This window comes from Amycolatopsis sp. NPDC049253 (assembly GCF_040678995.1).
Taxonomy (GTDB): domain Bacteria; phylum Actinomycetota; class Actinomycetes; order Mycobacteriales; family Pseudonocardiaceae; genus Amycolatopsis.
Map to the genome: position 1 here is coordinate 1 of NZ_JBFAQX010000020.1, position 57,671 is coordinate 57,671.

Genomic DNA, 57,671 nt, shown 5'->3' on the forward strand with positions numbered 1-57,671 from the left:
AACGCCCGGTCCCATTCCGAACCCGGAAGCTAAGCCTGGTAGCGCCGATGGTACTGCAACCGAAGGGTTGTGGGAGAGTAGGACGCCGCCGAACTAAATGTCAGGGTTAGGCCCCGGTTGAGAACGCGAAAGCGGTTCTCCCGGGGTCTATCTCTATGTGGCGTGCTGTGCGGTGCCCGTGACGGAGCGCCATGCGCGCGTGGGGTGCTCCGAACGGCCCCGTAGGATGGTCAGTCGGCCCCCGTAGCGGGTGGCTTGTGAGAACACAAGATTTTTCTATGGCAGGAGGCCAGGTGTCCGAGTTCGGTCGACGTGACTCAGAGGATGATGGGTCCGGCCGGTCGGCTCGCCGCGACCAGGGCTCCCGCGGCAACCGGTCGGACGCGCCCCGGGGAGACCGGCATGGCGCGCGGCAGGACCGCGGCGGGCGTGACGGCGGCTACCAGGGACGCCCCCGGCGGGACGACCGCGGCGCACGCGGTGGTGGGTACCAGGGCCGGCCCTCAGGTGGCGACAACCCCCGTGACCAGCGCGGCGGGTACGCCGGCAACCGCAACGGCGGCCCGCGCGCGGGTTCCGACGACCGCGGCTCGCGCGGCGGCTACGACAACCGCGCCGGCCGGCCGCAGGGCAAGTCGGCGTCCGGGCGTCGCTTTGAGGACCGCGGTTCGAGCGGCTCGGCCGGCGGCTTCCGCAACGACAACCGCTCCGGCGGCGGCTTCCGCGATTCCCGTGGCTCCGGCGCTTCCCGCGACAACCGCGGCGGCTTCCGCGACGACCGGGGCTCCGGCGGTTTCCGCCCCCACCGCGATTCGGGCGACGACCGCGGTTTCCGCGGCGATCGCGACCAGCGCGGCGGCGGTTTCCGCAACGACCGCGACGACCGCAATTCCGGTGGTTTCCGGAGCGACCGTGGCGGTTCCGGCGTCCGTGACGACCGCGGCGGCTCCGGTTACCGGGGCGGCAGCTCGGGTGGTTCCCGCGACGACCGCGGTGGCTACAAGGGCGGCAGCGGCTCGGGCTCGCGTGACGACCGTGGCGGTTCGGGCTTCCGGGGCGGCAACGCCGGTGGATCCCGCGACGACCGGGGTGGCTCCGGCTTCCGCAGTGGCGGTGGCTCGGGCGGTTTCCGCGGCGGCAGCAGTGGCGGCAGCTCGGGCGGGTACCGCAACGACCGCGGCAGCGGTGGCTCCGGCTTCCGCAATGACCGCGGCGGCAGCACTTCCGGCGGCTACCGCGGCGACCGCGATGACCGCGGCGGCTCGGGTGGTTACCGCGGTGACCGGGACAACCGGGGCACCACGGGTGGCTACCGGGGGGACCGCGACGACCGTGGTCCGCGCACCGGTGGGTCGCGTGACGACCGCCGGCCGGGTGGCTTCCAGAGGGATCGTGACGACCGCGGCTTCCGCGGCGGTGGCTCGCGCGACGACCGTGGCGGCTCCGGCTTCCGCAGGGACCGCGACGACCGCGGCGGGTTCCGCAACGACCGCGGCTCGGGCAGCGGCTTCCGCAAGGACGACCGCGGCGGCTACCGGGGCGGTGCCGACCGCCGTGACGATCGGGGCGGCCCGCGCGGTTCCGACCGCCGCGACAACGGCCCGCGCGACACCCGCGGCTCCTTCAACCGCGACGACCGCGGCGGCTTCCGCGACCGCCGTGACTCGGGCGATTCCCGCGGCTTCGACCGTGCCGACACCCGCGCCGCCGACGACGACTTCGACATCACCGACGACGGCTTCGTCGCCGGCGACACGGCCGACCGCGAGGACTTCTCGAAGCCCGGCGACAGCGGCCGCGGCGAGCACTCTGACGTGACCGCCGACGGCGGCGCGGGCGACACCGCACCGCGCGCCGAGCGTTCGGCTGACGGCGACTCCGATCGCGCGGAGCCGGCTTCGCGCGACGCCGCACGGTCGCAGGCCGACGAGTCGGCCGGCGTCGACGGCGAACGGTCCGCTCGGGACGACCGAGACGACGCCGCGCCCCAGGGCCAAGACAACGGTGACCGCGGCAGTCGCGACGACGCTTTGCGTGAAGACCGCGGCCAGGGCAGCAACGGTGGCGCGCAGTCCGCTCACGACGACCGCGAGGGTGACGACTCGGGCGACAGCCGAGACGGTGGCGACGGCACGGCGATCTCGGCGCGCGGCGAGCGGTCTTCTCGCGACGACGCCTCGGGCGACAGCCGGACCGGCGGCGACCGTGGCACCGGCGACGGGCCGTCCTCTCGCGACCACAACGGTGGCGAGCGGTCCGCTCGCGACGACCGTGGTGACCGTGGCAGCGACGAGCGCCCCCGGCGTGACCGTGACGACCGTGGCAGCGACCGTCCCCGTCGTGACTTCCGCGAAGGCCGGGACAGCCGCGACAGGGACAGCCGGGACAACCGCCCCCGCCGGGACGACCGCGACGCGCGCGGGGGTCGCGACTCGCGGCCGCGGCGGGACGAGCGGCCGGTGCGCGGCGGGCGGGCCGGTGCGGAGGCGCTGGACGACGCGGCGCTGGCGAGGGAGCTGCTCGAAGCGCCGGAGCTGCCGGAGGGCATCGAGTACTCCGATCTGGACGAAGAGGTGCGGCGTGAGCTGCGGACGTTGCCGAAGGGGCTGGCCGAGACCGTCGGCAAGCACCTGGTCGCGGCGGGCGGGCTGATCGACGTCGACCCGGAGGCGGCGCTGGAGCACGCGAAGTACGCGAAGCTGAAGGCGTCGCGCGTGCCGATCGTGCGGGAGGCGCTGGGGCTGGCGGCCTACCACGCGGGCAACTGGCAGGAGGCGCTGTCGGAGCTGCGCGCCGTGCGGCGCATGACGCGCAGCGACGAGCACATCGCCATCATCGCCGACTCCGAGCGGGCACTGGGCCGGCCGGAGCGGGCGCTGGACCTGGCGAAGGAGACCGACACGGCGAAGCTGTCGAAGGCGACGCAGGTCGAGCTCGCGATCGTCGCCGCCGGTGCGCGGCGGGACCTCGGGCAGGTGGACGCTTCGGTCGTCTCGCTGCAGGGGCCGGACCTGGTGCCCAGCAAGCGCGACCCGTGGAGCGCGCGCCTGTTCTACGCGTACGCGGACAACCTCGTGGCCGCCGGGCGCAAGGACGAGGCCGTGCGCTGGTTCCTCAACGCGGCGGAAGCCGACAACGAAGACGAGACCGACGCCGCCGAGCGGGCCGCGGAGCTGTCGAATGAGTGACGCGCTCCTCGCGGGCTATGACGCGGTGCTGTTCGACCTGGACGGCACCGTGTACCACGGCTCGCAGGTGATCGAGGGCGCGCCGGAGGCGGTCGGGGCCGTGCGGGAGCACGGCGCGGCCGTTCGGTACGTCACGAACAACGCGTCGAAGGCCCCGGTCGACGTGGTGGCGCATCTCCGGGCACTGGGCCTGGACGCCGTGGTCGACGAGGTGCACACGAGCGCCCAGGCCGCCGCCGCGGTGCTCGGGGAGCGCCTGCCCGCGGGTGCGCGCGTGCTGGTCGTGGGCACGGACTCGCTGGCTGCCGAAGTCGAGGCGGCCGGCCTCGGCAGCGTGCGGAAGGTCGACGACGACGTCGCGGCCGTCGTGCAGGGGCACTCGCCGGAGACCGGGTGGGCCGACCTCGCCGAGGCGGCGCTGGCGATCCGCGCGGGCGCGCTGTGGGTCGCGTGCAACGTCGACGCGACCCTGCCCACCGAGCGGGGCCTGTTGCCGGGCAACGGGTCCATGGTCGCCGCGCTGCGCACGGCCACCGACACCCAACCGGTCGTCGCGGGCAAACCGCAGCCGCTGCTGTTCGAGACGGCCGCGCGGTCGGCCGGCTCGAGCCGGCCGCTGGTCGTGGGCGACCGGCTGGACACCGACATCGCCGGCGCGGTCGCCGCGGGCATGGACGTGCTCGCGGTGCTCTCCGGAGTCGCGACGCCCGCCGGTCTCCTCACCGCGATCCCCGCCGAACGGCCGACGCACCTGGCCGCCGACCTGACCGCGCTCACGCAGCGCGCCGAGGACCTGAAGATCGGTCCCCGGCCGGGTTGGGAGATCGTGAAGGGCGACGTGCTGACCGTCCGCGGCGGCGGTGAAGCCCTCGACCTGCTGCGCGCGCTGTGCCACGCGGCGTGGGCGAGCTGCGTGACCGAGGTCCGCGCCGAAGGCGACGCGGCCGAGGCGGCGCTGACCGGGCTGCGGCTGGCCTGACTGGTAGTTTGAGCTCGTGCACCCGAACGTCCCGCGGCCCGTCCCGGGCCCTCCGCCGGTCCCCGGACCCGGCCCGCAGCAGATCGATCCCCGCGCGGGGATCGAGGAAGCCGTGGCGGGCCTCGACGACCTGAACTCGGTGCCGCTCGCCGAGCACGTCGACCGGTTCGAAGCCGTGCACACCGAGCTCACCGTGGCCCTGTCCAGCATCGACAGGGTCTGACCGGCGTGCCCAAACGGGCCCGCCTCGACGCGGAGCTGGTTCGCCGTGGCCTGGCCCGCTCGCGGGAACAGGCGTCGGCCCTGATCACCGGCGGCAAGGTCTCCGTGCGGGGCATGGTCGCGACCAAACCCGCCACCGGCGTCGAGTCCGACGCGCCCATCGTGGTGAAGGACGAGGACGACCCCGGCTGGGCCTCGCGCGGCGCGCACAAACTCCTGGGCGCGCTGGAGAAGTTCGGTCCCGAAGGCCTCACGGTCGAGGGCCGCCGTTGCCTCGACGCCGGCGCCTCCACCGGCGGGTTCACCGACGTGCTGCTGCGCAACGGCGCCGCGACCGTGATCGCCGCCGACGTGGGCCGCGGCCTGCTCGACTGGCGGCTGCGGACCGACGAACGCGTGGTCGTGCTCGACCGCACGAATGTGCGCAACCTGACGCCGGAGACGCTCGGCGGCCAGGTCGACCTCGTCGTCGGCGACCTGTCCTTCATCTCGCTCAAGCTCGTGCTGCCCGCGCTCGCCGACTGCGCGCGCGAAGGCGCCGACCTCGTGCCCATGGTCAAACCGCAGTTCGAGGTCGGCAAGGACCGCCTCGGCAGCGGCGGCGTGGTCCGCGATCCCGAGCTGCGCGTGCGGTCCGTGGTCGACGTCATCACCGAAGCCGCGAAGCTGGGGCTCGCGCTGCGCGGGGTCGTCGCGAGCCCGCTGCCCGGCCCCTCCGGCAACGTCGAGTACTTCGTGTGGCTGCGGCGACAGGATCTTCGGCGTCAAGATCCCGGCGAACCCGAGGCCGCCGATGGCACTGTGGACGATGTCGAGCGGCTCGTGCGGGCCGCCGTCCAGGAAGGACCCCAGTGACCAGCGAACGTGAAGTGCTTCTCGTGGCGCACCCGGACCGGGACCACACGCGGGAGGCCGCACGCGAGGTGTCCGCGCGGTTCACCAAGGCCGGGATCCGGCTGCGCGTGACCGACGAAGAGGTGCGTCAGCTCATCGACCCCGACGGCTGCATGGAGATGCCGTGCACCGTCGTCGCGCCGCAGGACGACCCCGCGCGCGGAGCGGAGCTCGTGTTCGTGCTCGGAGGTGACGGCACGCTGCTGCGCGCGGCGGAGCTCGCGCGGCCCGCGGGCGTGCCGGTGCTCGGGGTGAACCTGGGCCGCGTCGGCTTCCTGGCCGAGGCCGACTCCGACGCGCTCGCCGACGCCGTGCAGCGCGTGGTCGACCGCGAGTACCAGGTCGAGGAGCGGATGACGATCGACGTCACCGTGACCCACGGCGGCGTCGAGCTCTACCGCACGTGGGCCCTCAACGAGGCCAGCGTGGAGAAGTTCTCCCGCGAACGCGTGCTCGACGCGCTGATCGAGGTCGACGGCCGCCCGGTTTCGTCCTTCGGCTGCGACGGCGTGCTGTGCGCGACGCCGACGGGCTCCACCGCGTACGCCTTCTCCGCCGGCGGCCCGATCATGTGGCCCGACGTGGAGGCGCTGCTCGTGGTGCCCAGCAACGCCCACGCCCTGTTCGCGCGTCCGCTGGTGATCTCGCCCGACTCCGTGATCACCGTCGGGATCGACCCGTCGGGCCCGAGCGCCGTCCTGACCTGCGACGGGCTGCGCAGCTTCGACATGCCGCCGGGCTCGCTCGTGCGCGTCGTCTGCGGCCGCCGGCCGGTGCGGCTCGTGCGGCTGTGGGAAGGCGTGTTCACCGACCGGCTGGTGCACAAGTTCGGCCTCCCGGTGCGCAGCTGGCGCGAACGACGCACGGGCGGCCGCTCGGTCTGACCGGGTGCGGGCGCGCGAGGTGACCCGTGACACGCCCGGGCCGAATCGTCCGCACAGGTGTTCGACCAGGGAAAAGAACGTTTAGCACCGGTCGAGCGCACGGAAGGTCGGTGGGGGCGGCTACCGTAGGCGTCGTGCTGGCCGAGATGCGCATCCAGGGCCTCGGAGTCATCGAGGACGCCCTGCTGGAACTGCACCCGGGTTTCACCGTCGTGACCGGTGAGACGGGCGCCGGGAAGACCATGGTCGTGACCGGGCTGCACCTGCTCTCCGGTGGGCGGGCCGAAGCGTCCAAGGTCCGGAACGGAATGCTCAAGGCCTTCGTCGAGGGCCGCTTCACCCTCGACAAGGCCGACACCGCGAGCCGCATCGTCACCGACGCGGGCGCGGACATCGACGAGGACGGCAGCGTGATCGCGCTGCGCACGGTGGCCGTCGACGGACGGTCGAGAGCCCACCTCGGCGGCCGGTCCGTGCCGGTCGGCGTGCTGGCGGACCTGTCCGAGCAGGTGATCGCCGTGCACGGGCAGAACGACCAGCTGCGGCTGCTGCGCCCGAGCGAGCAGCGCGCGGTGATCGACCGGTTCGCGGGCTCCGACGTCGGCGAGCCGCTCACCGCCTACCGCGAGGTGCGCGAGGAGTGGCTGGCCGTGATCGGCGAGCTCACCGAGCGCTCCACCCGTTCGCGTGAGATGGCGCAGCAGGCCGACCTGCTCAAGCACGGTCTCACCGAGATCGACGCCGTCGCGCCCGAGCCGGGTGAGGACGTGGAGCTCACCGAGCAGATCAAGCGGCTGATGGCCGTCGACGAGCTGCGCGCTTCGGCGACCGAGGCGCACGTCGCGGTCTCGGGTTCGCAGGACGGCGATCCCGACGCGCCCGGTGCGCTCGGCCTCGTCGGCGAAGCCTTGCGCCGCCTGGCCTCGGCCGAGGACGCGGCGCTTCGGGAGCTCGTGCCGCGGCTGGAGGAAGCGTCGATGCTGCTCACCGACGTCGGCGCGGAGCTGGGCGGGTACATCGAGGGCCTCGACGCCGACCCGGCGCTGCTGGAGAAGGTGCTGGCGCGCCAGGCCGACCTGAAGCGGCTCACGCGCAAGTACGCGGCCGACGTCGACGGCGTGCTGGCTTGGGCCGACGACGCCCGCCGCCGGCTCGAGTCGATGGACACCTCCGAGGAGGCGCTCGCCGAGCTGGCCCGCCGCCGCGACGAGCTCGCCGTGCAGCTGGGCGACCACGCCACCGCGGTGTCGGCGGCGCGGGGCAAGGCCGCGGCCGAGCTGGCGTCGGCGATCACCAAGGAGCTCTCCGGTCTGGCGATGGGGCAGGCGGAGCTGGAGATCACCGTCGAGCAGAAGCCCGCCGAGCACGGCGACCGCCAGGCGCTCGCGATCGATGGCCACGCGGTCCACGCCGGCCCGGACGGCATCGACGAGGTCGAGCTGCTCCTGCGCGCCCACAACGGCGCGCCGCCGCTGCCGGTGCACAAGGCCGCCTCCGGCGGTGAGCTCTCCCGCGTGATGCTGGCCATCGAGGTGGTCCTCGCCCACGCCGACACGGTGCAGACGCTGGTGTTCGACGAGGTCGACGCCGGCGTCGGCGGGCGCGCGGCGGTCGAGATCGGCCGCCGGCTCTCCCGGCTCGCGCGCACGCACCAGGTCCTCGTGGTGACCCACCTGCCGCAGGTCGCGGCCTTCGCCGACCAGCACCTGGTGGTGGACAAGGGCACCAGCGGCGGCGTCACGCGAAGCGGTGTGAAGACGCTGAAGCAGCCCGACCGCGTGAAGGAGCTGGCCCGCATGCTCGCCGGCATGGACGGCACCGAGACCGGCCGCGCCCACGCCGAAGAGCTGCTCGCCGTGGCGGAGAAGGACAAGGCCGCCGCCGAGCCGAAACGCAAGCGCGCCAAGAAGGGCTGACCACACTCCATGATCTGGGCCGCGGTGGCCGACGTCGAGGCGGAGCTCGCCCGGGCTCGGCGCGACGGCGATCTCGACCGGTTCCTCGGGCTGCTCGGCGACGAAGAGCTGTTCGTGCCGATGCTCCGGGAAGACGCGGAGAAGCTCGCGGGCGAGCAGGGCTGGTCGTCGGCCAAAGCCTGCTGCCGTGAGCGTTCGCTGCGGTTGTTCACGCGCGGCGCCCTGCCCGACCTCGGCGCCGACGTGGTGTTCCTCAGCGGCGATCTCGACTGGGCCCTGCACGGGGTCGACGCCGACGAGCAGGTGGTGTTCAACGCCGGCACCCTCGGCGAGTGGCGCGTGCCCGGTTCGGCCGTGCTGCCGTGGCTCGACGCGAACCCGCACCGCGTCACGGCGGTCGAGCAGCAGGTCGAGCGGCTCAACACCGCGCGCTACGGGCACTTCGACGGCCCGCTGGCCCACGCGCTCGCCTGCGGCGCCCACCAGGCCGTGCTCACCGCCGAGCCGTGGAACGTGCTCGACGCGCGCTACCACGACTACGTCGCCGAGGTCCGCGGCCTGCGCGACTGGTGGGGCGTGTCCGACGCGGCCGGCTGGCGGGCCGCGATGAACGACCTCGTCGGCCCCGGCTACACGCTCACGCCCGGGAACCTCGTCCTCGTGCTGCGCGCCCGCTACGGCGCGGGGCTCGATCCGTGGTCCTGGGCCGAGCTCGTGGTGCGCTGGTGCGCGGACAACGGCGCACAGGAGCAGGCGCCCGCGCTCACCGACGTGCTGCGCCGCGTCGTGCGGTACGAACAGCGTTTCCGGGCCGACGGGTTGCTGCCACCCTCCGGCGTCGTCGGCACCACGATCGGGTGGGACGTCGCCCGTGCGGTCGCGATGGCGCGCTGGGGTCTGGCGGTGGGTCACTGCGATCCGCTCACGGCCGAGCTGATGGTGCTCGAGGCCGGCGCGGTGGCGCGTCGCTACCACCAGTCATGGGCCGAGCTATCCGCGAGCTACGTCATGGGCCGGGCCCTCGCGCTGGACGAGGAGGAGTTCGGCGAGGAGTACACCTCGGCCGTGCGAGTCCATCACCTGCTGCTTCAAGATCCGGCCAGTCCTTGGCTGAACCTCTCGTTCGCCGCCGCGGAACCCACCATCCAACCCTGAACCGACGCTCACGGCGACACGACTCACCACAATGAGTCACGCCCCCTTCGGCGCGTCGGCGCTCGTCCCACCCACAAATTTGTCACCATCAGCCACATGAAGCTCACCGGTCTGCTCGCGCGAAACCACGAAGCCCTCCCCGGCATCACCGGCGTCGCGCGGGTCGACCGCCGCACCCGGGAGCTGCTGCGCCGCGTCAGCGCCGGCGACGTGGCGGTGCTCGACCAGCTCGACCTCGACCGCGCGACGGCCGACGCGCTGGTGGAGGCCGAGGTCGCCGCCGTGGTGAACGCGTCGCCGTCGATCTCCGGCCGGTTCCCGAACCTGGGTCCGGAAATCCTGCTGGCCGCGGGCATCCCGCTCGTCGACTCGGTCGGCGGTGAGCTGCTGCGCACGGTCAAGGACGGCACGAAGCTGCGCGTGCACGAAGGCGTTGTCTACATCGGGGAACGGCAGATCGCCTCCGGCGACCAGCAGACGCCCGAGAGCGTCGCCGACCAGATGATCGAGGCCAAGGCCGGGATGTCGACGCAGCTGGAGGCGTTCTCGGCCAACACCATCGAGTTCCTCCGGCGCGAGCGCACGCTGATCCTCGACGGGGTCGGCGTGCCCGAGCTGCGGCTGCCGATGCGCGACCGCCACGTGCTGGTGGTCGCGGGCGGCAACGGCCACGCCGAAGACCTCAAGAAGCTCAAGAAGTACATCGGGGAGCACCGGCCGGTGCTCGTCGGCGTCGACGCGGGGGCCGACACGCTGCGCGCGCAGGGCTACACACCCGACGTGATCGTGGGCGACCCGACCGGCATCGGCACCGCGACCCTGCGCAGCGGCGCCGAGGTCGTGGTGCCCGCACAGCCCGACGGCCACGCGCCCGGCGTGCAGCGCATCCAGGACCTGGGCATCGGCGCGGTCACGTTCCCCGCGTCGGGCAACTCCGAGGACCTCGCGCTGCTGCTGGCCGACGCCCACGGCGCGAGCCTCGTCGTCACCGTCGGGTTCCAGGCCACGTTGCGGGAGTTCCTCGACCACGGCCGGTCGGGCTCGAACCCGTCGACGTTCCTCACCCGGCTCAAGCTGGGCACGAAGCTGGTCGACGGCAAGGCCGTCGCGACACTGCACCGCAGCCGGGTGTCCCTGGGCGCCGTCGCGCTGCTCGTCCTCGCCGCCGTCGTCGTGGTGGTCGCCGCGCTGCTGGTCTCCGACGTCGGCTCCGTCTACCTGGACTGGATCCAGCACACCTGGACCACGTTCACGACCTGGGTGAAGGGGCTCTTCACGTGATTTCCCTGCGGTACCACATCGTTTCCATCACCGCGTGCTTCCTCGCGCTGGCCGTCGGCGTGGTTCTGGGCTCCACCGCGCTCAACGGCTCGCTGCTCTCGGGCCTGTCGGACCAGAAGAAGGACCTCGGCACGCAGGTCTCCGACCTCGAGGCGCAGCGCAACGCGCTCAACGCGCGCTTGGCCGACTCCGACGCGTTCGCCGGGTCGATGGGCCCGAAGGTCGTGGCCGGCACGCTCGACAAGCGCACGGTGGTGCTCGTGACCACCGAGGACGCGCGCCCGGCCGACCGCGACGCGATCAAGCAGCTGGTGCAGCAGTCCGGCGCCTCGGTCACGGGGGAGCTGCAGCTCACGGATGCCTTCACCGACCCCGAGAAGGCCGACCAGCTGCGCGACGTCGTCACGCGCCTGCAGCCGGCCGGTTCGCAGTTCCCGACCGCGGGTGACTCGGGCACGCTCGCCGGCGCGCTGCTCGGTTCTGTGCTGCTGCTGGACAAGTCCACGGCGAAGCCGCAGTCCACGGCCGACGAGCTGGCCGCCGCGCTCGGCGGCCTCACCGACGGCGGCTTCGTGAAGCCCAGCCAGGGTGTGCAGCCGGCGCAGCTGGCGATCGTGCTCACCGGCTCGCAGCAGACGGGCGAGGGTGCGGGCGACCGCGCGGCCACCATCGCGCGGTTCGCGACGCAGCTCGACCGTTCCGGCGCGGGCACCGTGCTCGCCGGTGACCCGGGTTCGGCCGACGGCTCCGGCCCGATCGGCGTGGTCCGTGCCGACACCTCCGCGACCTCCATCCTGTCCACTGTGGACAACGTCGACTCCGCCGCCGGCCGCGTCGCGACGCTGCTGGCGCTGCGCGAGCAGCTCGACGGCGGCTCCGGCCGCTACGGCACCGGCGGCAACGCCCAGGCCCCCGCGCCGGGCGTCGGGTCTTCGGCCGGGAACTAGCACCACGCACGTCGGCGGCGGGCCGGGATCTCTTGGAGGGTGAGAGATCCGGACCCGCCGCCGATTTGCGCTCAGCAGGCGCCGTTGTCGGCCCAGACGCCCTGGCTGCCGCCGGGGGTGTCGCCCTGGGTCCACCACTTGGCCGTCCACTGGTGCCCGTTGTAGGACACGGTCGCGCCGCCGCTGTAGGCCTGCGTGGCGCTCCACGCGGCCGGGCAGGCGCCGCCCGGGGACGACGTCGGGCCACCGCCCTCGGCGCAGACTCCGTTGTCGGTCCACACGTTCTGGCTGCCGCCGGGGGTGTCGCCCTGGGTCCACCACTTGGCCGTCCACTGGTGCCCGTTGTACGAGACGACCGCGCCGCCGCTGTAGGCCTGCGTCGCGCTCCACGCCGCAGCCGAGCACGAGCCGCCGCCCGGAGTGGTCGGGGTGGTGGGCGGAGACGTCGGTGTGGTCGGCGTCGTCGGAGTGGTGGGCGTCGTCGGCGGCGTGGTGCCGCAGCCGGCCGTGGAGCCGGCCAGCCCGTTGACGACGTCGTGGAACAGCGTCGCGTTCGGGTCGAGGTCGTAGAGCGAGAACATCATCGCGCCGGCCAGGCCGTTGCAGTGGATGTAGTCGGTGCGGGCCTTGATCGACTGCGCCGACGAGCCACCGTAGAAGTTCGTCCCGTCGTAGAACCACGCCGACTGCGTGGTCGGGTCGTAGAACGTGTCCGCCGGGTTGTCGACGATCCCGCTCAGTTCCTTGTACATCGCGATGCCGGGCACGTTGCCGCTCAGCGTCTTCCCGGCCGAGGGCCCGGACGCCGACTGGTAGAGCCCGTGGTTCGAGCCGGCGGGCACACCCGTCCAGCCGCGGTAGTAGAACGGGATGCCGAGCGTGAGCTTGTTCGCCGGGAAGCCGCCCGGGATGCCGTATGCGGACGAACCCTTCGTGTAAGCCTTGATCACCGAGTCCGTCGTGTACTTCTCGGTGCCCGGCGGGATCGTGCCGGACGGGTCGTTCGGCGAGCCGTAGAGCGGGTCCTGGAAGTTGGTGGGCCCGGTCGCGTCCCACGCGCCGTGCATGTCGTAGGTCATCGCGTCGGCGAAGTCGAGGTAGTCACCGATCTTGTCGGTCTGCAGCTTCGCGATCTTGTCCTGCCCGCCCGGCAGCGCGGCGGAGACGGAGTAGTGCTTGCCACCCAGCGCGTCGAGCTCCGTGCGGAACTCCTTGAGCAGCGCGGTGAAGTTCGCCGTGTCGTTCGCGCTCACGTGGTTGCCGAGGTGACCCGTGGTCGAACCGGGGTACTCCCAGTCGATGTCGAAGCCGTCGAAGATGCCGGCCGCGGTGCCGGGGCCGCCGTAGCCGCCCTGCGAGGGCAGGTTGCCCTTGATGAACATGTCGATGCACGAGCTCACGAACTTCTTGCGCGACGCGTCGGTGGCCGCGACGTCGGAGAAGTACTTCGAGTACGTCCAGCCGCCGAGCGAGAGCACCACCTTGAGGTTCGGGTGGCGCGCCTTGAGCTCCTGCAGCTGGTGGAAGTTGCCGACGATCGGCATGCCGAACGCGTCGGCCGTGCCGTCGACGCTGATGTCCGAGCCGAAGGACTTCTGGTAGTCGGCGAAGGCGTCGCCCGCTCCGTCGCCCGCGTTCGGGTCGTTCTCGCCGGCGGGGTCGGGGTCGCTCGCCTTCGTGGCTTCGAAGCAGGTGAGGTTCGCCGGGTCGATGTTCTCGAAGTCGTAGATCAGGTAATCGAGGTTGCCCGCGAGCGCGTCGACGTTCTTGGGGTAGTAGGCGTTCTGGTAGATGCTCCACTGGTCGTAGTAGGCGACGCGAAGCCCGCCCGACGCCGCGGCCTGCGCGCTCGCCGCCGGAGCGACGGCCGCGCCTTGCGCGGCCGGGCCGGCCAGCGTCGTGAGCCCGCCGACGACCACGGCCGCGGCGGCGGCCGAGAGCCACGCGGCTCTTCTGGATACCTTGTGCTGCATGGGTTCTCCCTCGCACAGGCGAACAGTCCTCCGCGCCCGGGGAGTGCGCGGAGGACCGACGCGACGTGTGGATCACTGCCTGAGCGGTACCGGCCCGTTTGAAGAATGTGAACCAGCGCACAGGGAGAGTCAATACTTTGGACTAGACCAATTTTGAGGTGTGGGCGCTATCGGGTGTTTCGTCCGGAAAAGCCCGCCGAAGGTCGGCGGGTCACTTGAGCGGCGGGTCGAGCGGGAAGCACGTGACGCGTACCGGCCACGTGTCCCCGCCGGCGGGCAGCGGCATCTGCTGCAGCGCCTTCGCCGCGTCGGTGTCGTGGGCCTCCTCGGCGGCCGCGTGGAAGATGTCCGCGGCGATCGACTGGTCCAGCGGGGCGATCTGGGGGTAGGGCCACGACGGCACGCCGTGCAGCGCCGCCGGGATGAGCCGGTCGACGACCTTGCGCAGCGTCGCGCCGTTGTCCGCGCGGTAGCCCCACACGTCCACGCCGAGCGTGTGCCCGACCTCCGCCATCCGGCCCCACGCCGTGAGGTTGAAGTTGACGTAGTGCCACGAGATCGTGCGGGTGAGCTCGAGCGGCTGGTTGCCGTCGGCGTCGAACTGCACCGGGAACCGCTTGTGCAGCGCGTCGGTCACGATCTTGCGCGCCTGGGCCGTCTTGCCGAGGTAGGCGGCGATGGTCGCGTTCTGCATGTCGAGGAACGTGCCGTGGTTGTTGGTCGCGGCCAGCTCCAGCTTCGCCTGCGGGCTGGTCTGCATCCAGGTGAGGTACTGGCCGAGCCACGCGCGGATCGCCGAGCGGTCGTGGCCGGTCCAGCCGGGCGCGCCGGAGTCGAGCAGCGCGAACGCGTCGAGCAGCTGGCTGAACGACTGCGTGGAGTCGATGATCCCCGTACCGCTGATCGTGTTCTTGCACGGCACGATCTGCGAGTAGGTCATGTTCGGGTTCATCCGCGTCGCGGGGTCGAGGAACCACGTGCGGATGTCGAGCGCGGCGCGCTGGGCGTACTTCGCGTCGCCGGTGTAGTACCAGGCCGTGCTGAGGTAGTAGATCGCGTCCCACGCCACCATGCGGTAGGTGTGGTCGGTGATCGCGTCCGCCTCGGGGTTGCGCTCGCCGTCGCGGTTCACGTACGGGCAGCCCTGCGGGTTGTCCGGCGTCTTCGGCTGGCTCGCCCACTGGTAGGGCGCCTGGCTCTGGTAGTCGTGCTTGTCGCCGCTCGGCGGGGTGGTGGGCTTGTCCATCACCGACCACGGGCCGGCGGTCAGCGCCGCGTCGGCCTTGCCCAGCAAGGTCTCGAGCGCCGACCGCTGCGCCGCCGTGGCGTGCCCGCCGCGCAGCTGGGCGCGGATCTGCGCCAGCTTCTTGCCGTCCGTCACGATCGTGTGCGGCACCGGCTGTGCTACCGCCGTGCCGCTCAGCGGGACCACCGCGAGGACCGCGGTGAGCACGGTCGCGCCGAGAACGCGTAACTGCCTTCGCACTGTTTCGCCCTTCGAACTCCCGGGGACGCCAAGGATCCCCACGGCAACCGGGCGGCGGTGCGGCTGTGGCGACGCGAATTCTGCTGGGCGCGCGGTGCCGGTGTCAATCGGGCACCGCGCGCCTCAGAACCCGATGGCTTCGCGCAGCAGCAAGACGGTGCCGCGGCCCGGGAAGGGTTCCGCGTTGAGGACCAGCAACCGGTTGACGGCGCTGGGCCAGCCGTAGGCCGCGAGGGCGCGCTCGCTTTCCAGCGGGAGGCAGTGGTCTTCGACGCGGCGCAGGGCGGCGTCCAGATCGGGTACGACCTTCTGCGCCCCGACGATCCAGATCGCGCGGGCGGCGCCGCCGGAGGACGCGGGCAGCTGGCTGCCGCTGCCGGAGGCGATCACGAGCGAGCCGGTTTCGGTGACCGCGGCGGCGCTGCCCACGAGGAAGTCGGGGCTGGCGCGCAGCCGGCGGATGTCGTCGGCTGCGGTCGCGCGGTCCATGGCCAGCGTTCGGGGCTTGATCGCCTCGTATCGCCCACTGGAGTTGAGGTCGTCGTCGATGCCGGACAACCGCAGCGTTTCGCTGGCCGCGGTGAGTACGCTGGCGCCCTCGGGGATCAGCTCGGTGACGCGGGTGCGGGCCGCGGCGACGTCGTCGAGGACTTCGACGGTGAAGCCGTGCGCGGTCAGCGCGGTGGCCGTGCGCTGCAGGCGCTGCGCGGAAGCCGGGTCGGTGAACGACGGAGCCGAGGTGGTCATGGCGTCTCCTGGTGGTGGTCGAGAGTCTCACCAGCTCGACAACACAGGCCCCCGGAGTGTGAGGCGGCGCGCGGAGCTCACATTCCGCGGCGCTGTCTTGTCGTACTGCTGAAGGCAGCACGAGATCGAGGGAGCCGCCGCCACGATGACCACCCCGTCCGAACCGAGCCTGAGCGCGATCATGAGCGAGCGCCGGCACCTGACCAACCTCGCCTACCGCCTGCTGGGCTCTCTGGCCGAGGCCGAGGACGCCGTGCAGGAGACCTACGCCCGCTGGTACGCGCTGTCGCGGGAGCAGCAGGACGCCGTCGAGTCCCCCGGTGCCTGGCTGACGACGGTCGCCAGCCGCATCTGCCTCAACTTGCTCGGCTCGGCGCGGGCGCGGCGGGAGACCTACGTGGGCGAATGGATCCCCGAGCCGCTGCCCGGACCCGCGGGGTGGCCCGGCCGGGCAGGCGGCGCCGACCCGGCCGACCGGGTCACCCTCGACGAGTCGGTCGGCATGGCCTTCCTCGTGGTGCTCGAGTCGATGACCCCGGCCGAGCGCGTGGCGTTCATCCTGCACGACGTCTTCCGCTACACGTTCGGTGAAGTGGCCGAGATCGTCGGGCGCACCCCGGCGGCCTGCCGGCAGCTGGCTTCCTCGGCGCGCCGCCGCGTCCGCGCGGCGCGGGCACCCGCCAGCCCGGCGGCCCGGCACGCGAGCGTCGTCAGGGACTTCAAGCAGGCGTGGGAAGCGAAGGACATCACCGCCCTGATCGGCCTGCTCGATCCCGGCGCCACGGCGATCGCCGACGGTGGCGGACGCGCCCTGACCTTCCTGCACCCGATCGAAGGCGGCGAGGAGATCGCGCGAGCCTGGATCGAGCTCGCCCACCGCGCGCTCGGGACCACCACGCTGGCCGAACGCACGGTCAACGGCCAGCCCGGGCTCGTGGCCCGGCGGGACGGCGTCACGCAGACGGTGTACGCGTTCGACGTCGTGGCCGACCGGATCAAGCACATCTGGGTGATCCGCAACCCCGAGAAGCTCCGGCCGTGGCTGACGGACTGACGCCCGGCCGGGAGCCGGAGTGCTTCAGCTCTTCTCCCAGACCGACACGTGCTTGGTGCCGGAGGCCGTGAGCTGCGAACGATCCCAGTCCGCCCAGCGGTGCTTCGGCTTCATCCCGGCGAGGCGCGCCATGAGGTCCAGCTCGGCCGGCCAGACGTACCGGAAGGAGATGCGGCGAAACCGCCCCGTTCCGTCCGGTGACACGGTGAGGTGGTTCGACGTGAACTCCTGAGTCACGACGTCGTACTGGTCGAACCCCACGTAGCCGGCGCCTTCGCCCTCGAGCGCCACCGCGAACGGGACGGTGTCCTGCCCGGGCGGCAGGCGGCGCAGATCCGGCAGGCCCACCTCGACGAGGAACAGCCCACCCGGCCGCAGATGCGCGGCCGCGTTCCGGAAGACGTCGACCTGCGCGTCCTGGGCGGTCACGTTGCCGATCGTGTTGAACACCAGGTAGACCAGCGAGAACTCACCGGTCACCCGCGTCGACGTCATGTCGCCGATCGTGACGTCGACGGCGTCGCCGCCCGGCTTGCTCGCGATCCGCGCCGCCATGGCCCGGCTCAGTTCGATGCCGCTCACCCGCACGCCGCGCGCGGCCAGCGGGGCGGCGATCCGCCCGGTCCCGACGGCGAATTCGAGCACGGGGCCGTCGGCGAGATCCTCGAGGACGTCCACCGCGGGGGTCACCACTTCGGGCGCGTTCGCGCCACCCGGATCGTCGTACCCCGCGGCCACGCTCTCCGGAAACCAGCCGTCGGCCGGATCGTCTTGATCGCCCATGGCCGTCGGACGCTACGCCGGCCGTCGCCCGCTTCGCACTCCCATTTCGGGACCGCGGATCCGCAGGGTCTGAGCGGTATGTACCACCGTGGTGCGCTGCGGATCCCGGTCCGTGGACGGACGTGATCTTCGCTACGCCCGTTTTCCTGCGGTAAAGCGGGTTCTCAGCCACTTCATGGCTGCTTCACAGGCAGTGCGGCAAATGTGGTCGCATGATCCACTCCGCACCCGGGTGCCCGGCCGCACGATGACCACGACCGAGACCGCTCCCGCCCCCGCGGCGGCCCCGGCGCGGGCGGCCCACCTGTACCAGCTCGACCTCTACCGCATGATCACCTTCGCCCTGGTGATCTTCATGCACGTGCTGGGGGCCACGACCTTCCCGCAGGACGTGGTGTCCGACGCGATCGAGGCTCCGCTGCACCTCACGCGCGAAGCGTTCTTCGCGCTGACGACGTTCGTGCTCGTGTTCTCCTACCGCTCGCGCCCGCCGCGGCCGATGGCGTTCTGGCGCCGGCGGGTGCCGCTGGTCGCGGTGCCGTACATGGTCTGGTCGGTGCTCTACTGGGGCTACTCGCTGCTCACCGCGGAGCAGCCCGTCGGGTCCGCCGCCGCGGCGCTGCGCGCGCTCGGGATCGAGATCGCGAACGGGACGGCGTGGTACCACCTGTACTTCCTGCTCGTGACGCTGCAGGTGTACCTGCTCTTCCCGGTGCTGATGAAGCTGGTGCGCACGCTGGAACGCCGGCCGTGGCTCGTGCTGGGGATCTCCGGCGCGGTGCAGATCGCGGTCACGTGGTTCCTGAGCTACCCGCCCGAAGGCGTGGAGTACTCGACCGTCACCCGGTTCTTCACCACGCTGCTGCCCTACCAGTTCTACTCGGTCCTCGGCGCCGTCGCGGCCGTGCACTTCGAGGCCGTGCAGGCGTGGGTGCGCCGGCACCGGTGGTTCGTGGCCGGCGGGCTGGTGGTCACCCTCGGCATCGCCGAGACGGGCTACTTCGTCAGTGTCCACAACGGACTGTGGCCGGAGCTGGCGAGCGACGCGTTCCGGCCCTACCTGGTGCCGTGGTGCGTCGCGGCCATCGCGGGCCTGTTCCTCGTGGGCACGCGCTGGGCGGACGCGGGGCGCCCCGGTGGCCGCGTGGTGGCGTGGGCGGTGGACCGGTCGTTCGCCATCTTCCTGACGCACCCGCTCGCCCTGGCCTTGCTGAGTCCCCTGATCGCGTTCGTCGGCGACGGCGTGGGGGCGCCGTGGACGACCGTGGCCGTCTACCCGGCCACGGTGGCGCTGACGCTGGTGCTCGTCGAGGTGCTGCGGCGGCTGCCGTGGAGCAAGGCGCTGACGGGCCGGCCGCCCCTGGAGCTCAAGCGGGCGGCCGCCACAGCCGCCGCTTAGGCAACGGGGCCGCGTACGACCCCGCGCGGCTGGTCGTGAGGCCCAGCGCCACCAGGGACTCCGCCAGGCGCACGGCCGCGGCGACGCCGTCGACCACGGGCACGTCGAGCGCGGCCGAAAGCCGCCGGTCGAGGCCCGTCATCCCGGCGCAGCCGAGCACGAGGACCTCCGCACCGGCGTCGCGGACGCGCCGGGCGGCGGTGAGCATCGCCGACTCGGTGCGGCCCTCGTCGCGCAGCTCCAGTACTCCGAGTCCCGTGCCGACCACGGCCACGCAGTGGTCGGCGAGGCCCGCCGTCCGCAGGCTGTCCTCGATGAGCCCGCACGTGCGGTCGAGTGTGGTCACCACGCCGTAGCGGCGGCCCAGCAGGCAGGCGAAGTGCGCGGCGGCCTCGGTGATGTCGACGACGGGCACGTCGAGCAGCTCCCGCGCGCCTTCGCGGCCGTGCTCGCCGAACCCCGCGAGCACCACGGCGTCGAAGTGCTCTTCCGTGCCGCGCAACAGGTCCAGCACGGCGGCCGCGGACAGGAAGCTGTCGAGCCAGCCCTCCGCCGACTCGGGTCCCCACGCCGGTGTGCGCGCGAAGATCTCCGTGCCGGGACTCGCGGCGGTCCGCGCCCCGGCTTCGATCTCCTTCGTCATCGCCCCGGTCGTGTTGCAGTTGGTCACGAGCAGGCGCATCACGCGGCCCGCTTCGAGCGCATCACGGTGAAGTACAGCAACCCGGCCGTCGCCGTGCCCAGGAACCACGAGTACGGCGCGGCGGGTGCGAAGAACGGCACGAGCGCGACCACGGCCGAAAGCGCGGCGGTGGGCAGGAAGGTGGCCAGCGCGCGGGGGTTCACGCCGTGGCGGTAGTGGTAGGGACTGTCCTTCGTGAACAGTTTCGCGACGTCCACTTCGCGACGCCGGATGAGGTAGTAGTCCACGATCATGATCCCGAACAGCGGCCCGAGGAACGCGCCGAGCCCGCCGAGGAAGTAGTTGACGACCACGGGGGAGGAGTAGAGCTTCCACGGCAGCACGCACAGCGCGGCCACGGCGCTGATCACGCCGCCGACGGTGAACGTGATCCGCTTCGGCCAGATGTTCGCGAGGTCGTAGGCGGGGGAGACGAAGTTGGCGACGATGTTCACGCCCATGGTGGCGATGGCGAACGTGAGGGCGCCGATCACGAGCACCGGGGTGCTGTGGACGCGCGCCAGCAGCTCCGCCGGGTCGGTGATGGCCTCGCCGAACACCTGGAGGCTGCCCGCGGTGACGATCACCGACAGCAGCGCGAACGCCGTCGAGTTGATCGGCAGGCCCCAGAAGTTGCCGCGCCGCACCGTTTTCTGGTCGGGGGCGAAGCGGGAGAAGTCGCAGAAGTTGAGCATGAGCGTGCCGTAGGTGGACAGGATCAGCCCGGCGGCGCCGAACCACTGGCGCACCTGTTCCCCTGTGGACAGTCGAACGGGGCTGCTGGTGAGCGAGATCTGCCAGTGTCCGGCGGCGAGGATCCACACGGCGAGCGCGATCATCACCACCCAGATCAGCGGGCCGCACCAGTCCTGGAACTTGCGCACGGCCTCCATGCCCCGCGTGAGCACGAGCCCCTGGGCCGCCCACAGGGCCACGAAACAGATCCAGCCCAGCGCGTGCAGGCCGAGGAAACCGTGTTCCGTCAACGGTTTCAGCCCCGGTGCGATCGTCAGCACCAGCAGCGTGACGGCAACGCTCGCGAGGTAGGTCTGGATGCCGTACCAGAAGATCGCGATGACCGCGCGGATCAGCGCGGGCAGGTTGGCGCCGAACGTGCCGAAGCTGATGCGCGCGACGACCGGGAACGGCACGCCGGTGCGCTGGCCGATGCGGCCCATCAGGTTCATGCCGACGTAGATGACCACGAACCCGAACAGCAGCGCGGTGAACACCTGCCACGCCGAGAGGCCGAGCACGAAAAGGCCGGCGGCGAACGTGTAGTTGCCGAGGTTGTGCACGTCCGACATCCACAGGGCGAAGATGTCGTAGACCTTCCAGCGCCGGTCTTTCGCCGGGGCGAGGTCTTCGTTCCACAGGCCGGGGTCGTGCGGCGTGGTGGTTTCCTGCGGGGTTCCGGTCAGCGGCGCTGCTGCCATGGGGCCCTCCGGTCGACGTGCCGGGCAGTTTGGTATCCCAAAATTGGTATCCCAAATATGGCTCCGAGATCCGCTTCAGTCAACCCCGCGCCGGTAAACTGCGGTGCGTGACCACCACGGACGATCGGCAGCCGCTCGCGGCGACGCGCCGGCGCGTGCACGAGGAGCTGCGCGAACGGATCCTGGACGGGCGGCTCAAGCCGGGCGACCGGCTCGTGGAGCGGGAGCTCGCCGAGGACCTCGGGGTGTCGCGCGTGCCCGTGCGCGAGGCGATCCGCAGCCTGGAGGCCGAGGGGTTCGTGGTCGTGGAGTCGCCGCGCCGCGTCGTCGTGCGGACGCTCGCGCGCGTGGACGTGGAGGAGCTGTTCGACGTCCGCGAGGCGCTGGAGAGCCTGGCGGCGGGGCTCGCGGCCGCGCGGGCGGGCAAACCCGAGCTGCGCCGCCTTGAACGCCTGCTGGCCGACGCGGCCCGGGCGGCCGCGCGCGATGACGCCGCGCGCACGGCGGTGCTCAACAGCCGGTTCCACGACGAGATCGTCGCCATCGCGGGCAACGGCCTGCTCACCACGCTCATCGAGCCCCTCGAAGGCCGCCTGCGGTGGCTGACCAGCCAGAACGAACACTGGTCCGACCTGCACGAGGAGCACCACGGGCTGGTGGCCGCCATCGCGTCGGGCGACGCGGCGCGGGCGCGGGAGTTCGCCGCTGAGCACGTGCGCGTGAACCGCCGCGTCACGCTGGAAGCCCTCTTCGGCTGACGCGCGTGAGGTGAGGCCACCCCGACTTCAAAGGTGACGCACGCCCCCGGACCAACCCGGCGAGGTCCGCACGGCGCGACGGCCGGCGGCGGCACACGCGGAAGCCGGCCGGTCCCTCGGCCGACGCTCCCACGGTGGTCGTCGAGCCCTGCGCGGGAGCCCCGCGCTCGTCCTGCGCCCTCGTGCGGCCGCGCGCCGTGGCCTACGCCCGGCCAAGCTTGGGCCGCAGCCCACCAGCGAGATCGCGCCGGCTTCCGGATCGGGCAGTCCGATCGGCCCCGGCCGATCCGGAAGCCCGATCCGGAAGCCGGCTCAAGGGCGATCTCGCACGCCCTGCCGAAGGCGGGGCCGAAAGCACAGCCGAAGACGCAGCGGCTACTGGCCTGAGCCGAGCATCCCGGTCCACGTCTCGACGAACGCCGGGAACGTTTTCCCCACCGTGGCGGGGTTTTCGACGAAGATGCCGGGCACGCGCAGGCCCAGCACGGCCGCGGCCATGACGAGGCGGTGGTCGTCGTAGGTGTGGAAGACGCCGCCGTGCAGCGGGGCCGGTGTGATGCGCAGGCCGTCGTCCGTTTCGGACACGTCGGCGCCCAGCGCGGACAGCTCCGTGGCCAGCGCGGTGATCCGGTCGGTTTCGTGGCCGCGCAGGTGCGCGACGCCGCTGATCACCGACGGGCCGTCGGCGAAGCACAGCAGCGCGGCGACGACCGGGGTCAGCTCGCCGACCTCGTGCAGGTCGAGCTCGACCCCGGGGATGCGGGAGCCGCCGGTGACGGCGAGGCCGTCCTCGTCGAGCCGGACCGACGCCCCGAGAGCCGGCAGGAACCCGCGCAGCCAGTCGCCCGGCTGGGTCGTGGTGCTCGGCCAGCCCGCGACGCGCACGGTGCCGCCCGCGGCCACGGCGGCGGCCACGAAGGGCGCGGCCGTCGAGAGGTCCGGCTCGACGACGTACTCGGGACACGACAGCTTCGCGGGCGCGACGTGGAACTCCGCGCCTTCGCGCTCCACGGTCGCGCCGAAGCGGTGCAGCATGTCGAGCGTCATCGCGATGTGCGGCTCGCTCGGCGGCGCGTCGCCGACCAGGCGCACGGTCACGCCGCGGTCGAAGGCCGGGCCGGCCAGCAGCAGCGCGGAGAGGAACTGGCTCGACGCCGACGAGTCGAGGTCGACCGTGCCGCCGCGCACCCCGCCGTCGCCGTGGACGGTGAAGGGCGGGGCACCGCGGCCGTCGTCGTCGATGCGCACGCCGAGGCGGCGCAGCGCGGCCAGCAGCGGGCCGATCGGGCGGCGGCGGATGGCCTCGTCGCCGTCGAAGAGCACGGGGGAGTCGCCGAGCGCGGCGAGCGCGGGCGTGAAGCGGGCGACGGTGCCGGCGTTGCCGAGCGTGACCTCGACCGGCTCGCCGTGGCTGCTGCCGCCGGCGCCGAGGGGGTGGACGAGGAACCCGTCGGCGGTCTCCTCCGACCGGGCGCCCAGCGAGGCCAGCGCGCCGAGCATGAGCCGCGTGTCGCGCGAGTCGAGCGGCACGCGCACGCGCGTGGGTGCGCCGGCCAGGGCGGCCAGCACGTAGGCGCGGTTCGTGATCGACTTCGAGCCAGGGACGCGCACCCGCGCGTCGAGTGCCGCCGCCGCGACCGGCGCGGCCCAGTGGTTTTCGTGCGCATCCGTCACGCACCGAAGCCTAGCGTGGTGCTCCCCGTCATCCCCGCCGCGCCGGAATCGGGCGTGAACGCGCGGATCGGCGTGCGTGCGATATGCTGGCGGCCCGTGGGACATCAGTCGCGGGCTACCAAGTTTGTCTTTGTCACCGGAGGCGTCGCCTCCTCTCTCGGTAAGGGTTTGACGGCCTCGAGCCTCGGCCAGCTCCTTACCGCACGCGGGCTTCGCGTCACGATGCAGAAGCTCGACCCCTACCTCAACGTCGACCCCGGGACGATGAACCCGTTCCAGCACGGTGAGGTGTTCGTCACCGACGACGGTGCGGAGACGGACCTCGACATCGGGCACTACGAGCGGTTCCTCGACCGGGACCTCGACGGCAAGGCCAACGTCACGACCGGCCAGGTCTACTCCGAGGTCATCGCCAAGGAACGCCGCGGCGAGTACCTCGGTGACACGGTGCAGGTCATCCCGCACATCACGGACGAGATCAAGTCGCGCATCACCGCCGCGGCCGGTCCGGACGAGCACGGGAACACTCCGGACGTGGTCATCACCGAGGTCGGCGGCACGGTCGGCGACATCGAGTCGCTGCCGTTCCTCGAGGCGTGCCGCCAGGTGCGCCACGACGTCGGGCGGGACCACTGCTTCTTCCTGCACGTGTCGCTCGTGCCCTACCTCGCGCCGTCGGGTGAGCTCAAGACCAAGCCGACCCAGCACTCCGTGGCCGCGCTGCGCAACATCGGCATCCAGCCCGACGCGCTGGTCTGCCGGGCCGACCGGGAGATCCCCGAGGACCTCAAGCGCAAGATCGGCCTGATGTGCGACGTCGACTCGGAGGCGGTCATCGCCTGCCCGGACGCGCGCTCGATCTACGACATCCCCAAGGTGCTGCACGGCGAGGCGCTCGACGCCTACGTGGTGCGCCGCCTGGGGCTGCCGTTCCGCGACGTCGACTGGACGGTGTGGGGCGACCTGCTCAACCGGGTGCACAACCCGAGCGAGACGGTGCGGATCGCCGTGGTGGGCAAGTACATCGACCTGCCCGACGCGTACCTGTCGGTGACCGAGGCCCTGCGCGCGGGCGGGTTCGCCCACCGCGCCAAGGTCGAGATCGTGTGGGTCGCCTCGGACGACGCGCAGACCGCGTCGGGCGCCGCGTCGGTGCTGTCCGATGTGGACGGCGTGCTGATCCCCGGCGGGTTCGGCATCCGCGGGATCGAGGGCAAGGTCGGCGCGATCGAGTACGCCCGCACGCGCGGCGTGCCGCTGCTGGGCCTGTGCCTGGGCCTGCAGTGCATGGTCATCGAGGGCGCGCGCCACCTGGCCGGCATCAAGGACGCGAACTCGGCCGAGTTCGACGAGGACACCACGCACCCGGTGATCTCGACGATGGCCGACCAGCGCGACGTCGTCGCCGGCGAACGCGACATGGGCGGCACGATGCGCCTCGGCGCGTACCCGGCGAAGCTCAAGCCGGGCTCGCAGGTCGCGAAGGCCTACGGCACCACCGAGGTGTCCGAGCGCCACCGCCACCGCTACGAGGTCAACAACGCCTACCGCAAGCAGCTTTCCGACGCCGGGCTCGTCTTCTCCGGCACCTCGCCCGACGACCGCCTGGTCGAGTTCGTGGAGCTGCCGGCCGACGTGCACCCGTTCTTCGTCGGCACGCAGGCGCACCCGGAGCTCAAGAGCCGCCCGACGCGGCCGCACCCGCTCTTCAGCGCGTTCGTGAAGGCCGTGGTGGACCGCAAGGTCGCCGAGCGGCTGCCGGTGGAGCTCGCCGAAGCGCCCGTGGCGGCCCGGTGACCGAGCCCGGCACGCACGAGTTCACCGTCGCCGGCACCCAGGTCGTCCACATCGGACGCGTCGTCGGCCTCCGGGTCGACGACGTGGTGATGCCCGGCGGCGGGACCGCGAAGCGCGAGGTCGTGGAGCACCTCGGTGCCGTCGCGATTCTCACGCTCGACGCCGAGGACGCGGTCACGCTCGTCCACCAGTACCGGCACCCGCTCGGGCACCGGCTGTGGGAGCTGCCGGCCGGCTTGATCGACAAGCCGGGGGAGGACCCCGTCGACGCGGCCAAGCGCGAGCTCGTGGAAGAGGTCGGGCTGGCGGCGGACGAGTGGTCGACGCTCGTCGACGTGGCCGCCTCGCCCGGGTTCACCGACGAGGTGGTGCGCGTGTTCCTCGCGCGTGGTCTGTCCGAAGTGGACCGTGAGGTGCTCGGCGAGGAAGAAGCCGACCTCGTGGTGAAGAAGTTCCCCCTCGCCGAGGCCGTCGCCATGGCGCTCTCGGGCGAGCTGGTGAACGGCGCGACCGTCTCGGGCGTGCTGGCCGCCCACGCGGTGCTCACCGGCGCGGCGAAGGCCCGTCCGGCCGACGCGCCGTGGCGGGACCGGCCCACCCGTTTCGCCCGGCGCCGAGCGGAAGGCTGATCTGCCCGTCCGTGCCCGCCGCGCGTCGGCGGGCACGGACGGCCCGGCGGCCTAGAGTGTGACCCCGTGACGGGCACGGGCAGGACCGCGGTGGGGGACGTGATCGCCGCGTACCTGGACCACCTCGTGGTCGAGCGCGGCACCGCCCGCAACACGCTCGACAGCTATGCCCGCGACCTGCGCCGGTACGCCGCGCACCTCGCCGCCGCGGACGTCACGCGGTTCCCGGACGTGACGCCGGCGCACGTCACGTCGTTCGGCGCGGCCCTGCGCGAAGGCGACGACGAGCACCGGCCGCTGGCCGCGTCGTCGGCCGCGCGGGCGCTGGTCGCCGTGCGCGGGCTGCACAAGTTCGCCCACGCCGACGGCATCACCGAGCACGACCCCGCGCGCGAGGTCCGTCCGCCGGCCGCGGCGAAGCGGCTGCCCAAGGCCCTGCCCGTCGCCGACGTCCTCAAGCTCCTCGAGACCCCGCCGCCCGACGGCGAGCGCGCGCTGCGCGACCGCGCACTGCTCGAACTGCTCTACTCGACCGGCGCCCGGATCTCCGAAGCCGTCGGGCTCGACGTGGACGACGTCGACGACACCGACCGCACCGTGCTGCTCGACGGCAAGGGCGGCAAACAGCGGCTCGTCCCGATCGGCCGGCCCGCGGTGGAGGCACTCCACGCGTACCTCGTGCGGGCGCGCCCGGTGCTCGCGGCGCACGGGCGCGGCACGTCCGCGATGTTCCTCAACGTCCGCGGCAGCAGGCTTTCCCGCCAGAGCGCGTGGCAGGTCCTCAAGGACACCGCCGAACGCGCGGGGATCACCGCCGACGTCTCGCCGCACACCCTGCGCCACTCGTTCGCCACGCACCTGCTCGAAGGCGGCGCCGACGTGCGCGTGGTGCAGGAGCTGCTGGGCCACGCCTCGGTGACGACGACGCAGGTCTACACGCTCGTCACGGTCAACACGCTGCGCGAGGTGTACGCCACGGCGCACCCGCGCGCACTGGGCTGAACGGACCTGAGGGCATCAGCCACCAGTGGTGACTTCGCGCGTCCGGCCCGGCGCGGCGCTTTGCCGGGGCTCCGACTCCCCGCATAGGCTGCCCGGGACGCCGAAACAAGGAGCTTTCCCGCCATGTCGACACCGAACCAGCCGGAGCGCCCGGCCGCGTCCGCCGGTTCGGCCGCGGCGAGCCTCTCCCAGGCGCGCATCGCCACCCCCGCGAACCACGACGGTGACGAGCCCTCCGACAGCCCCCGTCTCAGCCGCGCCGAGCGGGCCCGGGCGCGCGCGAAGGAGCGCGAAGAGAGCGGCATCGGCCCCACGGGCCGGCCGCTGCGCGAGATCCCCGAACCGGCGCCGCTGGACCACCACGGCCCGGCGAAGGTGCTCGCCATGTGCAACCAGAAGGGCGGCGTCGGCAAGACCACGTCGACCATCAACCTGGGCGCCGCGCTCGCCGAGTGCGGGCGCCGCGTGCTGCTCGTGGACTTCGACCCGCAAGGCGCCCTGTCGGTGGGTCTCGGCATCCAGCCGCACGAGCTGGACCAGACGGTCTACAACGTCATCATGGAGCGGTCGGTCGGCATCGAGGACGTGCTCCGCAAAACCCGCGTCGACGGCGTTGACCTGCTGCCGAGCAACATCGACCTGTCCGCGGCGGAGGTCCAGCTCGTCGCAGAGGTAGGGCGCGAACACACGTTGTTACGGGTCCTTCGTCCGGTCATGAACGACTACGACTATGTTCTTGTCGACTGCCAGCCCTCGCTCGGCCTGTTGACGGTGAACGCATTGACCGCCGCGGACGGTGTGATCATCCCCCTGGAGTGCGAGTTCTTCAGTCTGCGAGGCGTCGCGCTCCTGATCGACACGATCGAGAAGGTGCAGGAACGCCTCAACCCCAAACTGGACATCACGGGGATTCTCGCCACGATGTACGACCCGAGAACCCTGCACTCGAAGGAGGTCATGGCTCGCGTGGTGGAGGCATTCGGCGACATCGTGTTCGACACGGTGATCAACCGCACCGTGCGGTTCCCCGAGACGACGGTCGCGGGTGAGCCGATCACGACCTGGGCCCCCAAGTCGGCCGGCGCGGCAGCCTATCGCGCGCTGGCTCGCGAGGTGATCGCTCGGTGAGCAGGCGCGCTTCCCTGCCCGGAGCGTCGGAACTCTTCCGCCTCACCTCCAGCCCGGCCAGCCCGGCACTCGATCGCCCGGCGGCCCCCGCACCGGCCGAACCGCTCCCGAAGAAGAGCGCGGACGCCGACCAGCTCAGCCGCGCCGCGGCGCGCAGCGGCTCCGGCCGCACGAAGCACGATGCGAAGATCACCGTGTACGTCTCGGGCGACGAGCTGCTCGCGATGGAGCAGACCCGCCTGAACCTGCGGGCCAAGCACAACCTCGTGGTCGACCGCGGCCGCCTGGTGCGCGAGGCCGTGGCCGTGCTGATCGCCGACTTCGACCAGCGCGGCGAAGAATCGGTGCTGGTCCAGCGATTGCAGGCGATGGAAGACGAAGGCGGAACCGAGGGCTGATGGACGAACCGGCATCGGCCGAGCAGCCGGAGCCGGACGCCGCGGCCCCGGGTACCGAGACGCCGATCCAGCAGGAAACCCCCGTCCCGGACGAGACTCCGAGCCTGGGGGAGCAGCCGGGCGACGGCGAAACCGCGGGCCAGGACGAAACTCCGAACCCGGAGGACAAGCCGGGCGAGGAGGAGAAGCCGGTCGAGCACGAGACCGTGCACGGCGGGACGATCCCGGAGGGCTACGCCGAGGAGCTCAGCACCTCGAAGTTCAAGGTGCGCCTGAAGAACTTCGAGGGGCCGTTCGATCTGCTGCTGCAGCTGATCTCGCAGCACCAGCTCGACGTCACCGAGGTCGCGCTGCACACGGTCACCGACGACTTCATCGCCTACACGCGCGCGCTCGGGTCCGACTGGAACCTCGACGAGACCACGGAGTTCCTGGTCATCGCCGCGACCCTGCTGGACCTCAAGGCCGCGCGGCTGCTGCCCTCGGCGGAGGTGGAGAACGAGGACGACCTCGCGCTCCTGGAGGCCCGTGACCTGCTCTTCGCGCGCGTGCTGCAGTACCGCGCGTACAAGCAGGTGGCGGCGCTGTTCGGCGAGCTGGAGCAGAGCGCGCTGCGGCGCTACCCGCGCTCGGTGGCGCTGGAGGAGCGGTACGTCGGGCTGCTGCCCGAGGTGATGCTCGGGGTGACACCGCAGAAGTTCGCGGAGATCGCCGTGGCGGTCTTCAAGCCGAAGCCGCCGCCGACGGTGTCGCTCGCGCACCTGCACATGGGCCGCGTGTCCGTGCGCGAGCACGCGGCGCTGCTGCGGTTGAAGCTCGCGGAGGCGGGGCAGGCCACGTTCAAGGAGCTCGTGGAGGACTGCGAGCACACCGTGGAGATCGTCGCGCGGTTCCTCGCGCTGCTGGAGCTGTACCGCGAGTCGACGGTGCAGTTCGAGCAGCTCGAGGCGCTCGCCGAGCTCCACGTGCGCTGGACCGGCGGCAGCGTCGCGGAGGCCTCGGCCGCCGCGGCCCACGACCGCGCGGCCGCCGACGAAGAGGAGTACGGGTGAGCACCGAAGACGACCGCGCGCCGGCCGCCCAAGGCGCCGGTGTGGAGGCGATCGACCTGGACCGCGAGGTCAACGTGGCACCGGCCGAGGGACTGGACGACGCTGTCGCCGAGGACCCTGCCCGGGAACCTGCTGACGGGGACGGCGAGCAGGCCGCCGCGGCGGTGGAGGACGAGACGCCTGCGGCCGGCGAACCGGGCGAAGCGGAGGCGGACGATGTCGCCGAGGCGCCCGCTGACGGCGAGCGGGCTGCGGCCGGCGAGGCTGAGGCGGACGGGGAGTCGCGCACCGAAGACGTGCCGGACAGCGGCGAAGTCGCGGCCGCGGAAGGCGACTCGCAGGGCGATAAGTCCGGCGACGAAGAGCCGGAAGCCCCGGAGATCGCCGCGTCCGAAGGCGAAGGGCCTGAAGGCGAAGCGGGCGAGGGCGAGCCGGGGGAGGCGGCGGCGGAAGCCGAGCAGCCGGACTCGGAGGAGGGCGTCGAGCCGGTCAGCGACCTGCCCGACGTGACGTCCGACGAAGCACTGGAGGCCGCGCTCGAGGCGCTGCTGCTCGTGGTCGACTCGCCGGCGGGCGAGCAGATGCTGGCCGAGACCGTGGAGCAGCCGGTGGCGCGGGTCACCGTCGCGCTGCGGACAATGGCGCAGCGGCTCACCGAGCGGGGCAGCGGGATCGACCTGCGGCGCGTCGGCGAGGGGTGGCGGTTCTACACTAGGGACACGTACGCCCCGTTCGTGGAGAAGCTCCTGCTCGACGGCCAGCGGTCGAAGCTGACCCGGGCCGCGCTGGAGAGCCTCGCCGTGATCGCGTACCGGCAGCCGGTGACCAGGGCCAGGGTCGCCGCGGTGCGCGGGGTCAACGTCGACGGCGTGATCCGCACCCTGCTGGCCCGCGGCCTCATCGAAGAGATGGGCACCGACCCGGAGACGACGGGCACGCTGTACGTGACGACCGAGCTGTTCCTGGAGCGACTGGGGCTGTCGTCGCTGAACGACCTGCCCCCGATCGCTCCGCTGCTACCCGAAGTGGACACCATCGATGACATCTGACCAGCACCCCGACGGCGTCCGGCTGCAGAAGGTCCTCTCCCAGGCCGGCATCGCCTCGCGGCGCGCGGCCGAGGACCTGATCGTGGAAGGCCGGGTGGAGGTGGACGGCCAGATCGTCACCGAGCTGGGCCGCCGCGTCGACCCGGTCGAGGCCGTGATCCACGTCGACGGCACGCGCGTGAACCTGCGCGACGACCTCGTGTACCTCGCCTTCAACAAGCCCAAGGGCGTGCACTCGACGATGTCGGACGACCGCGGCCGCCCGTGCGTCGGCGACTACCTGCGCGGCCGCTGGGAGGAGACGCCCGGCGTCGTCCACGTGGGCCGGCTCGACGAGAACACCGAGGGCCTGCTGCTGCTCACCAACGACGGGGACCTCGGCCACCGCCTGATGCACCCGAGCTACCACGTGCTCAAGACCTACTTCGCCGAGGTCGAGGGCCTCGTGCCGCGCGGGCTCGGCAAGGAGCTGCGCGCCGGCTGGGAGCTGCCCGACGGGATCGTGAAGGTCGACCAGTTCCGCGTGAAGGACATGCACTCCGGCCGGAGCATGATCGAGCTCGTGATCCACGAGGGCCGCAAGCACATCGTGCGCCGGCTCATGGCCTCGACCGGCCACCCCGTCCGCAAGCTGGTGCGCACCGCGGTCGGCGACGTGCAGCTCGGCGCCCAGCGCCCCGGCACGATCCGCCGCCTCAACCGCGGTGAGGTCGGCTCGCTGTACCGAAACGTGGACCTGTAAACACCGGCCTTCCACCCTGGCGACCTGATCGACGCCCCGGGTTCGCCGGCGGCGTCGAGCCGGTCGGGTCGAAGTTGCGGCGACCGGCCGCATCGGTGGATCGCCGTGGCCCCACGGCGGGCTGAACCGAGGTCGGCACGGACGAGGTCACGCCGCGGCTCGACAGCGGGCTTCGTTCAGGAGCCGCCCGTGCCCGCACCTGCCGCGTTGCTCAAGCCCGGGACGGGGAAGGGTTACTTCTGAGCCCGGCCCCGTCCCGCGAGTGCTGCACACCTTCCGATCGTGTCGCGCGACTCCAGCCGTCGCCGGCGACCAGACGCTGGAGCCCGATCACGTAGCCGGCCTCGCTGCGACACGCGCGAGGCTCGGCGTCGCGCTGCGATCGCCCCGTCATCAGCTCTGCCGGGAGCCATGATCCCGTGGTGAGACAAGGCCGCGCCGACGATTTCGTCCCGTTGGGACACCGGATCGCCGAGGCCCCGGCGCGGCCGTCCTTCTCCTTCCCACCGGACACCGCCGGACCAGTACGGCTCCGTGGCGCGCCGGCCAGACGAGGCCGGCGCCGTCGAGCCGCCGCACCTCCCGGTCGCCGGCCGCGCAAGTGGTGGGCCTGCCGCTCGATCACCTACCGGCCCGGGGTGCTCGCCCCCCATCGCCGTTCCGGCAAGCGGAACGTGATCGACAGGGAAGTCATTGATCCGACCGCGGGTGATCACAGCGGTCAGGTCGGGCTTGCATGTGGGGATAGCCTCAATGTCCGCAGATTCGACTCGACCTCTTCAGGTGGACGCCCGTTCCGGCTACAGTCGTCGCCAGATGGAGTGTTTCTTCTGACGGAACGAGGTTCGAGTGGCTTCAGCGGCAGCTCTCGACGGACTACGCGTGCTCGACGTGTCCACGATCCTGGCGGGCCCGTTCTGCTGTCAGATCCTCGGTGACTTCGGTGCCGACGTGATCAAGATCGAGCACCCGCGCAACGGCGACAACATGCGCGGCCACGGCCGGAGCAAGAACGGCGTCCCGCTGTGGTGGAAGGAGATCAGCCGCAACAAGCGGACCGTCGCCCTCGACCTCAAGGACGAGCGCGGCGGCGAGGTGTTCCGTGCTCTGGCGAAGACGGCGGACGTCGTCGTCGAGAACTTCCGTCCGGGGACCCTCGAGCGGTGGGGCATCGGCCCCGACGCGCTGTTCGCCGAGAACCCCGGGCTGGTGCTCGTGCGGCTCACCGGCTTCGGCCAGACCGGTCCCTACGCCGGGCGGGCCGGCTTCGGCACGCTCGTCGAAGCCATGAGCGGCTTCGCTTCGCTGACCGGGCAGCCCGACGGCCCGCCGACTTTGCCGGCCTTCGGCCTGGCCGACAGCATCTGCGGGATCGCCGCTTCGTCGGCCGTGATGATGGCGCTCCGCCACCGCGACCGGACCGGCGAGGGACAGGTCGTCGACATGAGCCTGCTCGAGCCGATCATGGCAGCCGTCGGGCCCGGTCCGACGATCTACCAGCAGCTCGGCGAGGTCGAGCAGCGCCATGGCAACCGGTCGACCAACAACGCGCCGCGCAACACCTACCGGACCTCGGACGGCGGGTGGGTGGCCGTTTCCACCAGCGCCCAGCGGATCGCCGAACGGGTGCTGGAGCTGGTCGGCCATCCCGAGGTGATCAGCGAACCGTGGTTCGCCACCGGCGGCGGCCGGGCGGCGCACGTCGACCTGCTCGACGACTACGTCGGCAGCTGGATCGCGCAGCGCAGCCGTGACGAGGTCATCAGCGCCTTCACCGAGGCCGGTGCCGCCATCGCCGCCGTCTACGACGCCCGCGACCTGGTCGAGGATCCCCACGTGCGGGAGACGCAGATGCTGCTGGAGGTCGACGACGCCGACTTCGGGCCGCTGCTGCAGCACAACGTGATGTGGCGGATGAGCGCTTCGCCGGGGGCGATCAGGTTCACCGGCCGCGGGCTGGGCGAAAACACCGACGAAGTCTTGACCGAGGCCGGCCTCGAGGCCGGCCGGATCGCCGAGCTCAAGGAGAGTGGGATCATCCGATGACCGATGCATTGCTCAACGCGGTTCAGGGCGGGCTGGACGTGGTCGACCTGGGACGACAGCTGCGGGTCGGCATGCCCCAGTCCCCGAACCACCCCCAGTTCTGGCACACCCTGCCGCGCCGCCACGGCGACATGACGCGTGCCGACGGGGGCAGCGCCGCCAATGACATGATCACGATGGGCTGCCACGTGGGCACGCACATCGACGCGCTGGCGCACGTCTCGCACGACGGGCTCATGTTCGGCGGCGTCGACGCGATGCAGGCCGGGGTCGGTGGCAAGTACGACGCGCTCGGCGTTCACTCCATCGCGCCGATGATCCGCCGGGGTGTGCTCCTCGACATCGCGGGACTGCACGGAGTCGGCTGCCTCGACGGCGGCTACGAGATCACCGTCGGCGACCTGGAAGCGGCCGCCAAGAACGCGGACGGCGGTGTCGGTGAGGGAGACGTGGTGCTCATCCGCAGCGGCTGGGGCACGAAGTTCGCCGAGGGCGGCGCCTACGTGGGCGGGCCGTCCGGAGTCCCGGGGGTCGGCGAGGCCGGCGCTCAGTGGCTCGCCGAGCGGCGCATCCACGCCGCCGGCGCCGACACCATCGCGTTCGAGCGGCTCGCGCCCGGCGGTGGGCACGCGCTGCTGCCGGCACACCGTGTCCTGCTCGTCGAGAGCGGGATCTACCTCATCGAGGCGCTCGACCTCGAGGAGCTGGCCGGCCGCGGGTGGGCGGAGTTCACGCTCGTGCTGGTGCCGCTCAACATCTACGGCGCGACCGGGTCGCCGGTGCGCCCGCTGGCGGTGCGTACCGCGTGAGCGAGCAGACCCTGGCCCAGCAGCTCGGCGCCTTCGCGGCCGGCACGTCCTACGACGACCTCCCGGCCGAGGTCGTGGAGAGCGTGAAGATGCGGGTGCTCGACATCCTCGGCATCGCCGCCGCCGCCAGCACGCTCGAAACCAGCCGCTCCGCGCGGGAGTGGGCCGGCAGCCAGGGCGGGACGGGCGCCGCCTCGGCCGTCGGTGTGCCCGGCCGGCTGCCCGCCAACATGGCCGCCTTCGTCAACGGGGTCCTCGCTCACTCCCTCGACTATGACGACACCCATCTGCCGTCGGTCCTTCATCCGAGCGCCTCGGTCGTCCCTGCGGCACTGGCCGCCGCCGAGCGTGCCGGCGCGGACGGTCGTGAGCTCATCCGGGCGGTCGCGATCGGGATCGAGATCTGCGTCCGGCTCGGCATGGCCGGTTACGACCAGGCGAGCAACAACTCCGTCTTCTTCGAGCACGGCCAGCACGCCACGTCGATCTGCGGCGCGATGGGTGCCTCGGTCGCGGCGACGCTGCTCGCCGGTGGCGATGAGCAAGCCGTCGTCGATGCGCTCGGCGTCACGGCCTCGCTGGCCTCGGGCATCATCGAGGCCAACCGCACCGGCGGCACGGTCAAGCGGATCCACTGCGGGTGGGCGGCGCACGCGGCGGTCTCCGCGGCGGAGCTGGTCAAGCTCGGCCTGACCGGTCCGCCCACGGTGCTCGAGGGCCGGTTCGGCTTCTTCCAGGCCTGGCTGCACGGCATCTTCGACCCGGCGGCCATCGTCGACGGGCTGGGGACCGAGTGGTCGGTCCCGGGCATCTTCTTCAAGCCCTATCCGGCGAACCATTTCACGCACGCGGCCGTCGACGCCGCCGCGCAGCTGCGCGCGGACGGCGTACGGGTCGAGGACATCGTCTCGCTCCAGCTCGGCGTACCGGCGCAGAACCTGCGCACGGTGGGGGAGCCGATCGAGGTGAAGCGGACGCCGCAGACCGGCTACATGGCCCAGTTCAGCGGTCCCTACGCGGTCGTGCTCGGCCTGCTGGGCGGCTCCGGTCTCGGTGCCGGGCTCGACGACTACACCGACGAACTCGCGCAGGACCCCGAGCGAAGAGCGTTGATGGCGAAGGTCGACGTGACGGCCGACGAGCGGTGCACGGAGATCTTCCCGCACCAGTTCCCCGCGGTGCTCACGGCGCGGCTCAAGGACGGCCGCGAGGTCGTGGCCGAGGTGTTCACGAACCGCGGTGGCCCGCAGCGACCGCTCTCGTTCGAAGAGCTGGCCGCCAAGTTCCACGACAACGCCCGGCGGGTGCTGCCTCCCGATCGGGCCGACGAACTCGCGGCGGCCTGCCGCACGCTCGAGGACTGCACCGACCTCATGGAGCTGCTCGCTTCCCTGACGAGGGTCGACGACCCCGCCCGCACGTAGGACGAACAACCGAAGGATGAGGGAAAATGGCTGAATTCGACTTGGTGATCCGTAACGCCCAGGTGGTGCGCCCCGCGAGCGATGCCCCCGAGCGCCTCGACGTCGCCGTCAAGGACGGCAAGTTCGCCGCCTTCGAGCCGAGCATCGACTCCGAGCGCGCAGCCGAGACGGTCGACGCCGCCGGCAAGCACCTCTTCCCCGGTGTGGTGGACGTCCACCAGCACTGGGGCATCTACAACGAACTCGGCGAGGACGCCAGCTCGGAGAGCCAGGCCTCGGCGCAGGGCGGTGTCACGACCGGCATCACCTACATCCGCACCGGTGCCTACTACATGAACCGGACCGGGCCGTACCGCGAAGTGTTCCCCGACGTGCTGGCAGCCGCCGAGGGCCGCTCCTTCATCGACTACGCGTTCCACGTGGCGCCGATCCTCAAGGAGCACATCGACGAGATCCCCGACCTGATCGGGGAGTTCGGGGTGCCCTCGTTCAAGATCTTCATGTTCTACGGCAGCCACGGGCTGCACGGCCGCTCGAGCGACCAGAGCTCGTTCCTCATGATCCCCGAGGACGAGTCCTACGACCTGGCCCACTTCGAGTTCGTGATGCGGGGCATCGAGAAGGCGCGTCGCGACCCCCGGTTCGCTGCCGACCGCGAGCACATCTCGCTGTCGCTGCACTGCGAGACGGCGGAGATCATGCGGGCCTACACCAAGCTGGTCGAGCAGGAGGGCAAGCTGACCGGCCTCGAGGCGTACAGCGCCTCGCGGCCGCCGCACTCGGAGGGCCTGGCGATCACCATCGCTTCCTACCTGGCCCACGAGACCGAGCTGCCCAAGATCAACCTGCTGCACCTGACCTCGCGCAAGGCGATCGAGGCCGCCATGATGATGCAGGAGACCTTCCCGCACATCGACTTCCGCCGCGAGGTGACGGTCGGCCACCTGCTCGCCGACTTCACGACCGCCAACCTCGGCGGCAAGGTCAACCCGCCGCTTCGCTCCCGCGAAGACGTCGAGTCGTTGTGGGAACACCTGCTGGCCGGCCACTTCTCGTGGGTCACCTCGGATCACGCGTGCTGCCGCGACGAGACCAAGTTCGGCGAGCCCCGCGAGGACGTTTTCGTGGCCAAATCCGGCTTCGGCGGCACCGAGTACCTGCTGGCGGGCATGGTCAGTGAAGGCCGCAAGCGTGGTCTGTCCTACCCGCGCATCGCCGAACTCGTCGCCAAGAGCCCGGCCGAGCGGTTCGGGCTGCGCGGCAAGGGTGATCTCGCCGTCGGGTACGACGCCGACTTCTGCCTGCTCGACGACACGGTCGACTACACCGTGCACGCGCAGGACTCGCTCTCCACGCAGGAGTACACCCCGTTCGAGGGCTTCGAGCTGACAGCCAAGGTGACCGACACCTGGGTCCGCGGCACCGAAGTCTTGCGTGCGGAGAAGATCGTCGGCACCCCGACGGGCCGGTTCGTGAAGCGCTCGGGTCAGGCCTGACACACCGATAGCCAAGATCTCACAGAGGGACCGGCCGGCGCCGTGAGGCGCCGGCCGGTCCCTCAGTCATCCCGACGGCGTGCGAGCGTCTCCCGGGCCGATCTGATCACGGCTGCGTCGATCAACCGTCCCGCGGCATCCAGCGTCACTCCCCCCTGGGCCGCCGAGAACCGATCGAGGACGTCACGCGCCGCGGCCACCGCCTCGGCGGTGGGGGCAAGCACCTCGTGGATCACGGGAACCTGGGCGGGATGGATGGCGGTTCGTGAGCGGAAGCCGAGGTCGGCCAGCTCCCGGGTCGTCTGCCGGAAGGCGTCGAGGTCGCGAAAGTCGACCGACGTGGGCGCGACCGGTGCGGCGAGGCCCGCGGCGGCGCAGTGGAGCACGACCTGGAGTCTGAGCTGGGTGATCGCGTCGGCGGTCGCGGTGGTGCGGGCGATCCGGAGGGCGGCGAGCAGGTCCACCTCGCCCAGGCCGAGTGTCGTGAGGCGGGGATGGGCGGCGAGCTCGCCGAGGGCGAGCACCGAAGCCGCGTCCTCGACCAGCCCGACGACGGGCACCGGGGGCAGGTCCTGCTCGGCTTCGGCTCCGTCGAGCCGCGCGGCGAGCTCGCTCATGGACATGGGGGAGCACTTGGCCAGCACGATGCCGTCGAGGCCAGGACGGACGACGGCTTCGAGATCATCGGCGAGCCGATCCGCGTCGACCCGGACCCAGGTCTGGGCGCCGCCCCCGGCTCCCGGGGCCCGGCGGTCCCGGCCCAGCCAGGCGGCGACCGCGCCGCGGGCCGCGCTCTTCTCGGCGACCGGCACCGCGTCCTCGAGGTCCAGGATGACGGCGTCGGCCGCCCCGGTCGAGGCCTTGGCGAACAGCGACGGGCGTGAGGCGGGAACGTAGAGGAACGAGCGGGGCAGCACGGTGTCTCCTGCTGGGCTGTCGGGTCAGGGGCTGGGTCAGCCGCGCAGACGCTGGGTGATGGCGCGCGACGCCTCGACCACAAGCGCCGCGTGCTCCTCGTGGTCCTCGATCGCGTAGCGGAAGGCCGGACCGGAGGAGCTGATGGAGCCCATCACGTTGCCGGCCGAGTCGAAGAACGGTGCGGCGATGGAGGCGGCGCCGGTGTTGCGCTCGTTGATGGACGTGGCATATCCGTGCTCGCGTACCCGGTCCAGGCCGTCGCGGTAGGCGTTCTCGTCCAGACCGGCGCGCCGCGCGAGCAGCTGGCGGACCGCCTCGTCGATGAGGGAGAGCGGGAGGAAGGCGAGGATCGCGCGACTCGAAGCACCTGAGTGCAGGGGGTAACGAGGCCCGATCTCGATGACCATCTTCACCTCCTCGGGAGATTCGAACTGGTCGAGGTAGATCCGCTCGTTGCCGACGAGCACCGAGAGGGTCGTGGTTTCCCGGGTGGTGTCTCGCAGCCGACGAAGGATCGGCGAGGCGATGCTGCGCACGTCGATCTGGCTCCACGCCCGCGCCGAGAGACCCAGCGCTGCCGGTCCGAGCACATAGGACGACCCACCGGGCACCACCTTGGCCAGTGAGCGGGAAACCAGGGACTGCAGGATCCGGTGGACGACGGCCTTGCTGAGCGACAGGTCACGGGCGATCTGGGATACCCCGAGCGGACTGTCAGACCGCGCGAAGAGGAGGAGGACGTCGGCGACCCGGTCCGCGGCCTCGGTACCTCCCGGAGTCTCGACCGTCCGTTCGCGAACCACAGGATCCCCTTTTCTTCCGGACAAGTTCGGCCTCACGACACGAGGCAAGGTCGGCGCAGATCACGTTCGCCCGTCAGATCCGCGGATCGCGCCCCCGGCGCGATACCCGAGGGGCCCGGGGGCCGGCCGGTGCGGCCGGGGCCGATTTTCACGACGGCCGTCGTACGTCGAGCGTGCGCAGCACGAGGCCGAACGGGATCGGGCCGTCCTGGCCGAGAGAGGCCACGGCCGCGAGCACTGCCCGCGCCCCGCTCTCACCGACGGCGTCGGTCAGCAGCGTCGCGGCCTTTTGACCGACCACCGGGTCGTCGACCGCGTCAGGCCCGTCGCCGCGGGGGGCGCCGTCGCGTGACGCGGTGAGCTGGGTGCCGTCGGTGAACCGCACGGTGACCGTGGCCGGGCGCCCCGCCGGATACCCGGCGTCGAGGGTCCGGTCGTGCTCCACCCGCACCCGAGCCGCCAGATCCCGCACCGCGGTGACGCGGAGGGTGCCGGACTCGAACGCGTGGGTCCGCAGTGTGCCCAAGACCAGACCGGCGGCCACGCTCCACGGGATGCTGAACCGGGCGGCCATTTCACTGCGGGGCAGCACGTTGTCGAACGCGGCCGCCGCGGCGTAGGTGCGGACCGTGACCGCGGCGATCTCTTCGGGTCGGTAAGGACGGGTCGCGAGGTCCTCGACGGCATCGTTGACGCCGTGCAGCAGGGCGCAGGTGGGGTGGCGCTTGAGGTACCCCTGGGTAATGGTCCAGTCGCCGGCGGAGACCAGCGCGATCAGCCGCTCGGAGAATCCGTCCTGGCCGGCCGCGACCCAGCGGGCGAAGTGGCGTTCCAGTGTTCCCGGCTGCGCCCGGAGGCCCGCCGCGGCCGCCTGGCCGTGGATGACTGCGGTCTGTGCCGCGCAGGCGAGGTAGAGGTTCTGGCTGGTCCAGCCGTCGAAGACCCCCGGCGCGTCGGGCACCGTGGTCAGCGCGGCACACGAGTCGATGGCCCCGGCAATGGTCTCCGCGTCGCCACCGCTGAGCACGTGGGCAACGCCGGCTGCGGCCCCGAGCGTCGCCCAGGTCCCGATGTCGTGGACCCCGGCCGGGGTCCCGCCCATCGCGAGGCCGATCCGCACGCCCGTCTCGTAGCCGGCCAGCACTGCCGACAGCGTCGCCGGGCCATCGGCTCCGCAGGCCTCGGCGGCAGCGAGAACGGCCGGCACCACGTGGGACGCCGGATGGCCGCGAGCGCGCCGGTGCCCGTCCTGGAGCTGCTCGCGCGCGACCGGCATCGCGTTGAGGAATGCCGCCTGGGCCGGTGGGAAACCCGTCCGGTGGCCCAGCACGCTGCTGGGGCCGGCACCGATCGCGTAGGTGGCCTGGAGAACCGCGATGTCGGGCCTGCCCAGACCGGCGGCCGCCGTCGCCACTACGTCGGCGACGAGCGCCCGTACCCGGTGCCGTACCGCGTCCGGGGCCGCGGGCTCGCGGATACTTGCCGCGAAGGTGCCCAGGCGCGCGGCGAGGCCGGCGCCGGCTGTCGGCACGGGCGGTGACGCGCTCTCCACGGGGATCTCCTCGATAGCCGGGGCACAGGCGCGCGGCGGGCGCCGCACGCGGGACGGGCGCGGCCGGCCGCCACCGCCGGAAGCTACTGTAACAACTGCGTTTCTGTAGACGGAACAAGTCTGGCTGCCGTCCCGTCGGGAGTCAATGCCCAGGCGAAACCTGCGCTCTGGCCGGAGTTCGGCTCTTTGGGGGTGCAGTGCACGTGACCTCAATCATCGATGTGCCACTTGACGTGAATACGACCACATGCCACAGTCAGCGGAACTTGATCGGGGCGTTCCGATTAGCGGAACGATCACAGCGCCACTCTTCATCAAGATCAGGAGTCATCAGGATGCGTACAAGATCCTTCGTGAAGCTGGTCGCCGCGGTCGGCTCCGGGGCCGTCCTCCTCGCCGGCTGTGCGGGCGGCGACAGCGGCGGCTCGAGCGGGGACGCCAAGGTCATCAAGATCGGCACCCTGCACCCCCTCTCGGGTGCCAACGCGGGCGACGGAACCCAGCTCGAGAACGGCGTGAAGCTCGGTATCAAGGCCATCAACGACGCCGGCGGCATCAAAGCGCTCGGTGGCGCCAAGCTCGAGCTGGACGGGGGCGACACCAAGGGCACGCCGGACACCGGCCAGAGCGAGGCCCAGCGCCTCGTCGGTGACGGCGTCGTCGCCCTGGTCGGCACCTACCAGAGCGCCGTGAGCGCCAATGTCGCCGCCGTCGCCGAGCGCAACAAGGTCCCCTTCGTCATGGACATCTCGGGCGACGACGCGATCCTCTCGCACGGCTACAAATACTCGTTCCGCATGCAGCCGCAGAACTCGCGGTTCGGCACGACCGCGGCCCAGTACGTCAAGGCCATCTCCGAGGCGGCGAATCGCCCGGTCACCAAGGTCGCCTACCTGCACGAGGCCACGGCGTTCGGCACCGGGGTCTACCAGGCGTTCAAGGCCGAGGCCCAGAAGAGCGGCCTCCAGATGGGTCCGGAGATCACCTATGACGCGGCCAGTGTCTCCGATCTGACCACCCAGATCGCCCAGGTCAAGGCGAGCGGCGCGAACGTCCTCGTCGTCTCGGGCTACTACCGCGACGGCGTCCTCGCCGCGAAGGCGATCCAGACGGTCAAGCCGGCCCTCGATGCCGTGGTCGGCGCAGCCGACGGTGCGTTCGACCAGCCGCAGTTCCCGACCGACGCCGGTTCGGCTTCCCAGGGGTACTTCGACGTGAACTACCACTTCGACGACAAGAGCGCCGACGCGAAGGCGTTCAGCGCCCTGTACAAGTCGACCTACAAAGACGAGGCGCGCACCGGCGCAGCCCTCGCCTACGACTCGGTTCGTGTCATCGCGGCAGCGCTCGAGAAGGCCGGCTCGACGGACGCGTCGAAGGTTCGCGACGCCATCGCACAGACCAGCCTGACGCCGCTGACTCTCTCCGACGGCCCGATCAAGTTCAGCGACAAGGGCGAGAACTCCACCTCGCTGCCCGTGCTGACCCAGGTCCAGAACGGTGCTCCGGTCGTGGTCTATCCGCAGTCCGCTGCGGTCAAGAGCCCCGTCTACCCCGCGAACCCGGGCCAGTGACCGGCCCGACGAACGCCGGAGGGACGGTTCCGTCGAAGGACGGGACCGCCCTCCGGGGCGGTAGCCGCGCCACGTCGCGGCTGAGCCTGCGCCATTCGACGCCGCTGATCGTGACGGGCGCCTTGCTGGTCGTTCTCTTCATCGCCGCGCTGCTGCGCTCGGGCAGCATGGGCATCACCGGCCAGGCGCTGCTCACCGGCATCATTTCCGGCGGTGTCTACAGCCTGCTCGCGATGGGCCTCACCCTCGTCTTCGGCGTGCTCGACATCGTCAACTTCGCGCACGGTGCCTTCCTCGCCGTTGGTCTCTACATCACTTACGAGGTGGCGCACCAGGCCGGGCTGAACCCCTACATCGCCCTCCCGGTCGCGATCCTCGGGCTCTTCGTGCTCGGCGTCCTGATCCAGCTCCTGCTCCTCAACCGCACGATGGGCGGCACGCTCGAGCGCCAGCTGCTGATCACCCTCGGCCTGTCGCTGCTGATCAGCAATGTCCTACTGCTGGCCTTCGGCGGCGACCCGCTGTCGGCGAACCTGAAGAGCGACCCCGGCGTGCACGTGTTCGGCGCCGTCGCCAACCTCTCCCGGGTCATCGCCCTCGGCGGCGCCCTGGTACTGGCCGTGCTGGTCTTCCTGCTGCTGGAGCGCACCTCGTTCGGCCGGGCGATCCGCGCTGTCGCCGCCAGCCGGCAGGGGGCGGGACTGGTCGGCATCGACGTGCGGCTCGTCTACGCGGTCACCTTCGGCCTGGGCACCGCCTGTGCCGGAGCGGCCGGCATGCTCATCGCGCCGTTCACCACGATCACCCCGACCGCCGGCGACCAGTTCAACATCCTCGCCTTCGTCGTCGTCGTGATGGGCGGGCTGGGCAACGTGATGGGCGCCGTCATCAGCGGTGTGATCGTCGGCCTCGTCGAGCAGCTGGGCGGTGTCGCGATCGCCGGTCAGAGCCCCCTGCTGGGCGTGTTCATCCTGTTCCTGCTCATCCTGCTGATCCGTCCGCAGGGCATCTTCGGAGCCGCGTCATCATGACCATCACCACCGAGACGCGACCGGGATCAGCGGCGGTCCGGAATCGCCGCCAGTCGATCCAGCGGTCCGTGGTCATCCTGGTCGTCATCACCGTCCTGGCCGCCTTCGCTCCCGCACTCCTGCCCGAGTCGAGCCAGACCATCGCGGTCCGGGTGCTGATCTTCGCGATCATGGCGATCGGCTGGAACCTGATGAGCGGCTACGGTGGCATGTTCAGCTTCGGGCACGCGGCGTTCTTCGGCATCGGCGCGTACACCGACGTCTACCTCCTGGAGCACTTCGGCTGGTCGCCGTGGATCTCGCTGGTCGTCGGAGCGATGCTGGCGGCACTCGTGGCCATCTGCATCGGCTACCTCGCCTTCCGCTACAAGCTGCGCAGTGCCTACTTCGCGCTCGCCACGTTCGCCTTCGCCGAGATGCTGCGGTTGCTCGCGACCAACACCAGCTGGGTCAACGGAACCACCGGGTTCCACGTCCCGCTGCTGCCCGACAACTCGTGGTCGATGCTGCAGTTCGCCGCCAACGCGCCGCAGTACTACTACATCGGCCTCGCGCTGGTCGTGATCTGCCTGCTGATCACGATGTTCTACCTTCGGTCGCGCACCGGCATCCACACGGTCGCCGTGCGCGACAACGAGGACGCGGCCGACGCGCTGGGCGTCAACGTCATGCGGGTCAAGCTGACCACGATGGCGCTCTCCGCGGCGATCACGTCCGTCGCCGGCATGTTCTACGCGCAGTACTTCATGTTCGTCGATCCCGACATCGCGTTCGGCCAGGCCCAGTCGGTCCAGGCCATCGCCCCGGCGGTCATCGGCGGCGTCGCCACCCTGTGGGGCCCGCTCGTCGGCGCACTGATCCTCGGCCCGCTTTCGGACCTGACGGCCGGCTGGCTGCGCAACCCGCCCGCTTTCCTGGAATTCCTCTCGGGCCGGGGCGGGCTGGACGTGGTGCTCTACTCGATCCTGCTGATCGTGATCGCCCTCGTCCTGCCCAAAGGCATCGTCGGATCGATCCGCGATTGGTGGAAGCGCCGATGAGCACCGCTCTCGAAGTACGCGACGTGAGCAAGTCCTTCCGTGGCGTCCATGCACTCAGCGAGGTCGAGATCGACGTCGCCGAAGGTTCGATCGTCGGCATCATCGGGCCGAACGGCGCGGGCAAGACGACGTTCTTCAACGTCATCGCCGGCGCACTGCGGCCGGACACCGGCCATGTGAAGCTCTTCGGCAAGGACGTGAGCGGGATGTCGCCGCACCGGATCTCGCGGCTCGGCATGGCGCGAACGTTCCAGCTGATGCGTCCGTTCGGCTCCATGACGGTCCGGGAGAACGTCGTCGCGGCAGCACTGTCGCGGGGCGGCAATCACCGCAGCGCCCATCACCACGCGCACGAGGTCATCGAAGCGACCGGCATGGCGGCCTGGGCGGACATGGTGTCCGACTCGCTGCACACAGCTGCGCTGAAGCGGCTCGAGCTGGCCCGGGTGCTCGCCACCCGTCCGCGGCTGCTGCTGCTCGACGAGGTCCTGGCCGGCCTGGTGCCCGCCGAACGGGCGCCCGTCGTCGACCTGCTCGCCCGCCTGCGTGAGTCGGAGGGCCTGACGCTCGTGTTCGTCGAACACATCATGCAGGCCGTCATGCAGCTCTCCGACTCTGTCGTCGTCTTCGACCGCGGACGGGTGATCGCCTCGGGCGAGCCCGCGGAAGTGGTCGCGGACCCGACGGTCGTGGAGGCCTATCTCGGACAGGAGCTGCCCGGTGCTTGAGCTCGACAACATCGCTGCCGGCTACGGCAAGCTGCAGATCCTCCACGACATGAGCCTGCGGGTCAGGCCGGGGGAACTGGTCTCCGTCGTCGGCGCCAACGGTGCCGGCAAGACCACCACGCTCCGCGTGATCAGCGGACTGATCAGTGCGCTCTCCGGTGCGGTCACCTACGACGGCGAGCCGCTGACCGGGCTGCGGCCGCACCAGATCGTGCGGCGCGGGATCGTGCAGGTGTCCGAGGATCGTGACCTCTTCGGCCCCATGAGCGTCGAGGAGAACCTCGTCCTGGGCGCGTGGACGCGCCGCGGCGTGCGGATGGCGCAGGAGCTGGAGCGGATCTTCGAGCTGTTCCCGATCCTGGCCGAGCGCCGCAAGCAGGCGGCCCAGAGCATGAGCGGCGGCCAGCAGCAGATGCTCGCCATCGGCCGGGCCCTCATGGCGAAGCCGCGGCTGCTGATGCTCGACGAACCGTCGACCGGCCTCTCGCCGAAGCTGACCTGGGACGTGCTGAAGGCCGTCGCGGCCATCCGCGACACGGGTGTCTCGGTTCTCCTGATCGAGCAGAACGCCGCTCAGGCGCTCTCGATCTCCGACCGGGCCTACGTGCTCGAGAGCGGCACCATCGCGCTCGAAGGCCCGGGCAAGGAGCTGGCCGGCGACGAGCGGGTCAAGAAGGCCTACCTCGGCCTGTGAACGAAACGACGGAGAAGGTGGGGAAGACGGTTACCGTTGATCCCGGTACGGATCAAGCGAACGAAGTCGGGCTCGACCCGGATCAGCAGGCGGCGCTCGAGGCCCTCGACCGGCTCGCCGGCTGGGCCGGCGCGCTGAGGTGGGACGCCGTACCCGAGAACGTGCGAGAGCGGCTGCGTCTGGTCCTGCTCGACACGTTCGGAGTCACGTTCCTGGGTGCTCGGCTTCCCGAGCGCGCCGCACTCATGGGCGCCTGGGCGCCCTCACCCGGACCGGTGCCGGTCTTCGGGACCGGGGTCGAGACCACGGTCGAGGCCGCGGCCTGGCTCAACGCCACGGCGCTGGTGAGCCTGGAGATGGACGAGGGCAACAAGTTCGCGGCCGGCCACCCCGCCGCGCACGGCTTCCCGGCGGTCCTGGCACTCGCCTGCGCGCTCGACACGGACGGTCCGGCCACCGCGACGGCCCTGCTCGTCGCCTACGAGGTCGCCGCGCGGTACGGCCGCGCCAGCCGCGGCGCGCCGGGTCTGCACCCGCACGGCAACTGGGGCGTCACCGGCGCAGCCGCGGGCTGCGCCAAGCTGTTCGGTCTCGACACCGCAGGGATCGCCGCCGCCGTCGACACCGCGAGCGGCATGCCGATCGCCGGGCCCTTCTCCGCGGCACTCGACGGCAACGCGGTGCGCAACGAGTGGATGGGCGCCAGCAACGTGGCCGGGCTCGCCGCCGCGCGACTGGCCAAGGCCGGGATGGCGCACGCCACCGGCATCGCCGCCCACAGCCTGGGCGGGTTGCTCGGCACGTTCGACCCGGTCGCCCTGGTCGAGCAGCTCGGCCTGCGCTGGGACATCGGGCTCGGCTACTTCAAACGGCACGCCTCGTGCGCTTTCACCCACCCCAGCGCGGATGCCACCCTCGTGTTGCGAGCACGACTGCACCAGGACGGGCTCGCCGACAGCGACATCACCCGGGTGCGGGTCACGACGTACTCGATGGCCGCAGCGCTCAGCCGCACCCGATGGAGCAACCGGCTGGCCGCCATGTTCTCGATTCCCTACGTGGTGACGACCGCCCTGCTCGATGGCCGCGTCGCTCCCGACGGCTTCGACCGCTCGCGGGAGGACCGGTTCGCCGCACTGGCCGAGCGGGTCGAGGTCGTCTCGGGCACCGAGTTCGACGCCCGCCTGCCCGACGCCCGCGGCGCGGCCGTCGAGCTGACGCTGACCGATGGCCGGGTCCTGCGGCACGAGGTCGCCAACCCAGTCGGCGACGCCGCCCACGAGCCCTTCGACCACGAGCGGACTCTCGTGCTGCTGCGTGACCTGCTGGGCGATGAGGCGGCGCTCCAGCGGGCGGTCGACTGCGCCGCCGCACTGCCCGAGGCGAGGAGCGTGCGAGACGTCCTGCGCGTGCTCGCCACTCCGTGATCCTCACCTGCCGCACCCTGCCCGTCCTCGAGGAGGAGCCACCACCCATGCGGATCTTCGCGACCACACCCCTGCACGTCGGCGTCGAGGAACTCGCGCGGCGACAACAACGTTACGACGCCATCAGCCCGGCCGGCGTGATCGTCGAACTGCACGATCTGGCACAGGGTGCGCCCGAGCAGCTCGACAACGCCGAGGACATCGCACGTTCGGACGACTACGTCCACCAGGCCCTCGCCGCCGCCCCCGCGGGGTACGACGTCCTGATGGCCGACTGCGTGCTCGACCCCGCGGTCGCCCGGCTGCAAGAGGAGACCGACCGTCCGGTGGTCGGCATCCTCAAGCTCAACCTGGCCCTCGCGGCCGCGCTCGCGGCGCCGATGGGCGCGGTGGTCCGCAACGAGGCCATCGCCGCCGAGATGCGCCGGGTTGCGGCCGCTTACGGCTGGGAGCGGTGGCTCGGGCAGATCGAGATCCTCGACCTGCCATTCGACTCGATCAGTGAAGGGCCGGGGTGGCAGCAGCGCCTCGACGAGGCGGCCGAGGTACTGGCCGCGAAGGGGGCCCGCACGCTGCTCAACGGCTGCTCCGCCGTCGACGTCGACCCAGCGCACCCCTCGGCGGTGCCGGTGTTCGACCCCGTGCTGCGCGCCCTCGAACTGGTCGCGGCGGGAGCGGGCCGATGAGCGCACAGGGACCCGACCTCGTCGTCGCGGGTGCCGGCGGTGGGCTCATCGCTGCCCTTCGCGCCGCCCAGCTCGGCCTCGACGTCCTCGTGGTCGAGGCGAGCGAGCACTTCCTTCGCGGCAACAACACGTCGATGTGCACGGCGATGGTGCCGGGCGTGAACAGCCGCTGGCAGCGGGAGCAGGGGATCGAGGACTCGGTCGAGGTGTTCGCCGGCGACGTCGACCGCAAGACCAAGGGCAGCGGCGACCAGCGGCTCGCCCGTGCGCTGGCCGCCGTCAGCGGCGAGCTGGTCGAGTGGCTGGCCGACGAGGCCGGCCTAGAGATCTCGCTGATGACCGACATGCACTACCCGGGGCATTCCGTGGACCGCTGCCACACCATCCCCGAGCGGCACGGCACCGTGCTCATCGACCATCTGGCCCGGCAGGCGCGGGCCCACCCGCGGATCGATTTCCTGGTGCCGGCCCGGCTCACCGACGTCGAGCTGGACGCCGAGGGCCGGGTCGCCGCGGTCGTGGTCACCGACCCGAACGCCGACGAGGAGCGCATCGAGACCCCGGCCGTCCTGCTCGCCACCAACGGTTACGGTGCCGATCACGAGCTGGTCGCCGAGCACATGCCGGAGATCGCCACGGCCACATACCACGGCAGCGAAACGTCGCGCGGCGATGCGCTCCGGATCGGCTCCCGGCTGGGCGCCGCGACCGAGTTCCTGGACGCCTATCAGGGCCACGGAGCGCTGGCGGCGAAGTCCTCGACGCTGCTGGGCTGGGCCACGATCATGCACGGCGCCGTCATGCTGGACACCACGGGCCGCCGCTTCGCCAAGGAGACCACCGGCTACTCCGAATTCGGCCCCTCCCTGGCGGCCCGGCCGGAGGCGACCGGCTGGGTCGTGTTCGACCGCCGGGTGCACGAACTGTGCATGCCTTTCACGGACTTCCGGCAGACCGTCGAGTCCGGCGCCGAAGTGTGGGCCGACGACGCGCGGGCGCTCGCCGTCGCGACGGGCCTGCCCGAAGATGCCGTCACCGCCGAGCTCGACGAGTCCGCGCGGGCGGCGCGAGGCGAGATCCCCGACCGGTTCGGCCGCGACTACGAGGCACCGCTCGAGCCGCCGTACGCCGCGGTGAAGGTGGTGCCGGCTCTCTTCCACACCCAGGGCGGCCTGGTCGTGGACGGGTCGGCGCGTGTCGTCGACGGCGACGACCGGCCCATTCCCGGCCTCTACGCCTCAGGTGGGGCGGCCGCCGGGATTTCGGGGCACGGCGCCTCGGGCTACCTGGCCGGCAACGGCCTCCTGCCCGCCTTCGGACTGGCCTACCTCGCCGCCACGGCCGTGGCGGCGGAACACCGCGCCGCGGGCTCGGACACCACGGCATGACAGACGCGGCGGCTGCCCGGTCCCGGGCGCTGGACTTCGTGCGGCACGAGGCCGGATTCGCCCAGCTGGTCACCCACGGCGCGGGCGGCGCCCTGGTCGGACGGACCACCAGCGCGTTCCTGACTGGCGACTGGGCCGTCGAACTGGTGCAGCGCCGGACCCACCGCAGAGTCGAGCAGCTCCGCCACGACGACCGGGTGCTGGCGATCTGGGGTGGCACGCCGGCCGAAGACTCGGTCAACGACTCGCCGTGGACCTTCGACCTCGGCCTGACGATCCCGCGGGTGGTCTTTGTCCGCGGCGTCGCGCGGCCGCTTGACGCGAAGGCCACCTGGGAGGTCTACGACCGGCACACGACGCGGCTGCGGGCCGCGGGCCACACGAAGGCGCCGTTGCGGGACCGGGCCGACCTCGACGCCAACTTCGCCGGAGTGCGGATCGAACCACGCCGGGTCCGGATCGAGGGCTTCGGGACGGGCGCGCAGGCGTTCAGCTGGACCATCACACCACGGAGGACAGACACGTGATCAAGGCGATCCTGGGGTACGACATCGTCGAGGGCGTGAGCGAGCAGGAGTACGAGCGCTGGCTTTTCGACGTGCACGCGCCCGACCTGCTCGCCAACCCGAACCTCGACCGGATCGTGTTCAACAAGGTGCTTCGTCCGGTGACGACGGCGTCGGGAGGGACAGCCGCGGTTCCGCCGAGCATGATGTTCTACCGGATCGCGGAGATGCACTTCGCGGACGAGGCGGCGTATCAGGCCTACCGCGACTGGTTCGCGGACAACCCGCTGCCCGCCGAGCGGGGACCGGGCGGTCGGACGGACTTCCGGTTCTACCTCATCACCGACAGCGTCACCGTGGACAGGAACCGGTCGTGACCCAGGCGGGCGTCCTCACCCCACCGGCGCCAGGGCTCACCGGTGAGCTCGCGCGGGCCGCGCACGCGGTCTACGCGCTGGAGGGCGCGGCGCCGATCGCGGTCGGCGAGCTGCGCACGCTCTCCGCCGGAGCACCCGAGGGTGTGCTGGCGTCCTGGGCCGAGGAGATCGCGACGGCCGGCGGCTTCCCTCTGCTCGGCACCGGCCTCGTCGCGCCCACCTATCCGGCCTTGCTGTGGAACGGAGCCCGGCTCGACGGTGCGCGCCCCGACCTCGACTGGGCTCCGCTGCTGGCCGCCCTGGCGGCCGCGGACGCGGCCTCGGCCGGCCTCGACCGCGTCGCGCGCGCGGTCGCCGCCGGCAGCTGCGTGCGCAGCCTCGCCGCGGGTCTCCTGACCGACGACTCTCCGGCGGCCGCCTTACCGACCCTCGCGACGCTCTGCGCCGCGACGGCGGCGGCGTTCGCCGGACCTGCGGAGGGAGAGGGGCTGGAACGGGTTCTGGACCTGGCGGCCAGTCTCACCGTGCTTACTCCCGGCCCGGAGCGGCGTGCTTCCTCGCCCCTGTGGGCAGGGCACGGTGCGGCTTCGGGCTGGCTCGCCGCCACCCTCCCCGCCGAGGTGGCCACGCCGATGCCGGGCAGCGTCGCGCATACGTTGTCGGTGGCGGCCGGTCACGCGGTACCGGCAGCCGGCGCCACCGGCACGGTCGCGGACCTGCTGGAGTCGATCCGGTGAGCGGCGCAGAGCCGAGGCTCCTGCTGAACCTCGCCCGGCCGCGCGGCGTGCTCGACCATCTCGCCGCGGCGAGAACCGCGCTGGGCGACGGCGTCGACGGTGTCGGGTTCGCGGACAGCCCACGGCTGTTCCCGGACCCGTTCCTGACGGCCGGACAGGTGCTGACCCGCACCACGGCCGCCTTGTCCGGGCCGTGCGTGATGGGGCTCGGGTTGCACCATCCGAGCGTGGTCGCCCAAGCCCTCGCGACGCTTGCGGGCCAGCACCCCGGCCGGACGTTGCTGGCGGTCGCACGGGGCGAGAGCTCGCTGCGCAACGAGGGGCTCCCGATCCCGTCGCTCTCTTCCTATCGCGTCCTGCTGGAGCAGCTTCGCGCTCGACTCGACGAGCTGTCGGCCCAGCTGCCCGGCGGGTTCGGGCCGGTGCTCGGCGCCGCGTCCGGCCCACGGACCATCGAGCAGACCAGCGCGACCCTCGGTGGGGTGCTGCTCGACGTGGGCGTCGAGCCTGCCGTGATCGAACGCGCCGTCGGTATCGCGCGGGCCCGGCGCACCGACGTCCGCTGCTGGCTGTTCCTGCGCGCGGTGGTGACCGACACCGACGACGAAGCGGCAGCAGCCGCAGCCCCGATCTTGGGCTCCTGCGCGGCACGGATCACCAAGTCGCCCGACTGGTACGGCATCGAGCCGGAGCTCGTCGCCCGGGTCGCCGCGGTGGCCTCGGCCCACGACTACCGCCGCCACGGCACCTCGGAGTCGGCGGGCGCCCGCGACGCCGACCCGGAGATCGACTCGCTGATCCGTGACCGATTCGTGCTGACCGGCGACCCCGCGGCCCTCGCCGCCCGGCTGCGGCCCCTTGCCACTCTGGGCATCGAGGGGGTCGTCATCGCCGGTGCCACTGCGGGCGTCGAGCGCCGGCTGGCGCAGACGGCCGGCGCGCTGCGGGCCGGGCTGGCGACGGCCCAGCCGGCGAGCTGACGTGCGCCAGTGGGTCTCGTACCGGCACCGCGGACCGACCGCGAGCAACCCGAGCAAGAAGGAGCGAGGATGGAGACCTTGGACCTGGATGTCGATGCGCTCGGCGAGTTCGCCTCGACGCCCGCGGCAGCGATTCCCGCGCAGATCTGGGATTTCGGCCGGCTGCTGCTGCTGGACTCGCTGGGCGCCCTGCTCGGCGGACTGCGTTACCCGGCCGTGCACGGCCTCGGCGCCCTGCTCGGCGCCGAAGCCGCCGACGAGTCCGCCCCGTTCGGGCGGCTGACGGCGCTCGGCGCGGCGGCCACCTGGCTCGACGCCGACTCGGGTGGGTCGTTCCACCCGGCCGGCGGCCGCATCCCGCCGGTACCGACCGCACATCCGGCGCCCCACGTGCTGCCGGCGCTGCTGCACGCACTGAGCCGCCAGGGTGTGGACGACGTGGCCGCCGTCCGCGCGTTCGTGCTGGGCTGCGAGGTGGGGCTGCGCTTCGGCGCCGGCACTTCACTACGCCCCGGTCTGCACCCGCACGGTATCCACGGCCCCATCGGGGCCGCGGTCGCGGCGTCGGCGCTGACCGGCGCCGACGCGCCCACCACCGCCCGGGCCATCGAGCTGGCCGGCTCACTGCCACTGGCCGCCACGCTGGCCGTGCCGATGCAGGGCGGCACGGTGCGCAACGTCTGGACCGGGCTCGGGTCCTACTACGGCGCGCTCGCCGCCCGGCTGGCCGCCGCCGGCCACGAGGCCGACCCGGGGCTGCTCGCCACGCTCTACGGGGGCGTGGTCACCACCGACGCGGATGCCGAGGAGATCGGCGGCGGGCTCGGCCACCGCTGGCGGGTCGCGGACAGCTATCTCAAGCCCTACGCCTGCGCCCGCTGGGTCCACCCGGCACTGGACGCGCTGCGGGAGGCACTCGTGCGCGCCGGCTCGCCGAAGCCGGCCGCCATCACCGAAATCGTGATCGAGACGTTCGCCTTCGCCGCCTCACTCGACAGCCTCGGCAGCGAGTCCGACCTGCACGCACGGTTTTCGGTGCCGCGCTGCGCGGCGTCCGTCGTCGTCGACGGGCACCTGGACGCCGGCGGCTTCCTGCCCGGGCAGTTCGAGCGGCTCGACGTCGTGGACCTGGCCGCCAAGGTCCGGCTGGTCGAGGTGGCGGAGTACACCGGTGCGCTCCCGGCCGAGCGGCCGGCGCGGGTCACCGTCGTCACCGCGGACTCTTCGGGGACCGCGCAGGTGCGCAACGCGCGGGGCAACCCGAGCGATCCGCTCTCCGTCGACGAGATCGTGGCGAAGTTCCGTGGCAACGTCGGGCCGTTCCTTCCCGGCGACGTGCTCGACCCGGTGGTACAGGCCCTGACGACCGCGGACCTGCTCCCGGACGGCAGGAGCCTGCATGCCCTCGCCGACGCGATCGCCCACCGGCTCTGATCCGTCCCGGCCGTTTCCGATCGACCGAAGGAGATGTTGCGATGACACTGGAGAGAGCGGCCGAGTGGGTCGGCGGGCTCGGCTACGAGGACCTTCCGGAGGAAGTCGTCGAGCAGGCCGTCCGCATCGTCTCGGACACCGTCGCAGCAGGCCTCGGCGCCGGCGCCGAGAAAGAGGTGGCCGGTGCGGCGCAGGCAGCACTGGCCATCGGAGGCCCTGGCGCCGCAACGGTGCTGGCGACCGGGGAGGGCACGACGTCCTATGCGGCCGCGCTGCTCAACGGCCAGGCGTTCGTCACCTACGAGCTCGACGAAGGCAACCAGTGGGCGACGAACCACCCCTCGGCGCATGTGCTGCCCGCGGTCCTCGCCACCGCCGAGGAGCTGGGCAGCAGCGGCCGGGAGTTCCTGGTGGCCTTCGTCGCTGCCTACGAGACGGCTGCGCGGGCCGGGCTTGCGCTGACGCTCCGAGCCCCGGTCCACCCCTTCGGCACCGCCATGGTCGTCGGAGCCGCCGCCGGCGTCGCCCGGCTGCGGGGGTTCTCCTTCGTCGAGATCATCGAGGCCGTTCGCGTGGCGGCGGCGATGACCCCCGCTTCGACGCAGCGGGCGGCCAACATGGGGGCCACCGTGCGCAATCTGCTGACTGGCGCGTCGTCGGCCGCGGGTGTGCTGGGCGCGCACGCCGCCCGCGGCGGCGTCACCGGTGAGACGCTTGCCTTGGAAACCGTCTACGGCCAGGTGCTCGGCGAGCACTTCGAGCCCTCCGTGCTCGGCGATGGTCTCGGACAGCGGTGGCTGATCCTGGAGAACTACTTCAAGCTGCATGCCTGCAGCCGCTGGAACCACGCTCCCATCGAAGCCATGGGCAAGCTCGTGGCCCGCACCGGCGTGACGAGCGCCGACATCGAGCAGGCCACCGTCTTCACTTACGCCCCCGCGACGCGCCTCGACGAGACGGCCCCGGCGAACGGGTTCGCCGGCAAGCACTCCATTCCCTACAACGTGGCCGTACAGGCCGTGCTCGGCCACAACGGGATGGAGGCCTACCGGGGAGACGTCGTGGCGGATGACGAGGTTCGCGCCCTGGCCTCGCGGATCCGGGTCGTCGAGGACCCGGACTACACCCGGGTGCAGCCGGCCGTTCGCACCGCACGCGTGGAAGTGCTCACCACCGACGGGCGACGTCTGTCCGAAGTGGAGGATCGTGCCCCGGGCGGCTTCGACAACCCCTATCCAGCGGCGGTCCTCGACGCGAAGTTCGACCAGCTGGTCACCCACGGCAGGTCGGCCGAACTCGTGCACCCGCTGCGAGAGTGGCTGGGTGAGCTCCCGGCCCACCCGAACCTCGGCGGCCTCGCCCGCCTGCTCCGGCCGGCAGGAGGGACGGACTCCGATGGTGAGTGACGGTTCGACGAACGGCGGGCCGACCGAGGCGTCTGCGGACGTCGTCGGACAGCTGGCTCGGGCGGTGGCCACCACGACCTGGGACACCGTTCCGGCGGCCGCGCAGGTCAGTGCGCTCGACCTCCTGCTCGACTCGGTCGCCGTCATGGCCGCCGGCTCCGCCCATCCGGACATGCGGGCGCTGCGCGGCTCCGTCGCGCCGGCCGCGGGACCGAGCACCGTGTTCGGGGAAAGCCGTGGCGCAGGCGTCCAGGACGCCGTGCTGCTGAACGGTGCCACGATCTCGGTGCTCCAGCGGCAGGACGGCTACTCGAGGATGAAGGGGCACCCCGCCATCCAGGTCGCCGCCGTCCTGCTGGGCCTCGGCGAGGGGCGACAGGTGGGAGCTCGGGAGTTCCTCAACGCGTTCGTCGGTGGTTACGAGCTGGCGGCTCGCATCGGGCTCGGCATCGGGGGCGTGCCCGGCCACCTCCACGACATCGGCAACTGGGTGACCGTCGGCGCCGCCGGAGCGGCGACCTCGCTGGTGAGCGGGGCCGATGACCGAGCGGTCGCGGCCAGCATCGACGGCGCCGCCTCGCTCGGTCTCCACTTCGACCGCTGGACCACCACGACCGGCGCCACGCTCCACCATCTCTACCCCGCGACGGCCTGCACGACAGCGCTCAACGTGGCCCGCGCAGCCGCGGCCGGTCTCACGGCGCGGCCCGGGGCCTTGAGCTCGTTCTACGGGCCGTTCCTGGCCGAGGACTTCCACGCCGAGGCGATGCTCGACGGTGTCGCGGACGGGACCTGGACGAGCTATGAGATCGTGAACGGCTACTTCAAGCTCCACCCCTCGTGTGCGCACTTGCACGGCGTGAACGACGCGGTGTCGGCCCTGCTGGCGGAGGAGCGCTTCGGCGAGGACGACGTACGCCGGGTCGACGTGCGGATCTTCGACGAGGGCATGGCGATCGACTGCGCCGAGCCGAAGAACGACCTGGATGCCCGGTTCAGCGCTCGGGCCACGGTGGCCGCGGCCATCCGGTTCGGCGCGCTCGATGACGAAGGTTTGCTGGACCTCGGCGCCCTCCGGCCACTGATGGACCGGATCAGCGTCTCGCACGACCCCGAACTCGACGCGCACAAGCCCACCGGTCGGGCCGGCACAGTGCGCGTCGAGCTCGGCAACGGCCGGGTCGTCTCCCGCACGGTCATCCACCCGCGTGGTACGCCCGAAGTCCCTGTGACCGATGAGGAGCGGCTGGCCAAGGCAACGAGCCTTCTGAGCCGCGTCTACGGTGCCGCCGGGGCCGAGCGGGTCAGGGAAGAGATCTACGCACTGCCCCGCGCCAAGTCCCTGCACGCGCTGACCGAGAGCCTGCGTACGACACAGACGCCGTAAGGCGTCATAGGTGCTGAGCGCGGCTCACGCGGGTGCTTCGCTGTGCTGGGTCCGGGGTTTCCGTTGCACAGCCTTGGCGATCGGCTCGACGATGCGGGCCGCGGTGGGGCCGAGGATGGCCATGAGGAGCACGTAGGTCGTGGCCAGTGCGGCGAGCTCGCCGTCGACCGCGCCGGCGGTGACGGCGAGGCCGGCGATCACGATGGAGAACTCGCCGCGCGCCACCAGTGCCGCGCCGGCGCGGGCGCGGCCCAGTTTGCCGATGCCCTGTCTTCGCGCGGCCCACCAGCCCGTGCCGACCTTGGTCAGCGTGGTCGCCACGGCCAGCACCACGGCCCAGCCGAGCACCGGCGGGATCGACGCCGGGTCGGTGTTCAGGCCGAACACCACGAAGAAGACCGCCGCGAACAGGTCGCGCAGGGGTTCGAGCAGGCGCGTGGCGTTGTGGGCCGTCGAGCCGGAGACGGCGATGCCGAGCAGGAACGCGCCGACGGCGGCCGAGACCTGCATCGCCGACGCGAGGCCCGCCACGAGCAGCGCGGCGCCGAGGATCTTGAGCAGGAACACCTCGCGGTCGTCGCTGTCCACGATCGCGGAGACGTAGCGGCCGAACTTCAGCGCGATCACCAGCACCACGGTGATCACCAGCAGCGAGATGCCGACGGCCTCGAGGCCGCCGAGGAAGCTGACGCCGCCGAGGATCGCGGTGAGGATCGGCAGGTACAGCGCCATCACGAGGTCCTCGAACACCAGGATCGACAGCACCACCGGCGTTTCGCGGTTACCGAGCCGGCCGAGGTCGCCGAGCACCTTCGCGACGATGCCGGACGACGAGATGTAGGTGACGCCCGCCATCACGATCGCGCCGATCGGGCCCCAGCCCAGCAGCAGCGCGACGGCCGCGCCGGGCAGTGCGTTGAGCACGATGTCGAGCAGGCCCGCCGTCCACGAGCGGCGCAGGCCCGTGAACAGCTCCGCCGCCGAGTACTCCAGCCCCAGCAGCAGGAGCAGCAGCACGACGCCGATCTCGCTGGCCAGGTGCGTGAAGTCGCCGATGTCGGTGAGCGGGATCAGGCCGCCGGAGCCGAAGCACAGGCCGCCGAGGAGGTAGAGCGGGATGGGGGAGAGCCCGATCCGGCCGGCGAGCCTGCCCAGCACGCCCAGGACGAAGAAGACCCCGCCGAGTTCGATCAGGGACAGCGCGGTGTGGTCCATCAGCCTTGCTTGAGGATCTTGGCGGCGGCGTCCAGACCTTCGGACGTCCCGACCGCGACCAGCAGGTCGCCCGCGGTGAAGGTGAAGTCGGGCGTCGGCGACGGGTGCACCTGGCCCGCGCGCGCCACCGCGACCACCGACACACCGGTGCGGGTGCGCATCGCCGTGTCGCCGAGGGTGCGGCCGTCGAACGGCCCGTCCTCGGTGATCGGCAGCTGGCGTGTGTGGATGCCGGGCAGCTCACGGTGCTCTTCGGTCAGCTGCGCGACGAGCTGCGGCGCGCCGAGCAGATTGGCCAGCGCGCCCGCCTCGTCCGCGGTGAGCGGCAGCGAGGCGAGGCACGCGTCGAGGTCGTCGGCCTTGGACACGATCAGCTCGATCTTGCCGTCCCGCTGGGTCACGACGCCGATGCGCCGTCCCGCACGCGTGGCGAAGTCCTTCCGGACACCGATTCCGGGCAGGGGAGTCACTTCCACGTTCACACCGGCCACGGTAACCCATTGTCCGATTCGCGAGGCTCAGGCGAGCTCCGGCAGACGAGTGGTCACGACCACCGCGCGTGTCGCCGACCGTGGCGGCCCGGTGAAATTCCCGCCGCGCACCAGGTCTGGAGCACCACTGCAGGGCGCGCTTAGGGTTTCCCGTGGCGGGAGGAGGCCACGATGGCCGAGTTCGCACGGGGCCGCGTCACCGCGAACGGGATCACGTTCGAGTACCTCGAGGCCGGTGAGGGCCCGCTCGCGTTGTGCATGCACGGG

52 protein-coding genes and 1 rRNA gene (1 of these 53 running past the window's edge) are annotated in these 57,671 nt (G+C 71.8%); 41 read left to right on the forward strand and 12 right to left on the reverse strand.

The annotated features are described in order from the left end of the window. From rrf to AB0K15_RS33460, 10 genes are all read left to right on the forward strand, one after another. Positions 1-94 (forward strand): 5S ribosomal RNA (rrf, locus tag AB0K15_RS33415); the annotation flags it as partial. Between the two features lie 199 nt (positions 95-293). Further along, a complete protein-coding gene (locus AB0K15_RS33420) occupies positions 294-3,188 on the forward strand; it encodes a hypothetical protein (protein WP_364059583.1) in 2,895 nt (964 codons plus the stop codon). Beyond that, entirely contained in the window at positions 3,181-4,167 is a 987-nt protein-coding gene (locus AB0K15_RS33425; RefSeq protein ID WP_364059586.1) for an HAD-IIA family hydrolase, read from the forward strand. The genes AB0K15_RS33420 and AB0K15_RS33425 overlap by 8 nt, the downstream gene beginning before the upstream one ends. Before the next feature lie 16 nt (positions 4,168-4,183). Continuing rightward, positions 4,184-4,390, forward strand: coding sequence for a hypothetical protein (locus AB0K15_RS33430; RefSeq protein ID WP_360598311.1), 207 nt, complete (start codon positions 4,184-4,186; stop codon positions 4,388-4,390). A gap of 5 nt (positions 4,391-4,395) precedes the next feature. Further along, on the forward strand, positions 4,396-5,244 hold the full coding sequence (locus AB0K15_RS33435) for a TlyA family RNA methyltransferase (RefSeq protein ID WP_364059589.1): 849 nt from the start codon (positions 4,396-4,398) through the stop codon (positions 5,242-5,244). Next, positions 5,241-6,167: an NAD kinase gene (locus tag AB0K15_RS33440; RefSeq protein WP_364059592.1), complete on the forward strand. Its 927-nt coding sequence runs from the start codon at positions 5,241-5,243 to the stop codon at positions 6,165-6,167. The genes AB0K15_RS33435 and AB0K15_RS33440 overlap by 4 nt, the downstream gene beginning before the upstream one ends. A gap of 134 nt (positions 6,168-6,301) precedes the next feature. Then, complete coding sequence (gene recN, locus AB0K15_RS33445) at positions 6,302-8,083, forward strand: DNA repair protein RecN (RefSeq protein WP_364059595.1); 1,782 nt, start codon at positions 6,302-6,304, stop codon at positions 8,081-8,083. Between the two features lie 9 nt (positions 8,084-8,092). After that, entirely contained in the window at positions 8,093-9,238 is a 1,146-nt protein-coding gene (locus AB0K15_RS33450; protein ID WP_364059598.1) for a DUF1266 domain-containing protein, read from the forward strand. Between the two features lie 96 nt (positions 9,239-9,334). Continuing rightward, positions 9,335-10,519, forward strand: a complete 1,185-nt coding sequence (gene steA / locus AB0K15_RS33455) for a putative cytokinetic ring protein SteA (protein WP_364059600.1) — start codon at positions 9,335-9,337, stop codon at positions 10,517-10,519. Then, entirely contained in the window at positions 10,516-11,466 is a 951-nt protein-coding gene (locus AB0K15_RS33460) for a copper transporter (protein ID WP_364059602.1), read from the forward strand. The genes steA and AB0K15_RS33460 overlap by 4 nt, the downstream gene beginning before the upstream one ends. Positions 11,467-11,537: 71 nt before the next feature. Here AB0K15_RS33460 and AB0K15_RS33465 read toward each other — a convergent pair whose 3' ends face one another. From AB0K15_RS33465 to AB0K15_RS33475, 3 genes are all read right to left on the reverse strand, one after another. Beyond that, complete coding sequence (locus AB0K15_RS33465; protein ID WP_364059604.1) at positions 11,538-13,439, reverse strand: glycosyl hydrolase family 18 protein; 1,902 nt, start codon at positions 13,437-13,439, stop codon at positions 11,538-11,540. A 211-nt stretch (positions 13,440-13,650) separates the two neighbouring features. Beyond that, positions 13,651-14,925: an alginate lyase family protein gene (locus AB0K15_RS33470; RefSeq protein WP_364059606.1), complete on the reverse strand. Its 1,275-nt coding sequence runs from the start codon at positions 14,923-14,925 to the stop codon at positions 13,651-13,653. A gap of 123 nt (positions 14,926-15,048) precedes the next feature. Beyond that, positions 15,049-15,672, reverse strand: a complete 624-nt coding sequence (locus AB0K15_RS33475) for an LUD domain-containing protein (protein ID WP_364059608.1) — start codon at positions 15,670-15,672, stop codon at positions 15,049-15,051. Between the two features lie 145 nt (positions 15,673-15,817). Here AB0K15_RS33475 and sigJ point away from each other — a divergent pair, with 145 nt between their 5' ends. Next, a complete protein-coding gene (gene sigJ, locus AB0K15_RS33480; RefSeq protein WP_364059610.1) occupies positions 15,818-16,726 on the forward strand; it encodes an RNA polymerase sigma factor SigJ in 909 nt (302 codons plus the stop codon). A 24-nt stretch (positions 16,727-16,750) separates the two neighbouring features. Here the strand turns inward: sigJ and AB0K15_RS33485 are convergent, their stop codons facing one another. Next, entirely contained in the window at positions 16,751-17,509 is a 759-nt protein-coding gene (locus AB0K15_RS33485; protein ID WP_364059612.1) for a class I SAM-dependent methyltransferase, read from the reverse strand. Between the two features lie 247 nt (positions 17,510-17,756). Here AB0K15_RS33485 and AB0K15_RS33490 point away from each other — a divergent pair, with 247 nt between their 5' ends. Next, complete coding sequence (locus AB0K15_RS33490; RefSeq protein WP_364059614.1) at positions 17,757-18,908, forward strand: acyltransferase; 1,152 nt, start codon at positions 17,757-17,759, stop codon at positions 18,906-18,908. Here AB0K15_RS33490 and AB0K15_RS33495 read toward each other — a convergent pair. Continuing rightward, positions 18,877-19,590 (reverse strand): aspartate/glutamate racemase family protein, encoded by a 714-nt coding sequence (locus AB0K15_RS33495; protein WP_364059617.1) that lies wholly within the window; start codon positions 19,588-19,590, stop codon positions 18,877-18,879. The two genes, AB0K15_RS33490 and AB0K15_RS33495, sit on opposite strands and share 32 nt — an antisense overlap. Then, positions 19,590-21,026, reverse strand: a complete 1,437-nt coding sequence (locus tag AB0K15_RS33500) for an NCS1 family nucleobase:cation symporter-1 (RefSeq protein WP_364059620.1) — start codon at positions 21,024-21,026, stop codon at positions 19,590-19,592. Before AB0K15_RS33500 ends, AB0K15_RS33495 begins: the two co-directional genes overlap by 1 nt. Positions 21,027-21,133: 107 nt before the next feature. Here AB0K15_RS33500 and AB0K15_RS33505 point away from each other — a divergent pair, with 107 nt between their 5' ends. Continuing rightward, positions 21,134-21,784, forward strand: coding sequence for a GntR family transcriptional regulator (locus tag AB0K15_RS33505; RefSeq protein ID WP_364059623.1), 651 nt, complete (start codon positions 21,134-21,136; stop codon positions 21,782-21,784). Positions 21,785-22,159: 375 nt separating this feature from the next. Here the strand turns inward: AB0K15_RS33505 and aroA are convergent, their stop codons facing one another. Further along, a complete protein-coding gene (aroA, locus tag AB0K15_RS33510) occupies positions 22,160-23,458 on the reverse strand; it encodes a 3-phosphoshikimate 1-carboxyvinyltransferase (RefSeq protein ID WP_364059626.1) in 1,299 nt (432 codons plus the stop codon). Between the two features lie 96 nt (positions 23,459-23,554). Between aroA and AB0K15_RS33515 the strand changes: the two genes are divergently transcribed. The 12 genes from AB0K15_RS33515 (at position 23,555) to AB0K15_RS33570 (ending at position 37,030) form a co-directional block, all read left to right on the forward strand. After that, positions 23,555-25,255: a CTP synthase gene (locus tag AB0K15_RS33515; RefSeq protein WP_364059629.1), complete on the forward strand. Its 1,701-nt coding sequence runs from the start codon at positions 23,555-23,557 to the stop codon at positions 25,253-25,255. Continuing rightward, a complete protein-coding gene (locus tag AB0K15_RS33520) occupies positions 25,252-25,884 on the forward strand; it encodes an NUDIX hydrolase (protein ID WP_364059632.1) in 633 nt (210 codons plus the stop codon). The genes AB0K15_RS33515 and AB0K15_RS33520 overlap by 4 nt, the downstream gene beginning before the upstream one ends. A 99-nt stretch (positions 25,885-25,983) precedes the next feature. After that, positions 25,984-26,886: a site-specific tyrosine recombinase XerD gene (gene xerD / locus AB0K15_RS33525; RefSeq protein WP_364059913.1), complete on the forward strand. Its 903-nt coding sequence runs from the start codon at positions 25,984-25,986 to the stop codon at positions 26,884-26,886. A gap of 123 nt (positions 26,887-27,009) precedes the next feature. Continuing rightward, positions 27,010-28,014 carry an AAA family ATPase gene (locus tag AB0K15_RS33530; protein ID WP_364059635.1) on the forward strand — a complete coding sequence of 335 codons (1,005 nt, stop codon included), beginning with the start codon at positions 27,010-27,012 and terminating at the stop codon, positions 28,012-28,014. Then, positions 28,011-28,412: a cobyrinic acid a,c-diamide synthase gene (locus AB0K15_RS33535; RefSeq protein ID WP_364059638.1), complete on the forward strand. Its 402-nt coding sequence runs from the start codon at positions 28,011-28,013 to the stop codon at positions 28,410-28,412. Before AB0K15_RS33530 ends, AB0K15_RS33535 begins: the two co-directional genes overlap by 4 nt. Then, a complete protein-coding gene (locus tag AB0K15_RS33540) occupies positions 28,412-29,464 on the forward strand; it encodes a segregation/condensation protein A (protein ID WP_364059641.1) in 1,053 nt (350 codons plus the stop codon). Before AB0K15_RS33535 ends, AB0K15_RS33540 begins: the two co-directional genes overlap by 1 nt. 296 nt (positions 29,465-29,760) lie before the next feature. Then, complete coding sequence (gene scpB, locus AB0K15_RS33545) at positions 29,761-30,513, forward strand: SMC-Scp complex subunit ScpB (protein WP_364059916.1); 753 nt, start codon at positions 29,761-29,763, stop codon at positions 30,511-30,513. Beyond that, on the forward strand, positions 30,503-31,255 hold the full coding sequence (locus AB0K15_RS33550; RefSeq protein ID WP_364059644.1) for a pseudouridine synthase: 753 nt from the start codon (positions 30,503-30,505) through the stop codon (positions 31,253-31,255). Before scpB ends, AB0K15_RS33550 begins: the two co-directional genes overlap by 11 nt. 849 nt (positions 31,256-32,104) lie before the next feature. After that, the gene (locus tag AB0K15_RS33555; RefSeq protein WP_220241921.1) at positions 32,105-33,301 is read left to right on the forward strand and encodes a CoA transferase; all 1,197 of its coding nucleotides are present in this window, start codon (positions 32,105-32,107) and stop codon (positions 33,299-33,301) included. Next, positions 33,298-34,110, forward strand: a complete 813-nt coding sequence (locus AB0K15_RS33560) for a cyclase family protein (RefSeq protein WP_364059647.1) — start codon at positions 33,298-33,300, stop codon at positions 34,108-34,110. Before AB0K15_RS33555 ends, AB0K15_RS33560 begins: the two co-directional genes overlap by 4 nt. Beyond that, positions 34,107-35,534, forward strand: coding sequence for an MmgE/PrpD family protein (locus AB0K15_RS33565; protein ID WP_364059650.1), 1,428 nt, complete (start codon positions 34,107-34,109; stop codon positions 35,532-35,534). The genes AB0K15_RS33560 and AB0K15_RS33565 overlap by 4 nt, the downstream gene beginning before the upstream one ends. 26 nt (positions 35,535-35,560) lie before the next feature. Beyond that, positions 35,561-37,030: a dihydroorotase family protein gene (locus AB0K15_RS33570; protein ID WP_364059652.1), complete on the forward strand. Its 1,470-nt coding sequence runs from the start codon at positions 35,561-35,563 to the stop codon at positions 37,028-37,030. A gap of 62 nt (positions 37,031-37,092) precedes the next feature. On the opposite strand, the gene AB0K15_RS33575 is transcribed toward AB0K15_RS33570, so the two are convergent. From AB0K15_RS33575 to AB0K15_RS33585, 3 genes are all read right to left on the reverse strand, one after another. Beyond that, a complete protein-coding gene (locus AB0K15_RS33575) occupies positions 37,093-37,947 on the reverse strand; it encodes an aldolase/citrate lyase family protein (protein WP_364059655.1) in 855 nt (284 codons plus the stop codon). Between the two features lie 36 nt (positions 37,948-37,983). Then, the gene (locus tag AB0K15_RS33580) at positions 37,984-38,751 is read right to left on the reverse strand and encodes an IclR family transcriptional regulator (RefSeq protein ID WP_354867690.1); all 768 of its coding nucleotides are present in this window, start codon (positions 38,749-38,751) and stop codon (positions 37,984-37,986) included. A 148-nt stretch (positions 38,752-38,899) separates the two neighbouring features. Further along, positions 38,900-40,303, reverse strand: a complete 1,404-nt coding sequence (locus AB0K15_RS33585; RefSeq protein WP_364059658.1) for an MmgE/PrpD family protein — start codon at positions 40,301-40,303, stop codon at positions 38,900-38,902. 335 nt (positions 40,304-40,638) lie between these two features. Between AB0K15_RS33585 and AB0K15_RS33590 the strand changes: the two genes are divergently transcribed. The 15 genes from AB0K15_RS33590 (at position 40,639) to AB0K15_RS33660 (ending at position 55,698) form a co-directional block, all read left to right on the forward strand. Then, positions 40,639-41,877 (forward strand): ABC transporter substrate-binding protein, encoded by a 1,239-nt coding sequence (locus tag AB0K15_RS33590; protein ID WP_364059661.1) that lies wholly within the window; start codon positions 40,639-40,641, stop codon positions 41,875-41,877. Then, a complete protein-coding gene (locus AB0K15_RS33595; RefSeq protein WP_364059664.1) occupies positions 41,874-42,908 on the forward strand; it encodes a branched-chain amino acid ABC transporter permease in 1,035 nt (344 codons plus the stop codon). The genes AB0K15_RS33590 and AB0K15_RS33595 overlap by 4 nt, the downstream gene beginning before the upstream one ends. Then, positions 42,905-43,948, forward strand: coding sequence for a branched-chain amino acid ABC transporter permease (locus AB0K15_RS33600; RefSeq protein WP_364059667.1), 1,044 nt, complete (start codon positions 42,905-42,907; stop codon positions 43,946-43,948). Before AB0K15_RS33595 ends, AB0K15_RS33600 begins: the two co-directional genes overlap by 4 nt. Further along, entirely contained in the window at positions 43,945-44,676 is a 732-nt protein-coding gene (locus AB0K15_RS33605; protein ID WP_364059670.1) for an ABC transporter ATP-binding protein, read from the forward strand. Before AB0K15_RS33600 ends, AB0K15_RS33605 begins: the two co-directional genes overlap by 4 nt. Then, positions 44,669-45,370 carry an ABC transporter ATP-binding protein gene (locus AB0K15_RS33610; RefSeq protein WP_360587066.1) on the forward strand — a complete coding sequence of 234 codons (702 nt, stop codon included), beginning with the start codon at positions 44,669-44,671 and terminating at the stop codon, positions 45,368-45,370. The genes AB0K15_RS33605 and AB0K15_RS33610 overlap by 8 nt, the downstream gene beginning before the upstream one ends. Next, the gene (locus tag AB0K15_RS33615) at positions 45,367-46,797 is read left to right on the forward strand and encodes an MmgE/PrpD family protein (protein WP_364059673.1); all 1,431 of its coding nucleotides are present in this window, start codon (positions 45,367-45,369) and stop codon (positions 46,795-46,797) included. The genes AB0K15_RS33610 and AB0K15_RS33615 overlap by 4 nt, the downstream gene beginning before the upstream one ends. 47 nt (positions 46,798-46,844) lie before the next feature. Continuing rightward, positions 46,845-47,483 carry an aspartate/glutamate racemase family protein gene (locus AB0K15_RS33620; RefSeq protein WP_364059676.1) on the forward strand — a complete coding sequence of 213 codons (639 nt, stop codon included), beginning with the start codon at positions 46,845-46,847 and terminating at the stop codon, positions 47,481-47,483. Continuing rightward, positions 47,480-48,871 (forward strand): FAD-binding protein, encoded by a 1,392-nt coding sequence (locus AB0K15_RS33625; RefSeq protein WP_364059679.1) that lies wholly within the window; start codon positions 47,480-47,482, stop codon positions 48,869-48,871. Before AB0K15_RS33620 ends, AB0K15_RS33625 begins: the two co-directional genes overlap by 4 nt. Beyond that, positions 48,868-49,398 (forward strand): hypothetical protein, encoded by a 531-nt coding sequence (locus AB0K15_RS33630; RefSeq protein ID WP_364059682.1) that lies wholly within the window; start codon positions 48,868-48,870, stop codon positions 49,396-49,398. Before AB0K15_RS33625 ends, AB0K15_RS33630 begins: the two co-directional genes overlap by 4 nt. Next, positions 49,395-49,754 carry an EthD domain-containing protein gene (locus AB0K15_RS33635; RefSeq protein WP_220241905.1) on the forward strand — a complete coding sequence of 120 codons (360 nt, stop codon included), beginning with the start codon at positions 49,395-49,397 and terminating at the stop codon, positions 49,752-49,754. Before AB0K15_RS33630 ends, AB0K15_RS33635 begins: the two co-directional genes overlap by 4 nt. After that, entirely contained in the window at positions 49,751-50,491 is a 741-nt protein-coding gene (locus AB0K15_RS33640) for a hypothetical protein (protein ID WP_364059685.1), read from the forward strand. Before AB0K15_RS33635 ends, AB0K15_RS33640 begins: the two co-directional genes overlap by 4 nt. After that, positions 50,488-51,471, forward strand: a complete 984-nt coding sequence (locus AB0K15_RS33645; RefSeq protein WP_364059688.1) for an LLM class flavin-dependent oxidoreductase — start codon at positions 50,488-50,490, stop codon at positions 51,469-51,471. Before AB0K15_RS33640 ends, AB0K15_RS33645 begins: the two co-directional genes overlap by 4 nt. Before the next feature lie 69 nt (positions 51,472-51,540). After that, positions 51,541-52,905, forward strand: a complete 1,365-nt coding sequence (locus AB0K15_RS33650) for an MmgE/PrpD family protein (protein WP_364059691.1) — start codon at positions 51,541-51,543, stop codon at positions 52,903-52,905. A gap of 41 nt (positions 52,906-52,946) precedes the next feature. After that, entirely contained in the window at positions 52,947-54,311 is a 1,365-nt protein-coding gene (locus AB0K15_RS33655) for an MmgE/PrpD family protein (RefSeq protein ID WP_364059694.1), read from the forward strand. Continuing rightward, the gene (locus AB0K15_RS33660; protein ID WP_364059697.1) at positions 54,301-55,698 is read left to right on the forward strand and encodes an MmgE/PrpD family protein; all 1,398 of its coding nucleotides are present in this window, start codon (positions 54,301-54,303) and stop codon (positions 55,696-55,698) included. The genes AB0K15_RS33655 and AB0K15_RS33660 overlap by 11 nt, the downstream gene beginning before the upstream one ends. A gap of 24 nt (positions 55,699-55,722) precedes the next feature. Here the strand turns inward: AB0K15_RS33660 and AB0K15_RS33665 are convergent, their stop codons facing one another. Both AB0K15_RS33665 and AB0K15_RS33670 read right to left on the reverse strand, forming a co-directional pair. Then, positions 55,723-56,913: a cation:proton antiporter gene (locus AB0K15_RS33665; RefSeq protein WP_364059700.1), complete on the reverse strand. Its 1,191-nt coding sequence runs from the start codon at positions 56,911-56,913 to the stop codon at positions 55,723-55,725. Further along, the gene (locus tag AB0K15_RS33670; protein WP_360598353.1) at positions 56,913-57,395 is read right to left on the reverse strand and encodes a cation:proton antiporter regulatory subunit; all 483 of its coding nucleotides are present in this window, start codon (positions 57,393-57,395) and stop codon (positions 56,913-56,915) included. The genes AB0K15_RS33665 and AB0K15_RS33670 overlap by 1 nt, the downstream gene beginning before the upstream one ends. A 180-nt stretch (positions 57,396-57,575) precedes the next feature. Here AB0K15_RS33670 and AB0K15_RS33675 point away from each other — a divergent pair, with 180 nt between their 5' ends. Further along, positions 57,576-57,671: the 5' end (the start) of an alpha/beta hydrolase gene (locus AB0K15_RS33675; RefSeq protein ID WP_364059703.1), read on the forward strand. The gene runs 801 nt beyond the window's last position; the window shows 96 of its 897 coding nt (coding positions 1-96); it begins with the start codon at positions 57,576-57,578; the stop codon falls past the right edge of the window.

Coding starts and splice junctions, on each gene's coding strand:
- AB0K15_RS33425 (WP_364059586.1), top strand. CDS start 3,181: ATGAGTGACGCGCTCCTCGCGGGCTATGACGCGGTGCTGTTCGACCTG.
- AB0K15_RS33450 (WP_364059598.1), top strand. CDS start 8,093: ATGATCTGGGCCGCGGTGGCCGACGTCGAGGCGGAGCTCGCCCGGGCT.
- steA (WP_364059600.1), top strand. CDS start 9,335: ATGAAGCTCACCGGTCTGCTCGCGCGAAACCACGAAGCCCTCCCCGGC.
- AB0K15_RS33465 (WP_364059604.1), bottom strand. CDS start 13,439: ATGCAGCACAAGGTATCCAGAAGAGCCGCGTGGCTCTCGGCCGCCGCC.
- AB0K15_RS33475 (WP_364059608.1), bottom strand. CDS start 15,672: ATGACCACCTCGGCTCCGTCGTTCACCGACCCGGCTTCCGCGCAGCGC.
- sigJ (WP_364059610.1), top strand. CDS start 15,818: ATGACCACCCCGTCCGAACCGAGCCTGAGCGCGATCATGAGCGAGCGC.
- AB0K15_RS33485 (WP_364059612.1), bottom strand. CDS start 17,509: ATGGGCGATCAAGACGATCCGGCCGACGGCTGGTTTCCGGAGAGCGTG.
- AB0K15_RS33490 (WP_364059614.1), top strand. CDS start 17,757: ATGACCACGACCGAGACCGCTCCCGCCCCCGCGGCGGCCCCGGCGCGG.
- AB0K15_RS33495 (WP_364059617.1), bottom strand. CDS start 19,590: ATGCGCCTGCTCGTGACCAACTGCAACACGACCGGGGCGATGACGAAG.
- AB0K15_RS33500 (WP_364059620.1), bottom strand. CDS start 21,026: ATGGCAGCAGCGCCGCTGACCGGAACCCCGCAGGAAACCACCACGCCG.
- AB0K15_RS33530 (WP_364059635.1), top strand. CDS start 27,010: ATGTCGACACCGAACCAGCCGGAGCGCCCGGCCGCGTCCGCCGGTTCG.
- AB0K15_RS33540 (WP_364059641.1), top strand. CDS start 28,412: ATGGACGAACCGGCATCGGCCGAGCAGCCGGAGCCGGACGCCGCGGCC.
- AB0K15_RS33550 (WP_364059644.1), top strand. CDS start 30,503: ATGACATCTGACCAGCACCCCGACGGCGTCCGGCTGCAGAAGGTCCTC.
- AB0K15_RS33560 (WP_364059647.1), top strand. CDS start 33,298: ATGACCGATGCATTGCTCAACGCGGTTCAGGGCGGGCTGGACGTGGTC.
- AB0K15_RS33570 (WP_364059652.1), top strand. CDS start 35,561: ATGGCTGAATTCGACTTGGTGATCCGTAACGCCCAGGTGGTGCGCCCC.
- AB0K15_RS33590 (WP_364059661.1), top strand. CDS start 40,639: ATGCGTACAAGATCCTTCGTGAAGCTGGTCGCCGCGGTCGGCTCCGGG.
- AB0K15_RS33600 (WP_364059667.1), top strand. CDS start 42,905: ATGACCATCACCACCGAGACGCGACCGGGATCAGCGGCGGTCCGGAAT.
- AB0K15_RS33605 (WP_364059670.1), top strand. CDS start 43,945: ATGAGCACCGCTCTCGAAGTACGCGACGTGAGCAAGTCCTTCCGTGGC.
- AB0K15_RS33620 (WP_364059676.1), top strand. CDS start 46,845: ATGCGGATCTTCGCGACCACACCCCTGCACGTCGGCGTCGAGGAACTC.
- AB0K15_RS33625 (WP_364059679.1), top strand. CDS start 47,480: ATGAGCGCACAGGGACCCGACCTCGTCGTCGCGGGTGCCGGCGGTGGG.
- AB0K15_RS33630 (WP_364059682.1), top strand. CDS start 48,868: ATGACAGACGCGGCGGCTGCCCGGTCCCGGGCGCTGGACTTCGTGCGG.
- AB0K15_RS33650 (WP_364059691.1), top strand. CDS start 51,541: ATGGAGACCTTGGACCTGGATGTCGATGCGCTCGGCGAGTTCGCCTCG.
- AB0K15_RS33655 (WP_364059694.1), top strand. CDS start 52,947: ATGACACTGGAGAGAGCGGCCGAGTGGGTCGGCGGGCTCGGCTACGAG.
- AB0K15_RS33660 (WP_364059697.1), top strand. CDS start 54,301: ATGGTGAGTGACGGTTCGACGAACGGCGGGCCGACCGAGGCGTCTGCG.
- AB0K15_RS33665 (WP_364059700.1), bottom strand. CDS start 56,913: ATGGACCACACCGCGCTGTCCCTGATCGAACTCGGCGGGGTCTTCTTC.